Here is a 57172-nt window from a genome sequence, read left to right on the forward strand (position 1 = left end):
ATCTATACCGATGGCGATCTGCGCAGAACGCTGGATAAAAGCGAAAACCTGGCCGGCCTGGTGATAGATGAAGTCATGAACCGCTCGCCACGCACCATCGCCGCAACGCGACTGGCCGCCGAGGCCGTCAAGCAGATGGAAACCTACAAGATTAATGGCCTGATCGTCACCGATGAGGCCGGCCATGCCATAGGCGCACTGAATCTGCACGATTTGATGCGCGCAGGCATCGTCTGAAAGACAGCATGCATACACCACAAGAATACGCCCGCCGGGTCAAGCTACTGATACTGGACGTCGATGGCGTCATGACCGACGGGCGCATCTACTACAACGCCCAAGGCGAAGAGTCAAAATCCTTCTATGTACAGGACGGCCTTGGCCTGAAGCTGTTGCAAAGCACCGGCGTCAAGCTCGCTATTATTTCCGGCCGTGCCGATGCCTGTGTCGAACACCGCGCCCGTGCGCTGGGCTTTGACTATTACTTTGCCGGCGTCAGCAACAAGCAGTTGGCCCTTGATGAACTGATGGCACAAAGCGGCCTGAGCCCGGACGACTGCGCCTTTGTCGGTGACGACATCATTGACCTGCCGGTCTTGCGCCGCGTCGCTTTTCCGGTCGTGGTACCGGCGGCACCTGAGCGCGTACAGCAATATGCGCGCTATATTACCGGCGCCAGCGGCGGGCAAGGCGCCGTGCGCGAGGTGTGCGAGCTCATCATGCAAGCGCAAGGCACCTTTGACACCGCCATCGCGAAATATCTGCTATGAAACGCTTTCCCCGCCTGTTTCCGCTATTACTGGTGCTGATGCTGTCGGTGCTGACCATGCTGCTTGACCGCGTCACCCGCCAAAGCAGCGTGCAAAGCGTGATCGACCGTGACCAGCCCGAGTATACGGTCGAAAATTTTACCGCGACCCGCTTTGATGCTCAGGGTCTGCCCAGCGACCGGCTACAGGCACGCAAGATGTGGCAGTTTCCCGATGCCAAGGATATTGAATTCGAGCAGCCTTTCCTCACCAGCTACCAGTTAGGTCAGGTCAATTACACCGTTGAAGGTGAAGTCGGGCGCTACAACAACAGCACCGGCATGGTGTGGTTTGACCGCAAGGTGGTGCTGATAGACAAGGCTGAGCCCGGCCAGAGCGACATCAAGATAGATACGCGCGCCATGACGGTAAACCTCAACACCTCGACAGCCCAAAGCCCGGCTGCAGTGACCGTTCATCAAGGCGACTCGGTCGCCAATGCCATCGGCTTTACTTATGCACAACAGCAGGGCCTGATCACCCTGTTGTCGAAAGTCAGGATCAGCTATGCACAACCTTAAATTTCCGCTACTGGCCCTGTGTGCCTCTCTGTTTGCCATGCATGCTGCACACGCCGAAATCGCCGATAGCAGCAAGCCGATCGAACTGTCGGCCGACAGGGGCACGCTGGACCAGAATAAGGGCGTGACAGTGTGGGACGGCAGCGTCGTCGTCAATCAGGGCACTTTGCAGCTCAAAGCCGACCATGTGGTTGTGACCCGCAATGCCAACGGCCAGCAGACCCTGCTCGCCACCGGCAAGCCGGCCACCTTCCGCCAGAAAGTCGAAGGCAAGAATGAATATATCGACGGCAAGGGCAACCGCATCGATTACGACAGCCAGAGCGGCGTCGCGGTACTGACCGGCAATGCCTTCGTCAAACGCGGCCAGGATTCGGTTGCAGGTAATGTGATTACCTACAACACCCAGACCGAGCTGTATCAGGTCAGCGGCAGCAACCCACAAACGACCGGTGCGGCCAAAGGCCGGGTCACCGTGATCCTGCAGCCCAAGACCGAGGAGAAGAAATGAGTGTCAGCCGGCTGAGCGTTGCCCATATCAAGAAAAGCTTCAAGAAACGTACGGTGGTCAAAGATGTATCACTGGAAATTGCCAGCGGCGAAGTCATCGGCCTGCTAGGCCCCAATGGCGCGGGCAAGACCACCAGTTTTTACATGATCGTCGGACTGATTGCGGCCGAAGCCGGTGAAATCGTTCTGGACGATATCACCATCACCCATCTGCCCATACATAAACGCGCGCGCATGGGGCTGGGCTATTTGCCGCAGGAAGCCTCCATTTTCCGCCGCATGACGGTCAGGGAGAATATCTGCGCGGTGCTGGAAATCTCCGGCGTCAAGGGCGAGCAGATGGAGAACGAACTGACACTGTTGATGGATGATCTGAATATCGCCCATCTGGCCGACACCAACGCCATGGCGTTGTCCGGCGGCGAGCGGCGCCGGGTCGAAATTGCGCGCGTACTGGCATCCCGTCCGCGCTTTATCCTCTTGGACGAGCCCTTTGCCGGTGTCGACCCGATTGCCGTGATCGACATCCAGAAAATCATCGCCTTCCTCAAGGAACGCGGCATCGGCGTACTGATCACCGACCACAATGTGCGCGAAACGCTACGCATTTGCGACCGCGCCTATATCATCAACGACGGCAAGGTATTGGCTTACGGTCTGCCGGACGAGCTGGTGAATAACGAGCAGGTACGCAAAGTTTATCTGGGCGAGCACTTTCATCTGTAAGGCGCTATGAAACAAACACTCCAACTCAAAGTCAGCCAGCAGCTCACCCTGACACCACAGCTGCAGCAATCGATCAAATTACTGCAGATGTCCACATTGGAGTTCGGCACCGAGTTGGAGCGTTATCTGCAGGAAAACCCGCTGCTGGAACGCAGCGAAGACGGCGACGTAGCACACGAGGCTTCGTCTGACGATCCGCATGAAACCCCGCCGCGCGAGGGTAGCGAAGCATACGAGGAATGGGGCAGCGGCAGTAAGTCCAGCCATAGCGGCGATGATAGCGAGTTCGACCCCATACTCAATACGCCGGAAAAGCCAGGCATGCGAGCGCTATTGATGGCACAGATGGGCGAGCTGACGCTCTCGAGCCGCGAACGCGCCCTGCTGACCTTGCTGATAGAAGAAATCGATGACGACGGCTATCTGAGCACCCACATTGATGAAATCAGCCAGAGCCTGCCTGAGGAGCTGGAAGTAGAAACTGAAGAGCTGGAATATCTGCGCCAGCTCTTGCGCCAGATGGAGCCGCCTGGCATAGGCAGCTACAATCTGAGCGAATTTTTGACCCTTCAGCTCAACAAGCTGCCCGATACCCTCCCGGCCAAAACCTTGGCCCGCACCATCATCCAGACCCATCTCGCACTGCTTGGCAACCGCGACTACGGCAAACTGCGCAAGCTTTTGGATGCCAGCGAAGACGAGATCCGCGCGGCGCAGGCCTTGATTGCCCAACTACGCCCGCGACCAGCGGGAGGTTTTGATGGCGAAGACACCCGCTATGTGATGCCCGATGTGGTGGTGCGCAAATTTCGCGGCCGCTGGATCGCGACCATCAACGGTCAAGCCCAGCCAAAATTACGCGTAAACAGCATTTACGCTAATCTTCTGCAACAACAAAGGGATAGCAGCAATAATCTCTCCGGGCAGTTGCAAGAGGCACGCTGGCTGGTCAAAAACATTCAGCAGCGATTTGACACCATCCTGAAAGTATCGGAAGCTATCGTTGACAGGCAACAACAGTTCTTTGAACAAGGCGAAGTCGCAATGCGTCCTCTTATACTGCGCGATATTGCCGATGAACTGGGACTGCACGAATCCACCATTTCCCGCGTCACCACACAAAAATATCTGCTGTGTAGCCGCGGTCTGTTCGAGCTTAAATATTTCTTTGGCAGTGCGCTGGACACCGACAGCGGTGTCGAATGCTCTTCCACCGCAATCAAGGCGCATATACGTCGGCTGATCGTCGACGAGAATAGCAAGAAGCCCTGGTCGGATAATGCACTGGCCGAGCAATTAGCCAAACTGGGCATACAAGTAGCAAGACGCACCGTCGCCAAATACCGCGAAGCCATGCAGATTGCGCCAGCCAGCCAGCGCAAAGCACTCTAGACTTCCACTTAACAGCATCCCCATGGACCCGGACTGTTCCAGGTCGATTAACAGAAGGAGTTAGGGTATGAACCTCAAGATCACTGGTCTCCACCTTGAAGTAACCCAACCACTGCGCGACTATGTCGAAGAAAAGCTCGGCCGTGTGATTCGCCATGTAGACAATGTGATCGACACCGGCGTCACGCTTTCGGTTGACAAGCTGGTGCAAAAAGCCGAGGTCAATGTACATCTGGCCGGCAAGGATATTCACGCCGAAGCGACCGCCGATGATATGTACGCTGCCATCGACGCGCTGATCGACAAACTGGACCGCCAGGTGATCAAGCACAAGGAAAAGCAGTCGGAACACCGCGCCATCCCGCAACCGGCCGCAGAATAACACCTTGATTAAAAACGGGAACCTGACGGTTCCCGTTTTGCTTTGATAACAGGGCTATTTCAATATCACGCGCCAGCGTAGAATGAACGCCGATTTCATCCTGTACGAGTTTTTATGTCCCTGATAGGCAAAATACTCTCCCGTGATCATGTTCTGGTCGACCTTGATGTTGCCAGCAAAAAGCGGGTGTTCGAGCAGGTCGGTCTGCTCGCGGAAAACACCGGCAATATTGCCCGCAGCGAAGTGTTCGACAGTCTGTTTGCGCGTGAAAAACTGGGTTCGACCGGACTGGGCCAAGGCGTTGCCATTCCCCATGGCCGCGCTCGTGGCCTGAAAGAGGCGATGGGCGTATTTATCCGCCTGAAGCAGGCCATTCCGTTTGATGCTCCCGACGGCAAGCCGGTCCGGCTGCTGTTCGTATTGCTGGTGCCCGAGCAGGCAACCGACCTGCACTTGCAGGTGCTGTCTGAGCTAGCCCAGCTTTTCTCCAGCCGCAGCTTGCGCGAACAACTGGAGCAGGCTGCCGATAGCGAAGAATTATTCCGGCTATTGACCGGATGGAGTAGCCATGCCTAGCGTCAGCGTCCGCAAGCTTTACCAGGATAACCAGCAAAAACTCAATCTGACCTGGGTAGCAGGACGCTCTGGCTCGGACAACCTGATCGGCAACGACGACCAGCGCCCTACGCTATCGCTGGTCGGCCATCTCAACTTCATCCACCCCAACCGGGTGCAGGTGCTCGGCCTCGCCGAAGTCGACTATCTGAGCCGGCTGGAAAAAGCGGCGGCCAAAACCGCGCTGGATCAGCTGTTTTACAAGTCGATGTCAGTGGTCATCGTCGCCAATGCCCAGGCGGTGCCTGCACTGCTGCGCGACTACTGCCATACCCACAATGTCCCGCTGATGACCACCACGCTGGAAAGTCCCTATCTGATGGATGTACTGCGCATCTATCTGGCACGGGCACTGGCGGTTTCCACCGTGCTGCATGGCGTGTTTCTCGATGTGCTCGAGATCGGCGTGCTGATCATGGGTGACTCGGCCATGGGTAAAAGCGAACTGGCGCTGGAGCTGATCTCGCGCGGCCACGGCCTGGTTGCCGACGATGCGGTCGAGTACTACCGCATCGGTCCGGACACGCTGGAAGGACGCTGCCCGGCACTCTTGCGCGACTTTCTCGAAGTACGCGGCCTGGGGATACTCAATATCCGCACCGTATTCGGCGAAACCGCGGTACGCCCGAAAAAAGTACTCAAACTCATTATCCATCTGATCAAGGCCAATGATCAGGCGATGCAGGCGCTGGACCGGCTCAATATCCAGTCTGAAACGCAGGACATCCTTGGCGTCACCGTGCGCAAAGTCATCCTGCCGGTTGCCGCCGGGCGCAACCTCGCCGTTTTGGTAGAGGCCGCCGTGCGCAACTACATCCTGCAACTGCGCGGCATAGACAGCACGCGCGAATTCGTCGAGCGCCACACCAATTTCTTACGGGATCAGGAACATGCAGCTGATTCTGATTAGCGGACTGTCAGGCTCGGGCAAATCGGTCGCCTTGCGCAGCCTGGAAGACGCCGGCTTTTTTTGTGTCGACAATCTGCCGGCCACCATGCTGCCGGAAGCGGTCGCGCTTTATCATGATTACGGCTACAGCCATATCGCCATCAGCGTCGACACGCGCAGCCACCAGACGCTGGGCGCCTTGCCGCTGGAAATGGACAAACTGCGCGCAGCCGGCATCGATGTCAGGCTGATTTTCTTCGAAGCCAAGCAGGGTGTTCTGGTCAAGCGCTTCTCCGAAACCCGGCGCAGCCATCCTTTGTCCGGCATGGGCTTGTCGCTGGAAGAATGCATCGAAATGGAGATGGAACTTCTGGCATCCGTTGCCGAGCAGGGTATACGCATGGACACCTCCGAGCTGTCGGCCAATACCCTGAAAAGCTGGGTACGCCAACTGGTCGAGAGTGATAGCAGCCGTCTGACCCTGATGTTCCAGTCCTTCGGTTTCAAGCACGGTGTACCGCTGGACGCCGATTTCGTCTTCGATGTGCGCTGCCTGCCTAATCCGCACTACATCCCCGAGCTGCGCCCGCTGACCGGCAAGGATCAGCCCATCATCGACTACTTTGCCGGCGAACCCAAAGTCGCCGAGATGATTGCCGACATTCAGGCCATGCTGGAGAAATGGCTACCCGAATTCAGGCAGGAAAACCGCAGCTACCTGACCGTAGCCATAGGCTGTACCGGCGGTCAGCATCGCTCGGTATTTATCGCCGAAACGCTGGCCCGCCGCTTTACCCGTGAGCAGGTGCTGCTGCGCCACCGCCAGCTACAAAGAACGGGATGCGACTGATACGTCCGGGCGACTATCTGGTGATCGTACTGGCCGGTACGCTATGCCTCACCCTGTTCTGGCAGTTATGGGCCGGAGATACGGCACGCACGCTGACAATACGCAGCAAGGGCCAACTGTGGCGTGAAGTCAGTTTGCTGCACAACCAGATTCTGGATGTCCCCGGCCCTTTGGGCCTGACCCGCATCGAAATACATAATGGCCGCGCCCGCATCGGCAGCGACCCGGGCGCGCGCCAGTACTGCGTCAAGCAAGGCTGGCTAGACAAGGCCGGACAAAGTGCCATCTGCCTGCCGAACCAGACCAGCATCGAGCTTGGCGCTAGTGCCGCACACTATGACAGCCTCAGTTTCTGAACCGCTAAGCCTGCGTGTCGGCGCAGACGATCAGCGCATTGCCGCGCTGGCAGCCATCGCCATTGTTCTTGCACTGATTGATGCCGGCCTGCCCTCGCCGCTTCCCGGCATCAAGCCCGGCCTTGCCAATATCGTCACCTTGCTGGCGCTGTATCACCTGGGCTGGCGCGCCGCACTCTGGGTTAGTCTGCTGCGCATTCTCGGTGCAGGGTTGCTGCTGGGCAGCCTGCTGACACCAGGCTTCTTCCTGTCGCTTTGCGGCGCACTGGCCAGCCTTGCCGCGCTGGCGCTGGCCTTTCGCCTGCCGCGCAGATGGTTCGGCCCGGTTTCGCTTAGCATTATCGCCGCCTTTAGCCATATTGCCGGACAACTGCTGCTGGCCAGGCTATGGCTGATTCCCAGCGACGGCATACTTTATTTTGTGCCGCCTTTCGCGCTGGCCGCGCTGGTGACCGGTCTTGTCAACGGCATCATCGCCGCGCGCTTGCTCGCCCCTACACCGCAACAGGATGCCTGATGAACTCTTACAGCAAAACCGTGACCGTCGCCCTGACCGGTGCTTCCGGCCTGCCTTATGGCCTAGCGCTGATACGCGAACTGATCAAGGCCGGCTGCCGCGTCTGGGTACTGTGTTCGCAAGCGGCCCATATCGTTGCCAAACAGGAAATGGGGCTGACGCTGCCTGCGCGCGCCGCCGATCTGGAGCTGTGGCTAAGCGAGGAATACGCGGCGGCTGCGGGACAACTTAAGGCCTTTGGCCGCGAGGAATGGTTTGCGCCGGTGGCTTCCGGTTCCAATCCGGCGGATGCCATGGTGGTATGCCCGTGCTCGATGGGTACGCTGGCTGCCATCGCCATAGGCAGCAGCGACAATCTGATCGAACGCGCAGCCGATGTCAGCATCAAGGAGCAGAAAAAACTGATACTGGTGCCGCGCGAAACGCCATTTTCCGCCATTCACCTGGAGAATATGCTCAAGCTTGCGCGTTTGGGCGTGGTCATCCTGCCACCCTCGCCCGGCTTTTACACCCACCCGCAGAGCATAGACGATATGGTCGATTTTATCGTGGCACGCATTCTCGACCAGATAGGCGTTGCCCACCAGCTGCTACCGCGCTGGGGCGATACGGCATGAGTACAGCGCTTTTTTCCTTGCCATCGCAAAGGCAGCTGGAACACAGCGCGGCACCACTGGGCTTGATGCGCCGCGCCGCCTGCGCCGCAGCCTACTGGATCATGGCGCGCTATCCGGCCGGCGCCGCCATCATGGTACTGGCCGGCCCGGGCAATAATGGCGGCGACGCGCTGCATCTGGCCTGCGAGTTATTGAGCGCAGGCTATAAAGTGACCGTCATCAGCCCGCAGCCGCAAAGCTCGGCTGAAGCACAAGCGGCGCGCGCACGCTGGGATGCTTGCGCCATGGCGACATATACCCGCCTGCCAGAAGCCCATGCCGACCTGATCGTGGACGGCTTATTCGGTATCGGCTTAAGCCGGCCGCTGGCCTCGCCTTGGGACGCGCTGATCGCGCAAGTCAACGCCGCCGGCGTAGCTGTGCTCGCGCTGGACACCCCCAGTGGGCTGGATGCCATGAGCGGCCACGCGCTTGGCGCAGCCATGCGCGCGACTGATACGCTGACCTTTCTTTGCTTCAAGCCCGGCCTGCTGACAGCAGACGGCAGCGAGCTCGCCGGAGAAGTGCATCTGGCAACACTGGATATACCCGCCGCGCTGCTGCCCACGCCGGAAGGTGAGCTGAACCGCCCCGCCGTGACGGCGCTCAAGCGCCATGCCAATAGCCATAAGGGGAGCTTCGGTACCGTATGTGTCGTCGGCGGTGCGCCCGGCATGCTGGGCGCGGCGCTTTTGGCAGGGCGCGCCGCGCTGGCCTGTGGCGCCGGCAAGGTCTTGCTTGCCACGCTGGACAGCCGTTTGCCGGTCGATAGCACACAGCCCGAACTGATGATTTCGCCGCTTGTCTTGCCGCTTGCGTCACACAGCATCTGCGCCATCGGCCCGGGCCTTGGCAGCAGCACAGCGGCCCAAGCGGCACTATCGGCGGCATTGGCAAGCGACACGCCCTTGGTGATAGACGCCGATGCACTTAATCTGCTGGCCCACGATGCGGCACTTTTCGCCACACTGGCCACACGGCAGGCACCGGCCATCCTGACGCCGCACCCGGCCGAGGCCGCGCGGCTATTAGGAATCAGTAGCACCGAGGTGCAGGCAGACCGCCTGGCCGCAGCACGCACCCTGGCTGCGCGCTTAAACAAGGTCGTGGTACTCAAGGGGGCCGGCAGCCTGATTGTCCGCCCCGACGGTTTTTACCGCATCAATGCCAGCGGCAATGCTGCGCTGGCGGTGGCAGGGCAAGGCGATGTGCTGACCGGGGCGATTGCAGCGCTATGGGCACAGCAACTACCCCCCTTTGATGCCGCCAGCCTTGCCGTTCACCTGCATGGTCTGCTTGCCGACCTGTATGTACACGCCGCCGGCGGCCCGATCGGCCTGACGGCGTCAGCCACGGCGACGGCGCTTTCCGGCTTAATCAACGCGCTTTTGTGCGTTCAAAATACCGGCCCATAACGGAACACGCAGCCTCCACTCACCACGCCCTATTCCCAAAGATATGAACCAGCAAACCCGCGCTACCTTATTCGGCCTCGCCGCAGTTCTCGCCTGGTCAACCGTCGCCACCGCCTTCAAGATCAGCCTCAGCTATCTGTCGCCGGCGCAGTTACTGCTCTATGCCTGCGCGGCCAGCTTGCTGGCGCTGCTATCCATCCTTGCGGTGCAACGCCGTCTGGGCGAGCTGGTACCGGCGCTGCGGCTTTACTGGCGCCGCTCGCTGCTTTTGGGCGCGGTCAACCCCTTTGCCTACTATCTGATCCTGTTTCAGGCTTATGCCTTGCTGCCGGCACAGGAGGCGCAAGCCATCAACTACACTTGGGCACTGAGCATGACCTTGCTGTCGGTGCCGCTATTGGGTCATCGCCTGCGCAAGCTCGATCTGGCCGCTGCGCTGGTGTGTTATATCGGCGTCCTCATTATCGGCACGCGCGGTGATGTACTGGCGCTGTCGTTTTCCAATATGAACGGCATGCTGTTTGCACTGGCATCCACCCTGCTGTGGGCCAGTTACTGGATTTTCAATACCCGCGACACGCGCGAGCCAGTGCTGGGGCTGACGCTGAACTTTATTATGGCGCTGCCGCTGATTGTGCTCTGGTGTGCGCTAAACGGTGAGCTGACACCGGTTGCGTGGCAGGGACTGGCTGGAGCAGCCTATGTAGGCGCCATCGAAATGGGCTACACCTTCGTGCTGTGGTTGACGGCAATGAAGCTCACCCAAAGCACGGCGCGCATCGCCAACCTGATTTTCCTGTCGCCCATTATCTCGCTGTGGCTAATCCACTTTTTTATCGGCGAGCCCATCCTCGCCTCGACCCTGGTCGGCCTTACGCTGATTCTCGGTGGCCTGCTGCTGCAAAAGTGGCCGCTCAAGCGCGGTGCCTGACGTAAAAAAGCCCGCCCCGACCATAGGCCGGGGCGGGCTTGACGGGTACCTTATTTAGCGGCGCTTATTGGTTTTGGCTGGCTTTACCGGCTCGTCAAACAAAGTCTTGTCGTTTTCGGCGGCCGCCAGTGCCGCATCCATGCGCGCGCGCAAGCCGGTATAGAAGGCATATAACGTCGCAATTGCCGGGGTAATCTGCCCCAGCAACTCTTCACGCTGCTCAACTACCGTCCGCACGGCAGGATCTGGATCGCGCTCCAGCGCCAGCATCATGATGGGCGCGAGCGCAGCACCGGCTTCACTATCATCAAATGCCAGCTGCCAATCGCCCGGCAGCAAAGCCATGCCGCGCTCGAAGCCTTCGGCCCAGTCATTACCCGACACCTTGCCCTCACCATCGGCCTCCAGCCATGGGTGAAATTCCTCGCCTGCTTCCAGCGTGCGCGCGATATCCAGCCAGTGCCCGCTAAGCAGATGCATAAAGGCATCAAACGCCTTGGTTGTGGCAAACGAGGTTTCATCTTCGAAGGCAGCACCCAGAATCAGCGGCAGATACTCGGCCGGACGTATGACTTCGGGCCCGGCAATCAAGGCGGCGAAAAAACCGTCCAGCGTCTCCAGACTCATCGCGCCTTGCGCGTAAAAGGCAGACAGGGTGGCAGACAGGCGTTCGTAATCGCTGTCGCTCAAGGCTTGATGGCTCATGATGGCGGATCCGTAGCAGATGCAAAACGCCATTATCCGCTATACCCGAGCGCCCGGACAGGACTGATGAGAACTCTCGTCCACGTAATGCCGGTGCGACGCCTCACAATTTTAAAACCATACATATAAAAATATGCAAATAAAAACCCATGGCATAAAATGTGCCCTTGCAAAAAGTAACCGCTAGACAGGTGCAACTAAGCCGGCCATTTTCCTGCCAGACAGGTATCTGCCTGCCGATGGCAAACAATAAGCCCGGCCCCCGATTGACCGCATACATAGCAAGCACAAAACAATGAAATCCAGGATCCCCCCTACCCAACAGCAAGTCCGCTTTCAGGCTGACGAGTTGATCATCAGCAAAACCGATCTTGCCGGGCGCATCACCTACGTCAACCGTATTTTTATGCAAGTCTGCAACTATGCGGAAGATGACCTGCTCGGGGTGCAGCACAATATCGTGCGTCACCCCGACATGCCGCGCGGCGTATTCCGCCTGATGTGGGAGACGCTCAAGTCCGGGCATGAGTTCTTCGGTCTCGTCAAGAATATGACTTCGGACGGACACTATTACTGGGTGTTTGCCAATATCACGATCGACCAGCGCAATCAGCAGCCGGTCGGCTATTTCTCGGTGCGCCGTCAGGCACCGCAAAGCGCAATCGATGCAGTCAGCACGCTTTACAACAAGATGAACGAAATTGAACAAACTGCGGGCGCTGCCAATGGCCCCGAAGCCTCGCTGCAATGGCTGCAGGCACAACTGGTGCAACAGGGCGTGACTTACGAGAAATTCGTGCTGGATTTGTACCGTCAGGCAACATCCCGCACGGGAGAGATGGCAGCATGAGCAAGGATCTGGAACTCCTGAACGCAACCAGCAAGACCAGCCGGCGCACGCTGTTTTGGGAACAGAAATTCATTCTGAGCTGCATTGTCTTTGTCAGTCTGGTCTGGATTGCCGCCGGCATCAGCATCTACCAGCGCGGCCTTGGCCTCACCAATATCAGCGTACCGCTGCTGGCGGTTGCCTTTGCCGGCTACGCCTACTGGCATCAACGCCGCCCGCTGGCCGTACTGGCAGAAATCGAATATGTGCTGCGCCGGGCCGCCCAAGGCGAAACCCATGTCCGGCTCACCCGCACCAAGGGGCTAGGCGAAGTCGGCAAGGTCGCCTGGAACCTGAATGATCTGCTGGACATTATCGAGGCGCACGCCAAAGACATCGCCACCTGCTTCGAGCGGGCGGGACAGGGGGACTACAGCCGCCCGGCACTTAGCGCAGGCTTGCCGGGTGAATTCGCCCAGTCTATGGAAAACATCAATATCACGCTACGCTCGATGCAGGAAGCCGCCGAATTTGATGCCAAGAACCGCCTCTCCAGCCAGTTGCATGCCCTGAATACCGCTAATTTGCTACGCAACCTCAAGGGCAACCAGCAGGATTTGCTGCGGGCCACTCAGGAGATGGACGGCATGCAGGGCATGGCCGAACAGAACCTTGATGGCGCACAGCGCAGCCGGCAGACCGTGGAAGAGCTAGACAGCGAATTCGAACAAATCACTGGCAATATGCAGACGCTTTCGGGTAGCGCCCGCCAGCTGGGGGAAGCCAGCACCCGCATTGTCGATACGGTACGCCTCATTACCGAGATCACCGAGCAGACCAATTTGCTGGCGCTTAATGCGGCAATCGAGGCGGCGCGCGCCGGAGAGGTTGGCCGCGGCTTTGCCGTGGTCGCCGACGAAGTACGCAAACTGGCCGACCGCACCCATGCAGCCACACTGGAAATCGGCAAGGTGATCAATAGCCTGCACCAGCGCGTCGAAACCATGGTGGAGCAGACGCTGGCGCTCGAAGCGCAAAGCAGCTCGGTCAGCCAGCGCGTTTCCGGCTTTCGCACTCAGTTCGAGCATGTGGCCGAATCGGCGCAGTCAACCATAGACAGCCTGGCTTGCGCCAAGGACATGACGTTCTCGTCACTGGTCAAGCTTGATCACATCATCTACATGCAAAACAGCTATATCGCACTTGAACAAAATGGTGAAGGCAGCGAAGCACTGGCCACGAATATCGGCCATACCCAGTGCCGTCTGGGCAACTGGTATTACGAGGGCGCAGGCAAGAAATCTTACAGCCACCTGCCAGGCTACCAGGCCCTGGAGAAGCCGCACGCCCAAGTCCACCATGCCGTGCAACGCGCCATGCAGACGGTCAAAGGCGACTGGCTGCACGACGCAACGGTACTCCAGCAGATCATCGCGCAGATGCATGACGCAGAAGTCGCGAGCAATCAGGTCATCGAACAGGTCGGACTGGTTTTCAGCCACCAAAAAAAAGCCCCCTCTTCCGTAAACAAGCACCCTACTCACGCTCCGGCCTGAAACGGATACGCGGCTCAAACCCGCGCGATATTTTAGACAGACGACCTCGATACAAAAACGCCCCTTTTCACAAAGGGGCGTTTCTTTTAGCTGAGCCGCTTGCGGCGTATGAATGGGCAGGCTCAGTCTTGTGCCGGCGCCTCGCCTGATGCAGCCGCTTCGGCTTCGCGCCGGGCTTTTTCGGCAAAGTAATAGGCGCGGCGGGCTTCTTTAGCGGCGAGGCGTTCGGCGCGCTCGGCGGCCAGACGCGCATTCTCCGCCGCATTCAGCTCGGCTTCTATCGCTTCGCGCTCGGCGCGTGCCGCCATCGATGCGGCCCTGGCCGCCTCGCGTTCGGCCGCTTCGGCCGCAGCCATCTCTGCCAGCTCTTCGCGGGTTTTGCACGGGCCGGTTTTTTCAAACCAGGCGACGGATTCCACGTGGGCGGTATGCGGGAACATATTGATGATGCCGGCGGCCTTGAGCGTATAGCCCTTGGTATTGACCAGCACACCGGCGTCACGCGCCAGCGTGGACGGGCTGCACGACACATACACGATGCGTTTGGGCGCGCTCTCGTCAGTCAATGCCTGACATAGCTGTACGGCGCCATCGCGCGGCGGATCGATCAACATCTTGTCGAAGTGCCCCAGTGCGGCAAAGCTTTCTTCGGTCACATCGAACAGGTTGGCCATTTCATAGCTGACCTGCTTTTCCAGACCGTTATGGGTGGCATTTTCCACGGCGCGCTTGACCAGCGCCTCGCTGCCTTCCATGCCGTGCACGGTGGCGCCCGAACGCGCAATCGGCAAGGTGAAGTTACCGATACCGCAGAACATATCGGCAATGCGCTCGCCCGGCTGCGCATCCAGCAGGCGCAAGGCGCGGCTGACCATCACATTATTAATCCCCGGGTTGACCTGGGTAAATTCGGTCGGGTAGTACGGCATTTCAACGCCAAAATCGTCGAGGCGATAGCTCAGGCGCGGCGCATCCTTGGGGTAAAGCGGATAGCAGGTTTCCGGCCCCTTGGGTTGCAGCCAGATCTGTAGCGGACGCACGCTGCCATGCGCATCGGCAAAGGCGGTAAACAGCGCCTCGTCGGCTGCGTTGATCGCATCCATATTACGGAACACCAGCACATCCACATCGACGCCACCGGCGTATTCAATCTGCGGCATACGGTCGCGTATCGACAACTTGGCCACCAGCGCGCGCAGCGGCAGCAGCAAAGCGGAAATATGCGGCGGCAGCACATGGCACTCGGCCATATCGACAATAAAGCGCGAGCGTTTTTCATGGAAGCCGATCAGCACCTCACCCTTTTTCTCGACCCAGCGCGCCGACAGGCGGGCACGGTGACGATAGCCCCAGCTCTGGCCGGCAATCGGCGTTAACACACGCTCGGGCGTCACTTTACCGATGCGGGCCAGATTGTCTTCCAGCACGCGTTGCTTGATGGCAACCTGGGCGGTGAATTCCATATGCTGCATCGAACAGCCGCCGCAAACCCCGAAGCTGGGGCAACGCGGCGTGGTGCGCATAAAGCTTTCTTTGAGCACGCGTACGGTTTCGGCATTCTCGTAACTGCTTTTGCTGCGGTAGCTGCGGTACTCGACGGTTTCATACGGCAAAGCGCCGTCGATAAACAGGGTCTTGCCATTTACATGGGCGACGCCGCGACCTTCATAGTCGAGCGACTCAATCTGGGCCAAGGCCGGGGTATCAGACATTATTTTGGTAATCAAATCAAAGCGAAGGCGGCGATTTTCTCAGAAACACGCCACAAACGCACGCCCGCCATCCCTTAAGCGGCAAAGCTGACCTCGCAAAGCAGCACTTCTGCTAAAATCTGCTACTGTTCCCAGCCCGATTATTTACCGAAGCTTATCCATGAAACCACTGTCCGGCCTGTCTGCATTTTTCCTGCTGCTATCGCTCTCGGCTACGGCTGCGGCTATCCCGCAACCCGATGTGGCGATACAGCCTAGCGGCACCCATGTGGTGATCAATCTGCCGCAGACACGATTGTTTCTGTTTCAGGATGGCGAGCTAAAAGACAGTTTTCCGGTTGCCGTCGGCAAGATGCTGACGCGCACGCCGGTAGGCGAATATGCCGTAACCGGCATTTACCGCAACCCGAGCTGGCATGTCCCCCGCTCCATTCAGGAAGAGATGCGCAAAAAAGGCAAGCCGGTTGAGACCGTCGTGCCGCCGGGGCCGGATAATCCGCTGGGGCCGGTGTTTATCCGCTTTGGCGAAGCCAAGCTGGGTTTGGGCATACACGGCACCAATGCGCCGTCCAGCGTACCGGGGTTTCGCAGCCATGGCTGCGTACGCATGAAGAGCGAACAGGCATTGCTGCTGTCCAATATCGTGCCCAAGGGCGCGACCGTTTCGGTCACTTACCAGACTGTTTTGCTGTCGCAGGACGAGGCTGGCGAATTGTGGCTGACCGCATTTCGCGATCGCTACCAGAACAAGAATGTCGCCATGCCGCAACTGGCCGATGCCCTGCTGCGCTGGCAGGGCGAAAACCAGAAAGCCGTATTCGGTCAACGGGTCAACCAGGCGCTCAACGAGCGCAAGGGCAAGCCGCTATGCCTGACCTGCAAGAAACCAGCCGAAGCACGTATCAGCGGCACACTCAGTTCCATACCCTGGCTATCCGATCAGGAACCGGCTCAGGCTCTGCCTGAGCCCGCCCCCGAGCCGGTGATGGAACCTGCGCCGGAAGATGCCTCCGGAGCCTGGCCGGCAGCCAAGCGAAAATCCACTCCGCCAGTACCGGCAGGCTGAATCAGGGCGCTGGCGTCGCGGCAGCCTCGCAGGCAAGCGCGGCAAAACGCAATAGCGCGCGCTCGTAAGCCGGCGTCCACGGATAGCAGCAAGACAGGCGTACACAGTTATTGAAACGCCCGCGCGCCGAATACAGCGCCCCCGGCGCGACCGTAATGCCCTCAGCCAGCGCGCGCTGAAATAAAGCCAGCGTATCCACGCCCTTGGGCAACTCCACCCACAGCAAGCAACCTCCGGATGGCGACGTAGCGCGGGTACCCGCCGGAAAATGGCTGGCTACGGCGGCGCGCAGCTTTTCCATCTGCGCCATAAACTGGCGACGGATAAAGCGCAGGTGATGATCGAAGCCGCCGCTTTCCAGATATTCGGCCAGTGCCTCCTCCAGCAAACGGGGCTGACCCAAAGATCCCGCGATCTTGAGGCGCATCACTTCGTGCAAGAAGCGCCCCGGAGCAATCCAGCCTATGCGAAAGCCCGGCGCCAGCGTCTTGCTGAAGCTGGAGCACAGCAAGACCCAGCCTTCCTTGTCCCAGGATTTGACCGAGTCCGGCGGTGCTGCGCCGTAAAACAGGTCGGCATGTGGCGTGTCTTCAATCAGCGGAATCCGGTACTCACTGACCAGTGCCGCCAGACGCTGGCGCGCAGCCAAGGGCATACTGGCCCCCAACGGGTTCTGTACCGTAGGCTGCACCACCAGCGCCGACAGGCGCTTTTCCGACAGCAGCAATTCCAGTGCGTCCAGCGACAGGCCGCTAGCCGGATGGGTCGGTATTTCTATCACCGACAGCCCCAGACTCTTGGCGAGCGGAATCAGGCCAAAATAGGTCGGCGACTCCAGCCCCACCGTGTCGCCAGGCTTGCATACCGCGTGCAGTGCCAGTTGCAGCGCCTCCGTGCAGCCATTGGTCACCACAATATCGTCCGGGCTTAATACACAGCCACTGCCCAGTGCCCGCTGGGCAATCTGGCGGCGCAGCCGCTCCGAGCCAGGCGGAAACGGATAATCGGTGGTCAGCTCGGGATGCTGGCGCACCAGTTTACTGACAATCTGCTTAAGACGGGTAGTCGGGTAAAAATCACTGCCGCGCGGGCTGGCCAGCGATAAATCGATCACATCGGTGCGGGTTTGCGCCCCCATCACCAACTCCAGCTGATCGGCCTCGCCCTGCTCGCCGGCATGGGTTTCGCTTTGGCGGCGCATCAGCGGCAAAGGCAGGCGCGCCACACCCTTGACGTAAAAACCCGACTGCGGCCGCGCCTCGATCAGGCCGCGATCCTCCAGCGCGCGATAAGTCGCCAGTATGGTCGACGGGCTGACTTTGTGGATGGCGCATGCCTTGCGCACCGAAGGCAGGCGCTCGCCCACCCTGACCGTGCCGTTTTCTATCAATGCGGTCCACTCGCCCACCAAAGACATGTACAGCGTTTCGCTACTCATTCCCGCCCCTTTTCCACTCTCCCCGCACCATCAGGTGCGCGGGCAGCACAGTTCAGCCGCAATCAGACCATAACAGTTGCCAACAAGGCAAACTGTTATGGTCTCAATTCAATATTTCTGGATCTGTAATTATTTATTTGGCAACGCTAATATAGCGCCAGAATTTAGCTTCCCTGACGGATACCGATATGAACTTCATCGCACTGGTGACCTACCTCACCATCATGGCCATCACGCCGGGCCCGAATAATCTGGCCCTGGCTTCCAGCGGGGTGAATTTCGGCCTGAAACGCACCTTGCCGGCCCTGATGGGAATGGCATTGGGCCTGTCCAGTCAGGTGGCAATCCTGGCACTGGCGCTAGGCAGCATGATGGCGCTGATGGAGAGCATCAAATTATGGCTGGCACTGGCCGGCTGTCTCTATTTGTTCTGGCTGTCCTGGCATATGGCGCATGCCGCCGAGCCCGGCAGCGATGGCAAAGTCAGCAAGGGCAAGCCCATGGGCTTTGCCAGCGGCGTGCTGTTCAACTGGCTGAACCCCAAGGTATGGCTGATGGGTTTTAACGTCGCCATCGTGTTCCTGCCTGACAGCATGCCGGTGTGGCAAGCGGGCAGCCTGTTCTTTGTGGTGACTTTTATCATCACCCTGCCCTGCATCGCCGTCTGGGCCTGGGGCGGTGAATATATCCGCCGCTATCTGGATTCGCCGCGCCGCCTGCACCTGTTCAACTACAGCATGGGCGGCATGCTGGCCTGTACTGCAGCCTGGCTGCTGGTGGAAATGCTGCCGGCCGAAACCATGGCACAGATGAGCGCCATGGTCTGATTTCCCCCTATTCCTTTGCTAACCCCGAGTGGAATTTTCCCCGCAAACACCAATCGTGTTTGCGGGTTTTTTTTGCCGCAGCGTAAAATAGCCGGCTTACCTTCGAACCCGAGCCAGACCCATCATGATACGTACCCGTTTCGCCCCCAGCCCGACCGGCTACCTGCATATAGGTGGCGTGCGCACGGCCCTGTTTTCCTGGGCCTTTGCCAAGAAGCACGGCGGCACTTTCGTGCTGCGCATCGAAGACACCGATCTTGAGCGCTCGACCCCCGAATCGGTCAAGGCCATCCTTGACGGCATGCACTGGGTCGGCCTCGACTACGATGAAGGCCCGTTCTACCAGACCCACCGCTTCGACCGTTACGAAGAAGTGATTCAGAAACTGCTGGCCAGCGGCCACGCCTACCACTGCTATATGAGCCGTGAAGAGCTGGATGCGCTGCGCGCCGAGCAAGAAGAGCGCGGCGAGAAGCCGCGTTACGATAGACGCTGGCGTCCCGAGGCTGGCAAGGTTCTGCCTGCGCCCCCAGCCGACGTTAAACCGGTCGTGCGTTTCAAGACGCCACTGGATGGCGTGGTGGCCTGGGACGACGCCGTCAAAGGGCGGATCGAGTTTGCCAATGAAGAGCTGGATGATCTGATCATCGCCCGCCCCGACGGCAGCCCGACCTATAACTTCTGCGTGGTGGTCGATGACTGGGATATGCAGATCACCCATGTGATTCGTGGTGATGACCATGTCAACAACACGCCGCGCCAGATCAACATCCTTAAAGCACTGAATGCTCCGCTGCCTATCTACGGCCACCTGCCGATGATACTCAACGAGAACGGCCAGAAAATGTCCAAGCGCCGCGACGCGGTCAGCGTAGTCGATTACGCCGAGCGCGGCATTCTGCCCGAGGCCTTGCTTAACTATCTGGCGCGTCTGGGCTGGGGCCACGGTGACGACGAGCTGTTCGATATGGCTCAGTTTGTCGAGTGGTTCACGCTGGAAGCGGTCAGCCCGTCTGCCAGCCGTTTCAACCACGAGAAATTCATGTGGCTGAATGCGCAGCATATCAAGCTGGCCGACAATACCCGCCTCGCGACCCTGGTCGCGCCGCGCCTGGCTGCCTCCGGCATCACACCCGATGGTGGCCCAGCCCTCACCGAGGTGCTGGCACTGGTCAAAGAGCGGGTACAGGACTTGAATACGCTGGCGGACGAGTGCCACTACTTCTACCAGAAGCTGACCCCTACGGACGCCGATGTGGAGAAACATCTGTCGGGCGATACGCCGGCACGCATGGCACGCTTCGCAACCCGCCTTGCTGCCCTGAGCGAATGGAATGCCGCGTCCATCCACGGCCTGTTCAAGCCATTTTGCGCCGATGAAGGCATCAAAATGGGCCAACTGGGTATGCCGCTACGCGTATTGGTATGCGGTACCGCGCAGACGCCATCGGTGGATGCGGTACTGGCGCTGATAGGCCGCGACGAAGTCCTGCGCCGCATGGCCGCCTGAGTCGCCGCGCCAGCAAAAGCCGCCGGCTCCTGATGGAGCGGGCGGCTTTTTTTATCACGCAAAACAAGCTCAGCGCTGATCCAGACCCAAAGCCTGCCAGCCGGCATGACCCAGCTTTTCCAGTGTCGCACTATTGCGCTCGGCGATGGCATCGACTTCGGCATCTTCTGCCACGGCCGCATCCACACTGGCGTCGCGCAACAGATGCAGCGTGGCAAACGGGGCGCGGTTGACATAGTTGACCATATCGTCAGGCTCGCAGCCGTCAAACTGGAAATCGGGATGGAAGTTGGCCACCTGCAATACACCGTCCAGCCCCTGCTCGCTGATGGCTTCATCCGCCAGCAGCAACACATCGTTGAAATCGATAAAGTCGCTAAACAGCGTCGGATGAATCAGCAAGGTGGTATCAATCTCGCTCGCCGGCGTTTGTGCCAGCAATGCCAGTTCCCTATCCAGATCCTCGAGAAAACCATCCAGATGGCGCGCGTCGCTGACCACCAAGCGCACACGATTCTCCACATACACCTTGCGCGCAAACGGACACAAATTCAGCCCGATAACGGCTTTCTCCAGCCACAAGCGGGTGGCGGCGATCACATCTTCATGGCGCATGAGCAACTCCTCGCAAAAAGCGCAGTGTAAGCCGTCACCCAAACGAAACGACAGTTTTTTCGCCTGAGAAGCGGACTAGACAACCGCTTGCCCCTTAAGTCATGGCCCGTGGACAGATGCGCGCACCACAAAAATGTAAAACATCAGGACGACTGCGGCACCGCCATGCCGCGCTGCACGGCGGGACGCGCGGCCATGGCATCAGCCCAGCGCCGCACATGGGGAAAGTCCGCCAGTTCGACCATATGCCATTCATGGCGTGCAACCCACGGGTAAAGCGCAATATCGGCGATGCTGTAGTCGCTACCCGCGACAAAGCGGTGATCGGCCAGTTGCCGATTCAACACGCCATACAGGCGCAAGGTCTCATCGTGATAGCGTTTTTGTGCATACGGCAGGGTTTCGGGCGCATAGCGCAAAAAATGGTGTGCCTGCCCCAGCATGGGACCGAAGCCGCCCATCTGGAACATCAGCCATTGCAGCACGCAATAACGCGCCGCCCCTGCTGCCGGCAACAAGCGGCCGGTTTTTTCTGCCAGATAAATCAGGATGGCTCCCGACTCGAATAACGCCAGTGCGGTGCCATCCGGGCCGTCGGGGTCGACGATGGCCGGAATCTTGTTGTTCGGGCTGATCTTGAGAAAGTCGGGCGCGAACTGCTCGCCCTGATTGATATCGACCGGGAACACGGTGTAAGGCAGATCCAGCTCTTCCAGTGCGACAGAGATTTTCTTGCCGTTAGGCGTGCCCCAGGTGTAAAGCTCTATCATGGCGTCAAGCCCCTCGCTAGTAATTTACCTAGCATAGTGCAAGGCAGAAGCGGCGGCCAGCCCCCCCTCACACGCCGGCCTGCGTCCCCAGCTCCACCACCCGCCCGGGCGGCAGATGGTAATAGACCGCAGCACTTTCACCCTGGCGCGCCAGCCAGCGGAACATGCTGCGCCGCCAGCGCGGCACATCCGCCAGGCTTTCCAGCGCACTGACCCGGGTGAGAAAAAACGAGGTATCGTCCAGCTGAACCAGCAGCCCCGCACTGCTAGCCTGAGACAGCGCCGCCGGCACATCCGGCTCTTCGCGAAAACCGTAACGCAAATGCACGCGCCACAGATCGGGTGCCAGCATCTGCACCGTCACGCGCTCGGCGGCAGGCACGCGCGGCACTTCCTGTGCATCCACATGCAACAGCACAATTTGCCGGTGCAATACTTTGTAATGCTTGATGTTTTGCTGCAAGGCCAGCGGCACACCGGCCGGGTCCGAGCTCAGATACACCGCCATGCCCTCTACCCGCAGCACATCCGGTGGCCGGGCAATAAAATCCGCCAGCGTTTGGGCGCAAGCATCACGCCGGCTGGCAATAGCGGCTGTGCCGCGCTTCCAGCTGGTCATCAGGGCAAACAACACCAGCGCCAGCGTCAAGGGCACCCAGCCGCCGGCAATGATCTTGGTTGCATTGGACGCAAAAAACAGCAGTTCAACCAGCCACAAGCCCAACAATAGCGCCATCAGTTTCAAGCGCTGCGTGCCACGAAACGATAAAAATACCAGCGTCAGGCACAACACGGTGGTGATATTCATCGCACCGGATACGGCAATACCATAAGCCGCCGCCATGGCATTAGGCGAGCGAAAGCCCAGTACCAGCAAGACCACCGCCAACAGCATCAGCCAGTTGATACCGGGCAAATACACTTGCCCGCGCTCGGCATCCGAGGTGTGTTTGACATTAAAGGGCGGCAGATAACCCAGGTGGCCGGCTTGCACCGTCATCGAAAAGACACCGGCGATGGTCGCCTGTGCCGCAATCACGGTGGCCAAGGTCGCCAGCACCACCAGAGGCAGCTGCAAGGCATCAGGCGCAAGACCATAAAAGGGATGATTAACGGCAGCAGGGTTGCGCAACAACAAGGCCCCCTGACCGAAATAATTCAGCATCAGCGCCGGCCATACCAGGCGGAACCAGGCCAGACGGATGGGACGCGCACCGAAATGCCCCATATCCGCATACAGCGCTTCGCCGCCGGTCATGGCCAAAAATACCGCAGACAACAGCAAAAAAGCCGCGCTTGGCGAGTCGATGGCAAAACGGATGGCGTAAAGCGGGCTCAAAGCCTTCAGTACCGACGGCTGCTGCACAATGCTGGCTGCACCCAATGCGGCCAGTACCAACAACCACAACAACATCACCGGCCCGAACAGGCGCCCGACCATACCGCTACCAAAGCGCTGGATGGCAAACAGCCCAACCAGCACCAACAAGGTCAGCGGCAAAATCAGCGGCGTCAGCACCGGATCCACCACACTCAGCCCCTCGATTGCCGAGAGTACCGAAATAGCCGGCGTAATCACCGCATCGCCAAAAAACAGGGCCGCACCGAAAATCCCCAGTGCAACCGCAAAACCAGCCACACGCGGGTGCTGCGCAGCCTTGGCATGCACGCCCGCCGCCAGTGCCAGCACCCCGCCCTCACCCTCGTTATCGAAGCGCAGCACCAAGACCATATATTTCAGCGAAATCACCAACAGCACCGCCCAGAATAGCGCCGACAAAGTCGCCAGCACATGGCTCTCACTGGGCGAGAGACCATACAGGCCGACAAAAGCCATACGAAAAGCGTACAGCGGGCTGGTGCCAATATCGCCGTACACCACACCCATCGCGGTCAAAGCCAATAACCACGGTGTTTTTTTATCTGTTTGCTGTTCCATTCCCCGCCCCGCCAAGCATGCTATCCAGTTCATTCCCTATGCTTAGCCTAGACGAGTTCGGCGCGATCACCGCCTTGCTTACTTGCGCTCGGGCGCAGGGATGCCTAGCGCCGCCCAGCCAGCTGCCCCCATATCCTGCAGCAGGGCAATATTGCGCCGGTAGATAGCATCGGTGTCGGGCATGGCCGCGACTGCGCGCGCAATGCTGGATTCGCGTATCAGGTGCAAAGTCGGGTAAGGCGAGCGGTTGGTGTAGTTGCTGATTTCATCCGCCTCGGTACCCTCAAAACGAAAGTCGGGGTGAAACGGGGCAATCTGCAAAATGCCGTCCAGACCATGCTCGGGCAAGGCGGCATCGGCAATGTCCAGCATCTGGTTGAAGCCGTCAAAATCGGGAAACAGCGTGGGATGCACCAGCAAGGTCGTGTCGGTCTCATCGGGGCTGGCTGCAGCCAGAAAGTCGAGCTCGCGATCCAGCTCCTCCAGAAAAGCATCCAGATGCGGCGCTTGGCTGACCACGATGCGGATCTGGTTTTTCACATAAACCGATTTGGCAAACGGACACAAATTCAGCCCGATCACCGCCTTCTCCAGCCAGATGCGGGTGGCGGCAACAATCTCGTCTTGTTTCATGGTTCAGGCTCGCAAAAGCCCAGTGTACGCTGAAAAAGGCGACATTCCCGTGACGGGCTGCAGCTTATGCATGGGCAATGAACGCGGTTGATGTATCAGCCCCCTTTCCTGCCCGCCTTATGCTGGTAAAAAGAGCCGCTCGCACATGACAGAAAAACCGCCATAAAAAAACCCCTGCCGCTCAAAGACAGGGGTTGATTGGGTAGGGCAAACAGAAAGTCTAGTGTCCGGCTTTAAGATTCTGCCACAGGCGGGTATAGCCCTGAATCACCTTGGGCGGCATGGTCAGCAAGACAAAGCTGCTCTTCAGATCATCTTGGCTCGGGAAGATGGAGCGGTCGCTGACATACGCCTTGTTGACGAACTTGCGCGCGGCCAGTGAGCCAGGTGCATAGGTCACGGCATTGGCGTTATTGGCTGCAACCTTAGCATCCAAGGTGTAATTGATGAATTTAAGCGCATTATCGCTATTGGCCGAGTCTTTCGGAATCACCATGCTGTCCACCCAGACACCGGTGCCCTGCTTGGGCATCAACACCTCGATTTTTACCCCATTTTTAGCCTCGGCGGCCCGGCGCTTGGCGATATTCAAGTCTCCCGAATAGCCCATGGCCACACAGACCGAGCCCCCGGCCAACTCATTGATATAGCCGGACGACGAGAAGCGGGCATAGGACTTGCGCGCCGCCTTCAGTTGCGGCAGCAAGGCTTTGTAGTCTTCGATATTGGTGCTGTTCGGGTTTTTGCCGGCGTAATGCAGCGCCATCGGGAAAAATTCGGTTGGAGAATCCAGCACGCTGACGCCGCAGCTCTTGAGCTTGGCGACCACCTCAGGCTTGAAAATCATATCCCACGGGTTAGCTGGCAAGCTGCCGCCCAAGGCCTTCTTCACCTTGTCGGTATTAATCGCCAGCGTATTAAAGCCCCAGAAGTAAGGCACCGCGTATTTGTTGCCCGGATCGAACTGCGCCATGATGCGCATCAAATCGGGGTCAAGCTCCTTGTAGTTGGGGATCTTGCTCTTGTCTATCGGCTTGAACATGCCGGCCTTGATGCCCAGTTCCAGCGTATTGCTTGATGGCACCACCAGGTCGTAACCTGTGTTGCCGGTCATCAGTTTGGCCCGCAATACTTCATTACTGTCGTAGACGTCATAACGCACATTAATACCGGTCGCCTTCTTAAAATTAGGCACCGTATCTTCGGCGATATAGTCCGACCAGTTATAGATATTCAAAGTGCCTGCGGCGTAAACGGCCGGCGTAAACAAAGCAAGGCCCAAGGCCAGAGTGCTCAGCGGTTTGATTGTCATCTAGGTTTTTCCTTTGCCGGTACAAAAGGCCGACGGTTCTATTGCGCCGGCTCTCAGGCAAAGGCTAACCCTGATGGCATGACATGTCTAATGTTTTATTAAACACACGCCACCAGCAAGCCGCGCCAATAAAAGGCACACACTCCACAACCATTGTAAATAAAGGATTCGCACGAAAACACCCCATCAGAAAAAGATAGGGTGTTGATTTGTTTAAACAAAACAGAGGCGTCTTAGTGCCCTGACTTCAGGCTTTGCCATAAGCGGGTGTAGCCCTGTATGGTGTGCGCCGGCAACGTTTTACCGACAAAGCTACCCTTCAGATCGTCTGCGGTCGGGAAAATAGTCCGGTCATTCACATAAGCCGAATTCATGTATTGGCGCGCCGCGGGCACACCGGGCGCATACGTCACCGCGTTGGCGTTAGCCGCTGCGGTTTTCGGCTCCAGCATCGCGTTGATAAAACGGTAAGCATTGTCCACATTGACCGCATCTTTGGGGATGGCCATCACATCGACCCAAACATCCAGCCCGGATTTGGGCAACATCACCTGAATATTCACCCCGTTTTTCGCCTCGGCCGCACGGCGTTTGGCAATATTCAGATCACCGGAAAAGCCCATGGCGACACAGACCGAGCCACCAGCTAACTCGTTGATATAGCCTGACGAGGAAAAGCGGCTGTAATTGGGGCGCAGCTGCTTGAGTGCCGGCATCATGGCCTGATAGTCGGCCAGATTTTCGGTATTGGGATTCTTGCCATAGTAATGCAATGCAGCAGGAAAGAACTCGCTGGGCGAATCGAAAACACTCATGCCACAGCCCTTCAACTTGGCCGCCAGTTCGGGTTTGAATACCAGATCCCACGGATTATCAGGCAGCTTTCCACCCAGCGCCTTCTTCACCTTGTCGACATTGATGCCCAGCGTATTGATGCCCCAAAAGTATGGGATCGAGTAGGCATTACCGGGGTCAAATTGCGTCATCAGCTTCAATAGCGCCGGATCCAGGTTTTTGTAATTGGGGATCTTGCTCTTGTCCAGCGGCAAAAACATGCCGGCCTTAACGCCCAGCCCCAGCGTATTGTGCGATGGCACAACGATGTCGTAACCGGTTTTTCCGGTCATCAGTTTGGCGCGCAACACCTCGTTGCTGTCATAAATGTCGTAGCGCACCTTGACCTTATTGGCCCTCTCGAACGCCGGAACCGTCCCCTCGGCAATGTAATCCGACCAGTTGTAAATATTGAGCGTGCCGGCTGCCTGCGCCAAGGGCATCGTCAGCAGCAGGCTTAGGCTGATTACCGTAGTGATGGTCTTCATCTTGTTTCTCCAGTCGCTTTGCAATTTAAAGCACCTCTAAACCGGGCGCATTGATTCGGACATGACCGCAGCACTAGACAACAAAGCCGGCCGGAAAAAGCGCCGGCCGGTCGAGCACACGCCATGACAGAATGATCACGACTAAGGCATGAGTTGCCTTATTTCTTGCGGTACACCACCTTGCCCCTGAATACGGTCATATCGACCTCGGTATCGGCAATTTTCTGCGCTTTACCTGCGGCGACCAGATCAAACAGATTCTGGTTCAACACGATAAAGTCAGCTGACTTGCCCCGCTCCAGCGAACCGGTCACCTGCTCCTGACGCACCGCGCGCGCACCATTGATGGTGTAGGCCGCCAGCAGGTTCTGCAAAGAAGTACGCTCGTGCGCGGTATAGCCCGTGTCACCGTTATCCACGCTCGAACGGGTCACGCCGGTTGCAATATTCACGAACGGGCGCGGGTCGCGGCTATCGACCGGGGCATCACTGCCAGCGACCAGCACCGCGCCCTCCTTGCGAGCCGACTCGACCGGATAAAAAGCCTGTTTCACATAGCCTACAGGGTCGTACAGCACATCCATGATGGATTGCCCCTTCTTGCTAGGCTGGATAAATGGTGTCACCAGCAGGTCGTAAGCGATGGAGGGTGAAGTCCAGGCATAGGTAAAGGTCAGAAACACGCCCAGCTTGCCAAGGCGGATCTGGTCTGCCGGTGCCACCATCTGCAAGTGTGCAATGGTATGCGGAATTTTGCTGTTGCCATTGCGGTCCCGCGCTGCTTGCAGTGCATCGACCGCCACCTGGGTGCTGCGGTCACCAATGCTGTGCATATGGACACTGAAACCGTCTTTGTCCAGCGCGCTCACATAGTTCGCCAGATCTTCGGCCTTGTAATTGACGATGCCCTTATTGCCCGAGTCTTCGCTATCCGCCTCAATCGTAGTGGTATCGCTGGCCGGGTCATACTGAAGATGCGGTGTTTGGTAGTTATGGATCATGCCGGCATTCGGTGCGACCGGTGGGTTACTGAACGGATCCCCCTCCAGCACGCCATCGACAAAAATCTTGACCGCATCCGCCTTAATCAGCGGATTACCGGCAAAGGCGCTACGCGCCTCGTTTGCCTTTTTCAGGTGCCCCGGAATATCCACCACGCCGGCGTAATCATCCATATTGAAACAGGTGGCTGCCGTCACGCGCATATTCAGCAAATTTCGCTTTTGCATGCTCAGGTAACGGTCGCGAACGAAATCATTGGCGCAGGCGTCCTGAATGCCGGTAATGCCACGCGACGCCATCATCTCGGACACTTTGGGCAGAATGGCCTCGTACAGTTGTTCGGCTTCTTTACCGTTAGCACTGAGTACACCGGTGTCCGGTACCGGAATGGTGGCACGGGCATCCTCGCGAACCACCCCGCTATCAAGATTGACATAGGGGGCAAACGCCTCAAATACACCGCCTTTGGCCAAGGTTGCCGCACTAAAGCCAACCGTATTGCCATCCTTGTCCTGCGCCATGGCCAGCGCTGCCGAGTTGTACGCGCTGGCATGCCCGTCCACCCCGGCCAGCATGACCGGATTATTAGGCGCAGCAGCATCCAGCGCCTGCCTGACATTCTGGTAATTGGCGGTGACATTATTACCCTCGTATGGCGACCACTGGTTTACCACCAGCCAGTCCCCAGCCTTGGGCGCGTACTTGGGCAAACAACTCTTGGCCTTGTCCGCCAGCTCATCCAGCGTCACTGCCTTGCCGTCGATGTCGCACATATCCAGCGCCACCGTACCCATGGCGTGAATATGATTGTCATGCAGGCCGGGCAGCACCATCTTGCCGCCCAGATCCACTACCGGGTAACCACGGCGCTTATACAGCTCGGCGTCGGCCCGGCTTCCCACCTGTATAAGCTGCCCATCCTCTACGACAAAGGCGTCGGCTATCGACTGTTTTTCATCCTGCGTATACACCTTACCGTTGATATAGATGGTGCCCTCTTGAGGCTGGCTACTCCCGCCCGAACTGCTGCAACCGGCCAGCAACGCTAACCCCAACATCATGGCCTGCTGGCCACCTGCTACGCTCTTCAACATCTCTCTCCTCCATTATTTGACGGCGGTATTTGTTGTGATTATCGCCACCTCTCCTTTATCGCAGTCTTTGCTAAAAATTGCAGCAATTGCTGCAATAAATGAAAAGCAGTGTAGTTGCCGCACCACAGCCCCCCCCCTTATAGTGTTGCCATTCCATTGCCGGCCTCGAGTTCTTATGCCAGACACCCCGCCTCCCATCCCCGGGCTTCCCGATAGCTTGCGCATGCGCCGCGAACCGCAGCAGCAGCGCACATGGGAGACTGTTCAGAAAATCGAGCAGGCGACACTTGCCTTGCTGGCCGAGCAGGGTTTTACCGCACTGAACACCAACGCGATTGCCGAGCGCGCCGGCGTCGGCATCAAGTCGCTCTATCACCTGTTCCCCAATAAGGAGGCCATCATCTGCCGGCTGGCGGCAGCGTGGCTGTCGGCGGTGCGAGAAGCGCAGGAGAAAATCAGGACGCAGGATCTGGACTGGCCCGCCACCTTGCAGGCGCTGGACAGTGCGCTGGATGCGCTGGATGCGCACTTTGTCGGTCATGGTGCGCTATGGCGCGCCATGGATCTGATCCCAGCCCTGCAGGAACTTGAACTTGCCCACGAGCGCGAGCAAATACGCTTTTGGAGCGAGCGTTTCCGCCACTTCGGCTGCCGCTGGCCCGAGGCAGACCTGATCGCCCTGATCACTTCGTTCTACCGCAGCTTTGATGTCGCCAAGCAATGCGCGAAGGAAACAGGAGACAGTGGCCACCCGTTATGGCTATTGCACCGGTTTTGGCTGGAACGCCTGATCGCAACCGCCATCAGCGAACCTGACCCGGCAAGCACCTTGCAAAAGTTGGCGGCAGGCGGCAACTGACTCTGCGCTTGGGTATAAAAAAGCCACGACATTGCGTCGTGGCTTTAGATGGCATGCCATGGCCAGAAAAATCTACTTACCCGCCTTTAGTTTCTGCCACAAACGGGTATAGCTGCGTATCGTTTCCGGCTGCAGTGCCACTGTCACAAAGCTGCCTTTAAGCGCGTCTGCCGGTGGGAACAGCACAGGCTCGGACACCAGTACCTTATCGATATAAGGTTTGGCCGCAGCGACACCCGGCGCATAGCTGACAAAGTTGGCATTAGCTGCCGCCGTTTTCGGTTCCAGCATCGCATTGATAAAACGATGGGCTTGCGCCTGATTGGCCGCGCCTTTGGGAATGGTCAGGCTGTCGACCCAGATATTGAGTCCACGTTTGGGCATCAACACCATCAACTGCACGCCATTGCCGGCCTCGGCGGCACGCTTGCGCGCAGTGTTCAGGTCACCCGAGTAGCCCATGGCCACACATACCGAACCATCGGCCAGTTCATTGGTGTAACTGGAGGAGTTGAACATGCGATAAGACTTGCGTGCTGCCTTCAGCGTCGGCATCAGCGTCTCGTAATCGCTGACTTGATTACTATTGGGGTTTTTTCCTGCCCAATGCAAAGCAGAAGCAAAGTACACGCCGGCAGAGTCCAGTACGCTGACACCACAGCCCTTCAGTTTCGCCACGACCTCCGGCTTGAAAACCAGGTCCCACGGATTATCCGGCAGCTTGCCCCCCAGCGCCTGCTTGACCTTGGGCACATTGATGCCGACCGTATTCAGCCCCCACAGATACGGCACTGCATAGCGGTTGCCCGGATCAAACTGCTCCATCAGCTTGAGCAATTGCGGGTCGAGGTGTTTCCAGTTGGGCAGCTGGCTCCGGTCCAAAGGCTCGAACATGCCGGCCTTGATTCCCATATCCACGGTGTACTGGGTCGGCACTACGATGTCGTAGCCGGTATGGCCGGTCATCAGTTTGGCACGCAGCATTTCATTGCTGTCATATACGTCGTAGCGCACCTTGATTCCGGTCGCCTTCTGAAAGGCCGGCACCGTACCCTCTGCGATATAGTCGGCCCAGTTGTAAACATTGAGTTTGCTATCCGCCTGCGCTGTTGCCATGCCGCCGGCCAGCACTAAAACAGGTACGCACCACTTAGCTACTGTCATCCCGTATCTCCTGCAGAAACAATCGAAAAATGCCTGTTGCCAGAGCTGTCTCTTCAATGCATCAATCCTTCCAGCGCATCGGCAGCGGCACCGACCAGCCGGCGCAAACTGGCAGGTATGTCCTGCCGGTCTGCAAGTGCATCGTCCAGTACAAATGCCGAACGGATGGCGTGATAGCCCAAGTAACGTAGCGGCTCGGGCTCCCAGCGGCGCAGGCTGGACAATCCCGCCTCCCCCTTTACCCAGCGCTGGCGCGTCAACAAGGTTTCACGTTCCCCAATCAGGTCGGCCAGCGTGCGCCCCATCAGGTTGCTGGTTCCCACCCCTTCGCCACCATAACCACCGGCGCATGCCACGCCCCGGCTACGATCCCGCAGGGCAAACGGCGTAAAGCCGCGCGCCAGCCCCAGCGTGCCGCCCCAGGCGTAGGCGATCCCCACCTCTTGCAGTTGCGGAAAAAATTGCCGCATCAGTTCAGTGCGCTGTAAGAATTCATCGTCTTGCGGATCGAAGTCCCAGCGCGGCCGGCCGGCAAAGCGGTAGCCGCCACGGGCGCCAAACAGCAAACGTCCGTCTGCGGTGCGCTGTCCATACGTCACTCCGCGCGACAGATCGGAAAAAGCCGCCCGACCGGCCAGGCCTATCGTGTCCCATTGCGCAGCAGACAAAGGTTCGGTCGCGATAATCAGACTTTGTGCCGGCTGCACCCGTCCTTTCAGTTCTGCCAGCGTGCTACTGGCGCCCTCCAGTGCCGGCACAATCCAGCGCGCCCGCACCTCGCCACTTGCCAGACGGACCCGGCCTTTGCCAAAACCCGCTACCGGGCACGCCTCGTGTACACGCACGCCCATGCGCCGCACGGTCAGCAGCAGGCCCTGCACCAGTTTCAAGGGATGCAAGGTGGCGCAATGCGGCGAAAAAACGGCGCCTTGGCCATCGGCGATGTGTAGCTGTGCGGCCAGTTCGCTTGCAGACAACCAGCGAAAATCGGCATCGCGGTGCCCTACCCGATGCAGTTCGCTCAACCAGGCGCGCGCACGCCGTGCCTGCGCCACGCCACGGGCCGCATACAGCACGCCACCATGGGCCAGATCACAGTCGATTTGCTCGCGTGCACAGACGGCCTTCACCTCGTCGACCATGCCGTACAAAAGCGGGCGCGTCGCTTCTTGCGCGTCTTCATCCAGGCCCGCTAGCCACGTATCCTGTCCGGCCATACCGCCGATCAGCCAGCCGCCATTGCGCCCGGAGGCACCAAAACCGGCATGCGCCGCCTCGAATACCTGCACCTGCAGTGCCGGGTCCTGCCGCTTCAGGTAATAGGCCGTCCACAAACCGGTGTAGCCAGCCCCGATAATGGCCACATCGCAATCCTCCGCAATGGAAGGCAGGGAAGAGGCTGCTGCAACTGGCAAGCCCCCCTGCCACAGACAACTTGCGGGCAGACGGCTCATGCGCCCTCCCATTGCACAGCGGGCAACATCGGCAACATCATGAAAAACTTGCGCACCGGCTCAAGCGATGTCCAGCTTCCTTCAAAGCCAGGCTCCAGCAAAAAGGCATCACCTGCGCCGAACTCAATGCTGCACCCAGCCCTATCGCCTATCCGTACCCGCCCGCTGAGCAATAGGCAAAATTCATACTCATCAGGCAAAAACTTGTGCTTGCTATAGTCGTCGGAAGCCCAGATGCCGGCACGACCGGCCAGATGCTCAAACAAGGGCCACAGCCGTAACTCGGGCCTGCCATCCAACACCAGCGCCGGTGCATCGTAGTAATGCTCAGCCTCGCTGGTCGCAGCCCGGTGCAACACCCTGACAAAATCCGGCAGCATTTCTCGCCCCCCGCAGTCGTTTAAACATGCGGCAATACTAAGGGTGGGCTTTATCTTTTGTCGTGCGTACGGGACCGCTCGAAATCGGCTGCGGAAAAATAGCGTTGCACCGTGGTGCCGGTAGCTTGGCGAAAGGCTTTATAGAAAGTAGAAATGGAGGAAAAACCGGCAGATAGCGCCATGTCCATGGCAGACGCAGGGCGTGCACTTGCCGGCAGCGCCAACAGATGGTCGATGCGCGCACGTGCAAGGTAAGCATAAAAGGTGACACCCAACACATGGTTGAGCGCATGGGAAATCTGGTTGCGGGTGTAACCACTGGCTGTGGCCACCGCCGCCAGATTGAGCTCGGGATCAAGATAGGGATGGTGGCGGCTGAAATAGTCCTCAAGGTCGGCCACCAGCCGCGTCAGACGCAAGGGCGACAGGCCGATGCGACCGGCCCCTTGTGCGGCACTGTTGCCGGCGACCACGCAGTACTCCTTCACTTCGATGATCAGGCCATCTTGCACCCGGATCACTTCGCTGCCGTGAAAGCGCGTCAGCCGCCCCCGCACCATACGGCTTTTCACCGTATAGCAATACTGCAAAAAAGCGCAGTCGCCATCAACGCGGATGCGGTCGGTGTGGGCCAGCGACTCATTAGTGCCTGATGGCAGGCTGTCGAGCACATAGTCGCGCAGCCCGCCAAGCGTAATCAGGCTACGGCCGTGAAAGTCGTGGTAGCGTACCTCGGGATGATACAAAGCCATCACCGCATCCACATCCAACGCCTTCCACGCATGGTGATAGCGCTCGACCACGACACGCGTGACAGCGCTATCGTCTGCCATCAGTGGCGCGCCTCGCGCACTGCGTGCACCACATCGGTGTGAAACAGGGCATTGACGTCGTCTTCGTCGAACACATATTGCTGGTTACAGAATTCGCAATGAATCTCGATGGAGCCCTGCTCCAGAATCACATTGGCCACTTCTTCGCCACCGAGCATCTTCAGCATATCGCCGACCCGCTCCTGGCTGCAGTTGCAGGCAAAGGCCAGCGTCTCGGCATCAAACAGGCGCACTTCGTCGTCGTGATACAGGCGGTGCAGGATTTCGGTTGCCGGCAACTCAAGCAGCTCCTCGCCCTTAAGCGTGGAAGCCAGGGTCTGCACATGATTCCAGCCTTCGGCATCGCCATGCCCTTCCGGCAGGCGCTGCAGCAACATGCCGGCGGCGGAGCCTGCATCGGCAGCCAATACCAGCTTGGTATCCAGTTGCTCGGAGCGCTGCATATAGTTTTCCAGCATCTGGGCCAGGCTGTCGCCTTCCAGCGCAACAATACCCTGCCACGGCTGCCCTTCTTTCGGGTCCAGCGTAATCACGAACTGGGCGCCGACGCCAACCAGTTCGGCGAGCAATGCGCCGTCCTTCACCTCGTCCCACTTGGCGGTCGCGCGCAAAGTACGGTCGGCATTGCTTTCGACCACCGCCAGCTTGAGCGCGCCCTTGCCCTGAATCTGCATAATCAGCGTGCCGTCAAACTTGAGGTTGGCCGCCAGCAAGGCGGAGGCCGCCATCATCTGCCCGACCAGATCGCGTACCGGAGCCGGGTAATGGCGGCGCGACAGCACCGCCTGCCAGGCGTCGTCCAGCCTGACCAGCGCACCGCGCACCGGTGCGTCGTCAAAAATAAAGCGCTGCAGGGTATCGGTTTGGTTCATGGTTATTCCTTGCCTAGCGTAAAAGTGTAAAGCGACATCGGCAGCGCCGACGAGAGATCAAACTCGCAGCCGGCCATAATGCCGCGCTCGGCGATCTGTGCCGCAGTCAATTCGTCCTGATAACAGTTGTACATCGCCCCCATGGCGTAAGCGCGGCCCGAGCCTATTGCCCAGTAGCGTGAAAACTCGTATACCTCGCGCATCGGATACACGCCGAAAATGCCGTGACTATTGGCCAGCAGCAGCATCATATGGCTGGACTCGTACGGGTCGTCTTCTTCCTCGTCCGGCTTCAGGAAAAAATTGTCCTTCAGCTTGGGGTGCAGTTTGCGGAAGGTCTCGAAAATGCCGGCACGCGAACTCAAATCGCGCGTTTTCAGGCTTCTGAGCGCATTTTGCAAGACCAGATCATGCGCAGCCGAGCCGGCGATGGCGAAATGGTGCTCGCCAATACGAAAAATCTTGTCGTGAAAACGATCGTAGCCGGCGAGCAGTTTCTGGTCGTCGCCAAACGTAGTCTGGCTATCGGCCGCAATCGCAACCTCGTTCCCTTTGCGCACTACCACAATGGTGGTCATAGGCTCACCTTAAGCTGCGACAAAAGCGGTAAGATTAAGGCCAAACCGCCAAATTACAAGGGTAAGCGCTTCTTAAACAGCCTGCCCGCCAGACGGAACCCGCCTTATGTGCCAGCTGCTTGGAATGAATTGCAATACCCCGACCGACATTCTGTTTTCCTTCGAAGGCTTTCACCGCCGCGGCGGACTGACCGACCACCATGCCGATGGCTGGGGTATCGCCTTTTTCGAGGGCGCGGGCGTGCGCCTCTTTATCGACGACAAACCGTCCAGCGATTCACCGGTTGCCGATTTGGTGCGCCGCTATCCGATCAAGTCGAAAAACGTGATCGCCCATATCCGCAAGGCCACCCAAGGTGAAGTTCGTCTGGAAAACTGCCACCCCTTTGTGCGCGAAATGTGGGGGCAATACTGGATTTTTGCCCACAATGGCGACCTTAAGGCATTTAACCCGGCCAAGGGCAGCCATTATCAGGCGGTCGGCAGCACCGATTCGGAACGCGCCTTCTGCCATATCCTCGAACAATTGCGCCAGCGCTGGGACAGCGTCCCCGAAGCGGAACAACTGTTTGACGAAGTGGCACGCCTGAGCGCCGAAATCCGCGCACACGGCACATTCAATTTCATGCTCTCCAACGGCGAATGGCTGCTGGTTCACTGCACCACCCAATTGCACTATATCGTACGTCAGGCACCGTTCAATACCGCGCATCTGGTCGACGACGATGTCAGCGTCGACTTTTCCACGCTCACCACCGCACAGGATCGCGTGGCCGTGATTGCAACCTTGCCACTCACCGACAACGAAGTCTGGACCGCACTGGCGCCTGGTGAATTACTGATGTTGCGTGACGGCGCACCACTATTCAGCCACCGCAGTTAAATACCCTCCCCTTCAGGTCGGGCAGCCGCCCGGCCTGTCTGTTGCAGGCGACCTACACTCGCCTTGCAGCGCAGTAGCCCTAAGGGCGGCACGGGCTTATGCTAAAGCCATAGAAAATCCGACCCGAGACCCGTATGAGCCGCTTCGACTTCAGCCACCCGCCCTTTGACAGCCTGACGGCCTGCGAACAACAGTCGCTGGAAGCATGTGTCGACATTGCTTTTTTTGCCGACGACGACGAAATCATGGGGCCGGGCAAGCCGGTTGACACGCTGTGGGTGGTGATCAAGGGCATTGTGCGCGAGATGGCCGGCGAGGAGGTGATCGGCGTTTATCGCGAGCGCGATACTTTCGATGCGCGGGCGCTGATCGCCGGTGAAACACAAAACCGCTTTGTCGTGCATGAAGAAGCCCTGCTCTACGCCATCCCGCGCGCGCAACTGATGGAGCTGACCGGGCGTAACCTGCGCTTTGGCGCCTATTTCTACGCCAGCGTATCGCACAAGCTGGCCGCCCTCTCGGAGCGCCCCGGTCAGCGGGAACTGCAGACCCTGCTTACCGCACGCGTGCGCGACGTGCGTCTGCGCGAACCGGTCAAGGTCGATGGCAGCACGACCTTGCAGCAAGCGGCCGAAACCATGAAAACCCAGCGGGTCAAGTCGCTCCTGGTACAAGATGGCACGCGGCTGGGCATTTACACCACCACCGATTTTCGCGACGTCATCATTCATGGCACGCCCTATCACACCCCGCTTAGCGAACTGGGGCAATTCCAGCTGATGAGCGTGGACATCGACGACTTCCTGTTCAACGCGCTGTTGACGATGACGCGCAACAATATCCGCCGTCTGGTGGTCACTGCAGAGGGGCAAGCCGTCGGCATCCTGTCCCAGGTCGATGTGCTGTCCTATTTCTCCAACCATTCCCATCTGATCGCCCAGCGCATCGAGCGCGCGCAAAATCTGGATGAACTGGCCGATGCCGCCGGCCAGATTACACGCCTGGTACGCATTCTGTCCGGACACGGCGTCAAACCGCCACAGCTCGCGCGACTGGTGCAAACGCTGAACGCGCGCCTGTTCGAGCGGGCATGGCAGATGCTGGCGCCAACGGCACTATTGGAAAACAGCTGCCTGATCGTGATGGGCTCGGAGGGCCGCGGCGAGCAAATCCTCAAGACTGATCAGGACAACGCGCTAATCATCCGCGACGGCTTTCCCCAGGATGGCATCGCCGAGATATGCGATGCTTTCTCGGGGGCACTGGCGCGCTTTGGCTACCCGCCATGTGCCGGCGGCATCATGCTCAGCAATCCTGCGTGGCGGCTGGATCAAAGCGAGATGCAGGCGCGCATCCAGCAATGGACATTCCAGCCGGACAGCGCCGCGCTGATGAATCTCGCCATCTTTGTGGATGCCGAAGCCGTCGCCGGCGATGCCAGCTTATTAAAAACAGCACACGAGGTGCTGCAGCAGGCCATTGCCGATGATGCCGCGTTCTATGCCCGCTTCGCCCGCGCTATTGAACAGTTCGACACTCCGCTCGGACTGTTCGCCCAGTTACTGACTCGCGAAGCGGATGGAGAGGCCGTACTGGATCTGAAAAAGGGCGGCATCTTCCCTATTGTGCACGGCACGCGTGCACTGGCACTGGAAGCCGGCATCCACGAAACCAACACGCTGGAACGCCTGTCTGCGCTGACAAGTAAAGGCCTGCTCGAACAAGAGTTGTCGCACGATCTGGCCGAGGCACTGACCTTCCTGATCGGCATCAAGCTGAGCGCGGGGCTGGATGCACTGGAAGAAGGACGGCAGCCGGATAACCTGATTGCACCTTACCGCCTGTCTACGCTGGAGCGCGACCTGCTGAAAGATGCCTTTGCCGTGGTCAAGCGCTATAAGAGCATGTTGCGCCACCACTTCAAACTGGGGAGTTTCTGATGCTGGCCGCCCTGACCCGCCGCTGGCAAAAGAGCCGGCTCACCGACCCGCGCTATGCCGGCCTATTCGATGCGCACCCGGATGAAATCGTCAGTGTGGACTGTGAAACCACCAGCCTCGATGTGGCCGAAGCAGAGCTGCTTTCAATCGGCGCGGTCAAAATCCGCGGCAACCGCATCCTGTCCAGCGAGTCGCTTTATTTGCTGGTCAGGCCGGAAAAACGCCCCGATGCGGGCAATGTCAGCGTACACGGCTTGCGCCCGCGCGATGTCGGCGAGGGCATGGCGCCGGCCGATGCCGTATTTCGCCTGCTGGACTTTATCGGCGGACGGCCACTGGTCGGCTACTACCTCGAGTACGACATGGCCATTCTCAACAAATACGTGAAGGGCTTGATCGGCTGTGCCCTGCCTAACCGCAGGATAGAGATTTCGGGCCGCTACTACGACTACAAACTCAAGCAGCAACCGGACAGCCATGTCGATCTCAGGCTACAGACCCTCGTCGACGATTTGAAAGTGCCGGCGCTGCCGCGCCATGATGCACTCAATGATGCCATCACCGCCGGCATGCTCTATCTGGCGCTTAAACGGCGCGGCTTTGGCTAAACGCAAGCCATCGTTTTAATGGCCGCAGGCTTTGCCGATGCGGCCATTTTTACCGCATCGCCGGCTCAATAGCCGGTCTCGGCATGTGCGCTTTGTACCAGCTCTCCTGCCCCCAGCGACATCATCAGCAAGGCAACCCGCTCGTGCACAATAACAGTGTGTGCATTGCCGCTCTCCTGCATCAGCGTACGCAGGCGCTCGCGTACCACCGGCGCGCCAGTTACATCGATGATGATGTCCACCATGGGCAAGGCTCGCACCAGCGCTTCGAAGTCGTGACTTACTGCGACCTGACGCTCACGCGCGAGTGCAATGCCTGGCAGGGCAAGATCAAGATCGGCCACGGCATGCACCTCCACAAAGGGTGCATCCAGTAGCTGGCGCAGCAGCGGGGTACCGGTCTCGCCGGCGCCAATCATCAGTACGGAAATCTTCTTCATCGGACTGCTCTTCACTGGGGGAAAAGCAGCAGCATGCCAACAAAACCCATATAACATATTGCGCCAAGTCAAAAATAATGGCACCTCGCGGGTGCCATTATTTTGCCAAGAGAGAAACAAGCTTATTGCTTGATCAGCTCCAGCGGTACCGGTACGTATTTGTCCACGCTTTGGCCATCGATGATCTTCTTGGCCGTTTCCACGCCCATCTTGCCAATCAGCTCAGGCTTCTGCGCCACGGTTGCCGCCATGCGGCCGGCTTTGACGGCGGCGACAGCATCGGCGGTCGCATCAAAACCAACGACGACAACGCCCTTGCGGCCGGACGAATCCAGCGCCTGCAATGCACCCAGTGCCATTTCGTCGTTATGTGCAAACACACCGGCAACATTATTCTGGCTTTGCAGGATGTTTTCCATCACGCTCATGCCGCGGGCACGGTCAAAGTCAGCCGGCTGTTTGGCCACGACCTTGATGCCGGTTTCCTTGTCGATGACGTTATGGAAGCCCTTGCCGCGCTCGCGTGCGGCAGAAGCACCGGCAATCCCTTCCAGCTCGACCACATTGCCCTTGCCAGCCAGTTTTTCCTTGATGAATCCGGCAGCCATTTCGCCACCTGCCACGTTGTCGGACGCGATATGCGCAGCGACATCGCCGCCATCAATCGAGCGGTCCAGCGTGATCACCGGAATACCGGCGGCATTAGCTGCCTTAACCGCCGACAGTACGGCCGCGGAGTCGGTTGGGTTGATCATGATGACCTTGACCTTCTTCTGGATCAGGTCTTCGATACTGGCAATCTGCTTGGCCGGATCATCCTGCGCATCCACCGCCACCAGATTCAACCCCAGCGCCTTGGCTTCTTCTTCGGCACCATGCTTCAGCGAGACGAAGAACGGGTTGTTCTGGGTCGAGACGGCCAGACCTATGCTAGGCGCGCCCGACTCGGTTGCCGGCGCGGAAGCATCCGCCACACTGGCTTCAGGTCCCTGCTTGCTGCAGCCGGTAGCCAGGACGGCAAGCAGTGCCGTACCCAACAGCGATTTCAGTAGCGTATTCATGCTCTATTTTCCTTGTGACTTGGTATGGATTTTATTGCGTCAGCGCGCCGCACGACGGTCAAGCAACACCGCCAGCAGAATCACCGCACCCTTGATCACCTGCTGGTAGAAGGACGAAACCTCCAGCAGGTTCAAACCGTTGTTGAGCACGCCAATCAGCAAGGCGCCGATCAAGGTGCCGACAATCCAGCCGCGACCGCCGGCCAGACTGGTCCCCCCCAACACCACCGCAGCAATGGCATCCAGCTCATAGCCGGTACCGGCCGTAGGCTGGGCCGAGTTCAGACGCGAGGTCAGAATCAGACCGGCCAACGCCGACAAGAAACCCGAGATCGCATAGATCATGATCTTGACGCGGTCTACATGGACGCCGGAAATGCGCGAGGCTTCTTCGTTGCCGCCAACTGCATACACATGACGGCCAAAGGCGGTGCGCTTAAGGATGAACCACAACACGCCAAAGGCGATGAACATGGTGATCACCGGCATCGGCACCAGCGCGCCCAGATAGCCGTTACCCAGCATAAAGAAGAAGTCACTGTCGACGCCGGTCACCGGACGGCCACCGGTATACACCAGCGCCAGTCCGCGGAAGATCGTCATCGTAGCCAGCGTCACGATAAATGGCGCCAGCTTGCCCTTGGTAATGGCCAGACCGTTGAAAGCCCCCATCAATGCGCCACAGGCCAGACCCGCGAAGGTCGCCAGCACCGGGTCGGTGCCCGAAGCCATCAGCCCGGCAGTGACCGCGCCGGACAAGGCCAGAATGGCACCCACCGACAGGTCGATACCGCCGGACAGAATGACAAAAGTCATACCGAAGGCGATCAGCGCATTGATGGACACCTGACGCATGACATTCAGCAAGTTGCCGACGGTGAGGAAGTTGTCGCTCATAATGGCGAGCACGACACACAGACCGACCAGGCCCAACAACGGCCCTAGTTTGTGCAGCAGTTTTTTGGTTTGACTGACGGCCACTTAATACCCTCCGGTAGCCAGATGCATGATGGATTCCTGGCTGGCACCGGCAGTGGCAAGCTCGCCTGCCATCCGCCCTTCGTGCATCACCAGGATACGGTCGGAAATCCCCAGCACTTCAGGGAGTTCGGAAGAAATCACCACCACCGCCACGCCCTCGAAGGCGAGCTGGTTGATGATGTGGTAGATCTCGGCCTTGCCGCCGATATCGACGCCACGGGTCGGCTCGTCGAGAATCAGCACGCGCGGCTTAAGGTTGAGCCACTTGGCCAGTACGACCTTTTGCTGGTTACCACCGGACAGCGACTGCACTTCCAGTTCGGCGTCGCGGGTTCGGATTTTCAGCATATCGATGCAGCGTGCAACCAGGCTCTTCTCTTCGCTACGCGACACGATGCCGCTACGGCCATGGGTCGGTACCGCCGACAAGGTGATGTTCTCGCGCACCGACAAACCCAGCACCAGACCCTGCGCCTTGCGGTCTTCGGTAACGAAACCGACGCCGTAGCCGATGGCATCGGCCGGCTTATTGATGCGCGCCTCCTTGCCGTCGACAAAGATCTTGCCGGACAGTCGCTTGTTCAGGCCAAACAGGGTGCGGGCAATCTCGGTGCGCCCTGCCCCCATCAAGCCGGCAATCCCCAGCACTTCGCCTGCGCGCACGGCAAAATTGATGCCGGCAATATTGCCTTCGTCACACAGGTTTTCCACCCGCAAGCGCTCGGCGCCATGGCTGACTTCGCGCTTGGGAAAGCGCTCGCCCAGTTCGCGCCCGACCATCATCTGCACTACATGGTCAAGCGAGGTGTCGGCAATGCGTTCGGTACCGACAAACTCGCCATCACGCAATACCGAAATACGGTCGCACAAGGCAAAGATTTCTTCCATGCGGTGCGATACATAAACGATGCCGACGCCGTCGGCACGCAGCTCGCGGATCACGGCGAACAGGGCATCGATTTCGCGCTCGGACAGCGCAGCAGTCGGCTCGTCCATAATCAGTACGCGCGCATTCAGCGACAATGCACGGGCAATCTCGACCATCTGCTGCTGACCGATAGACAGGCTGCCGACCTCGGCATCCGGGTCCAGATCCACAGCCAGACGCGACAGGTATTCTTTCGCCAGCGCCCGCATGCGCCTGCCGTTAAGGATGCCGCTAAACCCCAGTGTCTGTTCGCGCCCGAGAAACAGGTTCTCGGCCACCGACAGTTCGGGGATCAGATTCAGCTCCTGATGCATGATGGCAATGCCCAGCGCCTCCGCCTGTCTGGGGTTGCGAATATCCACAGTTTCGCCAGCCACCCGGATAGCACCTGCATCGGCCTGATACAGACCGGTCAGGATCTTCATCAAGGTGGACTTGCCGGCGCCGTTCTCGCCCATCAGCGCATGGATTTCTCCGGCCGACAAAGAAAAAGCCACGTCTTTCAGTACCGTCACCGGCCCGAAAGACTTGGCAATACCGCTCATTTCTACCAGCGTGCTCACACTATCATCCTCAGAAAACCACGCCGGAATACAGAATCACATTGGCGTAAGGGCTGGCTTCACCGGTACGGATCACGGCACGCGCCTGGCGCGTCAGCGTCTTGAAGTCGGCATGACTGACCAGACGCACCGGAATACCGCCCTCGGCCAAGGCATCGATCTGGCCGGCCAGAGGCGGGTTGGCCGCGCGGATTTCCTTAGCCATCAGCGCATGCTCAACCTGCATTTCCGACAACACCACCGTCAGCGTATCGGTAAAGGAAGGAATGCCCTGCGTTAACGCCAGATCGATACGCTCGACGCCGGCCGGGATAGGCAGGCCGCAATCGGCGATCACAATCGCGTCACCATGACCGAGTTCGGCCAGCACTCTTGCGAGCTGTGCATTCAGGGTTCCGGTCTTTTTCATGCAACATCCTTGAGAAAAGCGTCGAGTTCATCCTGATGCGGCATGCCGCCTTGCGCTCCCAGGCGCGTCACCGACAAGGCGGCGGCCGCACAAGCCATGCGCATGGCAGGCTTCAAACCCAAAGGCAGATAAGTCGCCAAGGCGGCATTAAAGGTATCCCCTGCACCCGTGGTATCCACCGCCGAAACGGTAAAGCCTGGCTGGTGCACGAATGCGCCATCGGCGGCAACATGGTAAGCACCATGCTCGCCCTTGGTCATCACCACCTTGCCCGGCAGACGCTCCAGCATGTCCGGGAATGGCGTTGAGCCAGCATCCATCACGATAGACAGCTCGTGCTCGTTAGGAGTGAGATAGCTCACTTCATCCAGCAAAGCCGGCGGCAAATGTACGGCCGGTGCTGGGTTCAGGATCAACGGCACGCCATGTTTTTTCGCCAGCGCAGCCGTGGCGGCAACTACGGCCAACGGCACTTCCAGCTGGGTCAGCACCACATCGGCAGCGGCAATTTCGGCTTCGGCTGCCGCAACATGTTCGGGCGTCAGTGCATGGTTGGCACCGGCAATCACAATAATATTGTTTTCGGCACCACTGACCGTGATGCAGGCGACACCGCTGGCGATGCCTTCAATCGTGTGGACATGGCGCGTATCGACGCCTTCCTTGTTCAGCCCGGCGACAAGGTCGCGGCCAAACAGATCGGAGCCTACGCAGCCCACCATGACGACTTCGGCACCCAGACGGCTGGCCGCCACGGCCTGATTCGCCCCTTTCCCGCCGGGAAAGGTCGCAAAGCGCTCGCCACTCAAGGTCTCACCCGGTGCGGGGAAACGCGGAGCCAGCGCTACAAGATCCATATTGATACTGCCAACTACAACCAGCTTGGGCATAACCTCTCCCTGTTCATCTGATAGGTTCGGGTTGAGGGTAAAAGCTAAAGGGGCGAATATTAAGATATTATTAATTTCATGCCAATCAAAAAGCAGCATTTAAGCGCAATGATTCGCATATAACGCAAGTATTTGCACTCTATTTAAGAAGCACTCGGCCAAATAGAGGCGTTTTTGCTCCCACTCAGGCCAAGCCGCCCTCTTCTGCCAAGGAAGTGGCATGGGCTGCGGTCACCACAAAATGGTCGAGCAAAGCAATATCGACCAGCTCGAGCGCCGACTTAAGCGTTTGCGTCAGCGCCCTGTCTGCCATTGAAGCCTCGGCCCGGCCAGACGGATGGTTATGCGCCACGATCAGGGCCGCTGCATTATGAAACAGGGCACGGCGCACAATCTCGCGCGGATAGACACGCGTCTCGGTCAGCGTGCCGCGAAACACTTCCTCCATCGCAATCACCTGATGCTGTGCATTAAGAAACAGCGCAACAAACACCTCAATATCGCGCGAGCCGATGGCCAGACGCAGATAACTGCGCACATCGGCGGGGCTACTCAAGGCGTCGCGCCTGGCAAGCGACTCGGCCAGCGCCCGTTGCGCCATCTCCTTGACCGCCATCAGTTGCGCATACTTGGCCAGCCCCAACCCCGGATGGCGGACAAATTCGCTTTCACTGGCGGCAAACAAGGCCGAAATAGAGCCGAAATGCAGCAACAAGCGCTGGGCCAGCGCCACCGCCGATACCCCAGCCATGCCGGTGCGTAAAAAAATAGCCAAAAGCTCGGCATCCGACAAAGCCGCCGCGCCGCGCAACAGCAATTTTTCCCGCGGCCTGTCGTCGGCCGGCCAGTGGGCGATAGACATGATGCAGCTCCACAAAGGCAATACCGTTTATTTGTAGCAGGCGCAGCCAAGCCCATGTCATCAAGCATCCAAGCGGCAACATATTTCATGGCGAAATCCGGTAAACTTGCTCCCATTACTTCCCTAAAAAAGCAGACCACGCATGACTGCCAAACGCATTCTGCTGGGCGTCACCGGTGGCGTTGCCGCCTACAAGGCCGCCGAGCTCACTCGCTTATTCGTCAAGGCCGGCCACCGGGTAGAAGTGGTGATGACCCAAGCCGCCACCCGCTTTGTGACACCACTCACCTTTCAGGCCTTGTCTGGACACGCCGTCTACACCGATTTATGGGATGAAAGACCGGCCGGCGGCATGGCCCACATCGACCTCTCCCGTCGCGCCGACCTGTTCCTGATCGCGCCGGCCAGCGCCGACACGCTGTTCAAGCTCGCACACGGCGCCTGCGACAACCTGCTCTCCACCCTGGCCGCCGCCCGCACCTGCCCTTTGGCCGTTGCGCCGGCCATGAATCGCCAGATGTGGGAAAACGCGCCTAATCTGCGCAATGTCGCCCAACTCAAAGCCGATGGCGTGGCCATCTTCGGCCCGGCATCCGGTTCACAAGCCTGCGGCGAAACCGGTGCCGGACGCATGCTGGAAGCGGAAGAAATTTTCGAACTGGCACTGGGACTGTTTGAACACAAACAGCTGGCCGGGCAACGGGTATTAATCACCGCGGGCCCGACTTATGAGCCGATAGACACCGTACGCGGCATTACCAATATCAGCTCGGGCAAGATGGGCTATGCACTGGCGCGCGCCTGTCGCGATGCCGGTGCCGATGTGACACTGGTATCCGGCCCGACCGGCATGCCCGCGCCGCTAGGACTGACCCGCATCGATGTACAAAGCGCGCGCGAGATGTACGACGCGGTACTGGCACATGCCGGGCAATGCGATGTCTTTATCGGTGTGGCGGCGGTCGCCGACTACCGCGTCAAAAACCGTGCCGCGCACAAGATCAAGAAGGGTGATGGCGCACCGGCTCTGGAACTGGAAGAAAATCCCGACATTCTGGCCACCATCGCCGCCCTGCCCGCCGCGCCATTTTGCGTGGGCTTTGCCGCAGAAAGCCAGAATCTGATTGCGTTTGCCGATGCCAAGCGCCGGCGGAAAAAGCTGCCCTTGCTGGTGGCCAACCTCGCCCAGCATGCCATGGGCGCAGACGGCAATGAAGTCACCCTGCTGGACGACGCCGGCGAGCACCCTCTGCCCCATATGAATAAAGCGGATGTCGCCCGCGCCATTGTGCAGCATCTGGCCAGCTTGCTGGCCCAAACCAAAAACCAATAAGGACAACACCATGCCATCCGTTATCGACGTCAAAATTCTGGACGCGCGCCTGCAGCAAAATTTGCCGGCTTACGCCACCCCCGGCTCCGCCGGTCTGGACCTAAGAGCCGCCATTGATCAGGATCTGCATATCCAGCCTGGCGAAACCCGGCTGATTCCGACCGGCATGGCGATCCATATCGCCGACCCGGGCCTTGCCGCCATGATCCTGCCGCGCTCGGGGCTGGGGCATAAGCACGGCATTGTGCTGGGCAATCTGGTCGGCCTGATCGACTCCGACTATCAGGGACAGTTGTTTGTCTCGGTATGGAATCGCGGACATGAAGCTTTTTGTCTGACACCGCTGGAACGCATCGCCCAGATGATCATCGTGCCGGTGGTGCAAGCCAGATTTAATATCGTTGAGGAATTTGGCGACTCCGAACGCGGCGAAGGCGGCTTTGGCAGCACAGGCAAACATTAAGCCGGTAAAAATACTGACAGCCCGGTCGGGCTGTCTATACTGGCTAGGCCGCCTAAGCGGTGACGGATAGGAAAGGAAGGCGTTGTTGTGATCAGGTTGCGCGTAGTGCTGGCCGCAATGCTTGTGCTGTTTGCAGGTGTTGCCGTATCGGGATGCGCACACATGGACCCTCAACCAGTTAATTGGAGTACGGGCGGAGGCCCTGACAATCCTAGCTGAGGCAGAATCTGCCATCCCTTTGTAACTTCTCCCGCCATGGCCGCCCTCAGGGGCGGCCATCTGGTTTTTAGTGCTGCAAAGTACGGATGCGCTCGGCGCGGCCGCGCAGCCACTCCAGCGTCAACAGGAGTGCAATCGAAAACAAAATCAGCACCGTGGCTGCCGCAGCAATGGCCGGGCTGATGTTTTCCTTGATTCCGCTAAACATCTGCCGTGGCAGGGTAACCTGCTCGGGCCCCGCCAGAAACAAGGTCACCACTACTTCGTCAAACGATGTGGCAAAGGCAAACAGCGCCCCGGAAATCACCCCCGGTGCAATCAGCGGCATCACCACGCGACGGAAAGTCGTCAGCGGCCCAGCGCCCAGATTGGCGCTGGCCTTCATCAGGTTGACATTGAAACCCTTAAGTGTTGCCGATACGGTAATCACCACAAAAGGCACGCCCAGTGCGGCATGCACCAGGATCAGGCCGAAGTAGTTATTGGTCAGTCCCAACGGCGCCATAAAGAGATACGCGCCCACGCCGACAATCACCACGGGTACGACCATGGGCGAAATCAGGATACTCATAATCAGCGACTTGCCGGGAAACTCGCTACTGGTCAGTCCGACTGCCGCCAGCGTACCTAACGCGGTTGCAATCAGGGTGGCGGCCGGCGCCACAATAAAGCTGTTCATCAATGCCCGCGTCCACTCCCCGCTGGTAAAAAACTCCTCATACCAGCGCAAGGACCATGCCTTAACCGGATAGACCAGAAACGAATCGGCAGAAAACGAAAGCGGGATAATCGCAAGCAGTGGGCTCACCAGAAACAGCAGCACCAGAATATTAAAGCCGCGAAACAGATAGAACCAGACTCTTTCCACAGGGGATGCGTAACTTGGCAACATGGTTTACCCCAGACTTAAGCGGTTAGCGCCGACCAGCCGGCTATACAAGCCGTACAGCAGCAAGGTGGCCAGCAGCAGCAAAGAACCCAAGGCCGCAGCCATGCCCCAGTTAATCGTCACATTGGTGTAAAACGCGACGTAATAGCTGACCATCTGCTCCTGCGGACTCCCCAACAGCGCAGGCGTGATGTAGTAGCCTATGCACATGATAAAGACCAGCAAGGCGCCGGCAGCCACCCCGGCAATGGTTTGCGGAAAGTAGATTTTCCAGAAAGCGGCAAACGGATGGTCCCCCAGCGAGATCGCTGCGCGCATATAGCTAGGCGGTATGCTTTTCATCACGCTATAAGCCGGCAAAATCACAAAGGGCAGCAGGATATGCACCATGGCGATGTAGACCCCGGTGCGATTGAATGCCAGCTCCAACGGCGCATCCACGATGCCCAGCCAGAGCAGAGCGCCATTGACCAGCCCTTCGGACTGCAATAGCACGATCCACGAGGCCACCCGGACCAGCACCGAAGTCCAGAACGGTAGCAACACCAGAATCATCAGCAGATTGCTCTTGCGGGTCGGCAAAGTAGCCAGCCAGTAAGCCAGTGGATAGCCCAGCGCCAGACACCACACGGTGACCCAGAAGCTCATCCACAAGGTGCGGCCGAAAATCGACAAAAAAGCGCGCTCCTCTTCGGGCACCCGTTGCACACGCCCATCGGCGCCCTGCCTCAGATCCAGCGAACTCAGCAGATAGTAAGGCGTCCAGTGCTGGCCATTGCGCGCAATGATTTGCCAATGCGAGGCATCCCCCCAGCGCTCATCCAGCGCAATAAAAGCAGTACGCGCATCCTGGCCGGCCTCCAGCGTCAACGGCATCTGCCGTGCCGATTTTTGCAATAAAGAGCGAAAACCGCTGGCTTCCATATTCAGCCGCTTGCCCGCTACCGATACGGTTTTCGCCGCTTGCGCACGCGCAAGATCACGGGCCAGGGCTTCATACACGGTCACCGCTGGCAGGCTCTTGCCATCCCACGACTGCAGCGTCTGGCTGGTTTCAGCCAGCACGCTGACGACTTCCGGGTTATCGACGCTGCGTGTCAGCAAGGTTGCAATCGGCACCAGAAAGGTCAGCAACAAAAACAGCGCCAGCGGCAACACCAGCAACAAAGCCTTGAACTGGCGCATACGCCGCTGCTGCTGCAAGCGTGTCTTGAGCGGCACGCCATCTGCCGCCGTAAGCGGCGTATTCATGGAAAAGCTTTCAGACATGGAAATACCCGACAGGATGGGTGCCTTAACGGCACCGCCAAAACGGCCGCAGCCTATGCTGCGGCCAGCCTTGAATCAACGCGCGGCCCAGGCGTTGAAGCGCTGTTCCAGATCTTCGCCGTTATCCACCCAGAAGCCGACATCGATTGCTAGCGCCCCCTTCAGGTTGGCCGGGTCGGTTGGCAAGTTGGCGGCCACCTTGGCCGGCAACAGCTTGATGGCCTTGGTATTGGTCGGGCCATACGCAATCTGGCTGGCGTAGTTCTTCTGCTGCTCTGCCTTGCTGGCAAACGCGATGAACTGGGTTGCCTCGGCCGACTTGGCGCTCTTGGGGATGGCCCAGGAGTCGACGTCGTAAATGCTCTGATTCCACACCACCTTCAGGTTCTTGCCGTCTTTTTGTGCGGCATCGATGCGGCCGTTATACGCCGAGCTCATCACCACATCGCCGGAAGCCAGGAACTGCGGCGGCTGCGCGCCGGCTTCCCACCACTGGATATGCGGCTTGAGCTGGGTCAGCATTTTGAATGCGCGATCCACCCCGGCCTTGGTACCCAGCACCTTGTAGACCTGATTAGCCGGCACCCCATCGGCCATCAGCGCAAACTCCAGCGTGTACTTGGCCCCCTTGCGCAGGCCTCGCTTGCCGGGAAATTTCTTCACATCCCAGAAATCCTTCCAGCTGGCAGGTGCGACCTTGAGCTTGTCGGCGTTGTAGGCCAGTGCCGTCGACCAGACAAAAATCCCCACGCCGCACTCGGATACCGCCGGCTTGACAAAATCGGCCTTATTACCCACCTTGGCCCAGTTGATTTTCTCGAACAGCCCTTCCTCACAGCCGCGCAATAGCTCCGGCGACTCGACTTCGACCACATCCCATGTGGCCTTGCCGGCATCTACCATGGCCTTGATCTTGGCCATTTCGCCGTTGTAATCCCCGGCGGTCACATCGATGCCGCTCGTCTTTTCAAACGGCTGGTAAAACGCGACTTCCTGCGCCGCCTTGTTGGCGCCACCAAAAGAAATCACGGTAATCGACTTACCGGCCAAGGCTGGCAAGGCAAAACCGCCGATCACGGCCAGTGCCACACTCTTTTTGATCCTGTTCATTGCGCTCTCCTTGCTGTTATTCGGTTTTGTACTTATTTTTCCCGCCACTCAAGCTGCCAGCGCATCCAGCGCCCGCACATCGCGTGCCATCCAGCCTACATCCATCATGTCACCCACCTGCCAGGCGGCATCGATTTCGCCGACCGGCACCTTGACGATAAAGCCCCCCTGCCCGGCCACCTCCATACGCAAGCGCACGTGATCCCCCAGGTAGATAAACTCCATCAGCCTGGCTTGCAGCCGGTTTTCACAGCCCGCCGCCGCCGCATTCAGCCGCACCCGCTCCGGGCGAACCGACATTGAGGTCACCTCGCCCGAGCCCAGCATGGCCACACGCCGCGCCTTGACCAGCGCCCCATCATGCAGGCGTACATCGCACAGCTCGCCAGCCAGATTCACTACTTCACCGCGCAGGGTATTGTTTTCACCGATAAAGTTGGCCACAAAAGAATTGGCCGGCGACTCGTACAAGGTACTGGCGGCATCGATCTGCTGGATAATGCCGTCCTTGAACACGGCCACACGATCGGACATGGTTAATGCCTCGCCTTGGTCATGGGTGACATACACCACCGTCACCCCCAGACGCTCATGCAGATGCTTGATTTCCAGTTGCATATGCTCGCGCAACTGCTTGTCCAGTGCGCCCAAGGGCTCATCCATCAGCACCAACTTGGGCTCGAACACCAGCGCCCGCGCCAGCGCGACACGCTGCTGCTGACCGCCGGAGAGCTGCCCCGGATAACGGTGACCCAGACTCTCCAGGCGCACCATGGCCAGCCCGTTTTTGACCCGGTCGGCAATCTCGCTCTTGCCCATTTTGCGCAAGGTCAGGGGGTAGGCCAGGTTCTCCGCCACCGTCATATGCGGAAACAGCGCATAGTTCTGAAACACCATGCCGATATTGCGTTTGTGTGGCGGGATATGGTTGAGCAGCTTGCCATCAAAATGGATTGCGCCGTGGCTGGGCGTCTCGAAGCCGGCCAACATCATCAGGCAGGTCGTTTTGCCCGAACCTGAGGGGCCGAGCAGGGTCAGGAATTCGCCGCGACGGATGTCTAGATCCAGATTTTTGACAATCAATGATTCGCCGTCGTAGCTTTTTTGTACACCACGAAAACTGACCAGAACTTCATCCGCCATACCGTCTCCCATCTTATTTCGTTCCGCAAAGCGGAACTTAGTTTTACTTTTATAAAAGCTACCGCCTGTGCGAGCCCAAGTAAAGAGTCATTGCTCTATTGCAAACGTAATACCTTAAAAACTGTTGCATAATTGCCAGACACGGCGACTTCCGGGCACGACATAAAAAAAGGGCCTGCTCTTTCGAGCAGGCCCTTGCCTTTGCCGCCGAGTGACCCCGGCTTATGCGCTTAACTCAGCAAATGGTTATTCAGCTCACGCATACCAGCCGACAGCATGGCCAGATCCAGTAACTCGAAGGTTTGCAGTTCGGCAAACATCTGCTGACACTGCTCGACATTCACCGCGCGCACTTCCAGCCAGCAATGGGCAAAATCGCCTTCAATTCCGGCATCCAGCGCCAACTGCGTCAGGCGGCGATGCATGCGGTAAAGGTCGTCACGCAAGGCCGAACGCGCCAGCGATTGCCAACGGTTTTCGCGTGGCAAGCGGGTAATCGCATCACACAGCCAGTCCAGCTGCAGCTCGCGTCCCAGCGTGAAGTAGCCGGCGGCCAGATCTTCCAGCGCCCTGTCACTGCCCTCGCCAATTTCGATGATATCCATCAGCGGCACGGCAAACTCCAGACGCGCCAGCACCTGCGCCAACTGTTGCGGCATGCCCTCTACCGCCATGCGTGCTTCCAGTGCGGCCACTTGCGGGTAGGCCGCCGCATCGATCAGTTGCGGCAGGCTTTGCAGCAAGGCCTGCACCTTGCTGGCATAACGCTCGATCTGCGCACTCACCGCACCAAACGGACGACGGTTACGCAGTACCCAGCGCGTAACGCGCTCGATCAGGGTGCGCACCAGCACCATCATCTCGACCTGCAAATCGGCCGGCACACGGTTGTCCAGTGCCTCGATTTCACACCACAGCTTCTCGGCGTCAAATACATGGCTGGCAATCCACCAGGCGCGCGCGATATCGCAAGCCGGCAGCGGGGTTTCTTCCTTCAGGCGGAACATGAAGGTGGTACCCATGCGGTTGACGATACGGTTAGCCAATTGGTTGGCAATAATTTCGCGCTTGAGATAGTGCGACTTCATCGCCTCGCCAAAACGCACCTTAAGCGGCCCCGGGAAATAATCGACCAGAATCGGCAGGAAATCCGCATCGTCCGGCAGATCCGAGGCCAGCAGCGCCTGATCCAGCGTGATCTTGCTATAAGCCAAAAGCACTGCCACTTCCGGCGTGGTCAGGCCAGCACGCTGCGCGCGGCGCTCGGCCAGCTGGGCATCGGTCGGCAGATATTCCAGCGCGCGGTTAATCTCGCCGGCTTTCTCCATCGCCAGCATCATGCGCGTTTGCGCTCCCAGCATCTGCGGCGCACTCAGGCGATTAACCGCCAGAATCTGCGTCTGCAGATAGTTGTTGCGCAACACCAGATGGCCGACTTCCTCCGTCATTTCCGCCAGCAGCTCATTGCGCTGCTTAAGGGTCATATCGCCTTGCTGCATCACGCCGCCCAGCAGGATCTTGATATTCACCTCATGGTCAGAGCAGTCCACACCGGCCGAGTTGTCGATCGCATCGGTACAGATCAGGCCGCCCTTAAGGGCAAACTCGATACGGCCTTTTTGCGTGCAGCCCAGGTTGCCGCCCTCGCCGACCACCTTAACGTTCAGCTCGCAGCCGTTGACGCGCAATGCATCGGTTGCACGGTCGCGCACATCGGCGTGGCTCTCGCTCGTGGCTTTGACGTAGGTACCGATACCACCGTTGTAAAGCAGGTCGGCTTCGGCCTTGATAATCTCGTGAATCAGCTCGGATGGCGCCATGCTCTCGCGCTCGGTCTTGAGCCAGGCGCGCACTTCTGCCGACAGCGGGATGGATTTGGCCGAACGCTCGAAGATGCCGCCGCCTGCCGAGATCAGCTCGCGGTTGTAATCGGTCCACGACGAGCGTGGCAGATTAAACAGGCGGGCACGCTCGGCAAAGCTGATGCTGGCGACCGGGTTCGGATCAAGGAAAATATGCAGATGGTTGAATGCGGCCTTCAGGCAGATATGCTCGGACAGCAGCATGCCGTTGCCAAACACGTCACCGGCCATATCACCGATACCGATCACGCTGAAGTCTTCGCGCTGGATATCCTTGCCCAGATGGCGGAAGTGGCGCTTGACCGCTTCCCAGGCCCCGCGTGCGGTAATACCCATGCCCTTGTGGTCGTAACCTGCCGAGCCGCCGGAGGCAAACGCGTCGCCCAGCCAAAAGCCGTACTGTGCCGACACGCCGTTGGCGATATCGGAGAAGCTGGCCGTACCCTTATCGGCGGCCACCACCAGATAAGGATCATCCGCATCCAGGCGCACGACCTGCTGTGGCGGCACAATCTGGCCGCTCACCAGGTTGTCGGTCAAGTCGAGCAAGGCCGAAATAAACAGTTTGTAGCAGGCAATGCCCTCGGCCATAAAGGCTTCGCGCTCGGACGCCGCCGGCAGCTGTTTGCAGACGAAACCGCCCTTGGAGCCCATCGGTACGATCACCGAGTTTTTCACCATCTGCGCCTTAACGAGGCCGAGCACTTCGGTGCGGAAGTCTTCCATGCGGTCGGACCAGCGCAAACCGCCACGCGCGACCTTGGAGCCGCGCAAGTGCACGCCCTCGACACGCGGGCTGTACACCCAGATCTCGAACAGCGGGCGCGGCTGCGGTAGAAACGGTATCGCCGCCGACTCGAGCTTGAACGACACATAGGACTTGGTCTGACCCTCGGCATCCGCCTGCCAGAAGTTAGTGCGGCGGGTCGCCATAATCACGGTCAGGAAACCGTTGAGAATACGGTCTTCATCCAGATTGGACACCTTATCCAGCATGCCCTTCAGTTCGCTGCACAATGCTTCGGCGCGCACGCTATCTTGCTGTGCCGGCGCCAGTCTGGCGGCGAACAGTTCGACCAGCTTGCGGGTAATCTGCGGGTAATTGGCTACACACTGTTCGATATAAGCCTGGCTGAAAGTCAGGCCGGCCTGGCGCAGATATTTGGCCAGCGCACGCACCAGCGTGATTTCACGCCAGTTAAGCCCGGCCAATAGTGCCAGACGGTTGAAACCGTCACTCTCGCAACGCCCGGCAAAGACTTCAGCCAGCAATTGCTGGAAGTCCTGCTGAACGTCCTCATCCGCCATCTGCGCATAGGCTGCGCCCAACTCCAGACCGAAATCGGAAATCCACACCATGCTGCCATCGGCACGCTCGATACGGTAAGGATGCTCGTCCTGCACCTTGACGCCCATGTTTTCCAGAATCGGCATGCTGGCCGACAGGCCCAGCGGTGCGCCGCTACGGAACAGTTTCAGATTGAACTGCTGGGAAGCCCGGTGGAAGGGGCGATACAGTTTGATCGCCAGCGGCTGCTCGCTGCTGACCTGCGCGATATGCTGGATATCATGCACGGCACTGCGCACGCTGAATTCTTCGCGGTAAGCCAGCGGGAATGCCGACTGGTACAGGCCGAACAAGGCATTGCCCTGCTCTTCACCATGCGCTTCGGTCAATTGCACCGACAACTCGTCAACCCAGCCGCGCACGACGCGGGCAATCTCCTGCTCGACATCGCTCTCGCGGTATGCCGGCAGATCTGCCGCCTGGGTACGGATAATGTAATGCACTCGGGCCAGTACGCCATCACCGATTTGCACGCTGAACTCGGCCGCATTGCCGTTAAAAGCAGCCAGCAAGACTTTCTCGATTTTGAGCCTGACTTCGGTACTGAAGCTGTCGCGTGGCACATACACCAGGCAGCTGACATAACGGTGGTATCTATCCTTACGCACAAACAGGCGCACGCGCGGACGCTCTTGCAGATTGACAATGCCTTCGGCAATCGGCAGCAGGGTTTCCGCCTCGATCTCGAACAACTCGTCACGCGGATAGGTTTCCAGCACAAAACCCAAGGTCTTGGCCTTGTAACTGTTGTCGACAAAATCGCAACTCTCGGTCACATAGGCCAGCTTCTCGCGCAGGATAGGAATTTCATGCAGCGGTGCCTGATAGGCGCTGGCGGTATACAGACCCAGCAAACGCGACTCGCCGACGACCTCACCGGCGGCGTTAAAGCGCTTAATGCCGACAAAGTCCATATAAGCCGGGCGATGGATAATGGAGCGCGACTGCGATTTGTTCAGCACAATGCGCTGCGGTAGATGCGCCAGCTCGCGCAGTGCTTGCGGCAGCGCTTCAAAGCTGGCGGAATATTCCTTGCCTCCCTGGTCTTCCAATATGCCCAGCCCCGAGTCCTTGACGATCTTCAGGCTGTCCTTGCCGTCACGCTTAACCAGGTCATAGCTGCAGTAACCCATAAACAGGAAATGATTGGCAGCCATCCACTCGAGAAAAGCCCGCCCCTCCTGCCCCTGCTCGCCTTGTCCGGCCAGCTCTTCGCATAGGGCACTCACCCGCTCACGCATCACCGGCTCATCGCGCACCACCAGCTGAATGCTGGCCAGTACCTGCGTTAGCTCTTGCTGCAAAGCATGCAGTCGCGCCTCATCGCTGACGCGGTCCATCTGCACATGAATCAGCGACTCCAGCGGCAAGCTGCGGTCTTCGGTGCGTTTAATCTCCTGCAGCTGACCCGAGGCATCGCGCGCCACCGCGACCACCGGGTGCACCAGCAAATGCAGGTTCAGGCTATGGCGCGCCAGGAACATGGCAACCGAGTCAATCAGGAAGGGCATGTCGTCGTTGACGACCTCGATCACGCTATGCGTGCTTTGCCAGCCATCACGCTCGAAGTCCGGATTGTAAATTCGAACCTTGACTTGCCCTGGCAAGCGCTGCCCGGCAAACTCGTAATGCGTCATCGCGACACCAACCAGATCCTGCGCACTCTGGCGCGACAGGTCGGCATACTCGGTTTCTTCGAAATAAATAGGGAAAAAAGGAAGCAGTTGATCGGACTCGGCAGAAGAGAGCTTCTGTCTGGCCAGTCCCTGGATATCGGCAATCAGGCGGACAAGTTCGGTCTTGTTGCTAAACGACATGGAGCTTCCCTTTATTGTATGGTCACTGGGTAGTGTCGACGCATTGTAGATGCTGCTCCAATAAGCGCATTCTTGTTTTGCGACACGCATGTATACATACCCAGAACTACAATTTGTATGCATGAATGCTTACCATAGCCAAAAAGCAATGAAACTTCGTGTCTGGCAAGCAGATACATACCCACACCGGGCATAACACGTTAAAATCGCCGCGCCTGAGCAGTCCATAATCAATCAGCTCGCTCAAATAAATGGCACAAGCCGGATCAATATGGAGACAAAATGAGACGTTTTTCCGGCCTACTGGCTTGGCTCTGGCTGCTGCCGGCCATAGCCTATGGTGCGCCCGTCCTACGCTTCGGTGTCGATCTCAACTACCCCCCCTTTTCCTGGCAGGACAAAAAGGGGCAGGCACAAGGTTTCGATATCGACATCGCCTATGCCCTGTGTCAAACACTTGAAGTACGCTGCCTGATCGTCCCTCAGGATTGGGATGGCTTGATCCCTGCGCTCAAGGCGGGGAAATTCGATGCCATTTTGTCGTCCATGCAGATCACCCCGGAACGCATGCATCAAGTTGACTTCAGTGACAAGTATTACAACATACCCAGCCGTCTGATCAGCCGCAAACATGGCCAGACGGAAGCCGGCACATGGAAGGCGAAGCGCATCGGTGTATTGGAGTCCTCGACTCAGGAAAACTTTGCCCGTAAACGCTGGGGCACGCAGCAAGCCAGAATCATCAGCTATAGCGAGATCGGTGATGCCTTCCTAGCCTTGCAGCAAGGCAAGCTTGATGCCGTGTTTGTCGATAGCGCAGTGGGGGAACAGGCTTTTTTACGCAAGCCTGCCGGACGTGACTTTGCCTTTACCGGCCATAGCTTTTCCGATCCGGCCTACTTTGGCCCGGGTGCCGGCATTGCAGTGAAGAAAGGCAACCATGCTTTAAGGCTCAAACTGAATCAGGCATTACAAGAAATCAGACAAAACGGACGCTACCATAAAATACAAAACAAATATTTTGGCTTCGATATCTACGGCGACAAGCCGCAAGCTAAAGTGATCGCACCGGAAACCACACAATAAACGTACAATAGTCGTATTACCTTGTCGCA

Annotated in this window: 55 protein-coding genes (1 of these 55 running past the window's edge); 27 read left to right on the plus strand and 28 right to left on the minus strand. The window is 58.6% G+C overall.

From position 1 onward, the window contains the following. The 15 genes from M3P88_RS10820 to M3P88_RS10890 all read left to right on the plus strand — a co-directional run. On the plus strand, positions 1–237 hold the end of the coding sequence (locus M3P88_RS10820) for a KpsF/GutQ family sugar-phosphate isomerase (protein WP_249616051.1). The gene continues 744 nt to the left of window position 1, outside the view; only the last 237 of its 981 coding nucleotides appear in the window; its start codon lies off the left edge, out of view; the stop codon is at positions 235–237. Positions 238–245: 8 nt separating this feature from the next. After that, positions 246–770, plus strand: a complete 525-nt coding sequence (locus M3P88_RS10825; RefSeq protein WP_249616052.1) for a KdsC family phosphatase — start codon at positions 246–248, stop codon at positions 768–770. Further along, the gene (lptC, locus tag M3P88_RS10830; RefSeq protein ID WP_249616053.1) at positions 767–1330 is read left to right on the plus strand and encodes an LPS export ABC transporter periplasmic protein LptC; all 564 of its coding nucleotides are present in this window, start codon (positions 767–769) and stop codon (positions 1328–1330) included. Before M3P88_RS10825 ends, lptC begins: the two co-directional genes overlap by 4 nt. Continuing rightward, entirely contained in the window at positions 1317–1841 is a 525-nt protein-coding gene (gene lptA / locus M3P88_RS10835; protein WP_249616054.1) for a lipopolysaccharide transport periplasmic protein LptA, read from the plus strand. Before lptC ends, lptA begins: the two co-directional genes overlap by 14 nt. Then, positions 1838–2566 carry an LPS export ABC transporter ATP-binding protein gene (gene lptB / locus M3P88_RS10840; RefSeq protein ID WP_249616055.1) on the plus strand — a complete coding sequence of 243 codons (729 nt, stop codon included), beginning with the start codon at positions 1838–1840 and terminating at the stop codon, positions 2564–2566. Before lptA ends, lptB begins: the two co-directional genes overlap by 4 nt. A 6-nt stretch (positions 2567–2572) precedes the next feature. After that, positions 2573–3958, plus strand: coding sequence for an RNA polymerase factor sigma-54 (locus tag M3P88_RS10845; protein WP_249616056.1), 1386 nt, complete (start codon positions 2573–2575; stop codon positions 3956–3958). Between the two features lie 67 nt (positions 3959–4025). Next, positions 4026–4340 carry a ribosome hibernation-promoting factor, HPF/YfiA family gene (hpf, locus tag M3P88_RS10850; RefSeq protein WP_249616057.1) on the plus strand — a complete coding sequence of 105 codons (315 nt, stop codon included), beginning with the start codon at positions 4026–4028 and terminating at the stop codon, positions 4338–4340. 114 nt (positions 4341–4454) lie between these two features. After that, positions 4455–4916 carry a PTS IIA-like nitrogen regulatory protein PtsN gene (gene ptsN, locus M3P88_RS10855; RefSeq protein ID WP_160796853.1) on the plus strand — a complete coding sequence of 154 codons (462 nt, stop codon included), beginning with the start codon at positions 4455–4457 and terminating at the stop codon, positions 4914–4916. After that, positions 4909–5865: an HPr(Ser) kinase/phosphatase gene (gene hprK, locus M3P88_RS10860; protein ID WP_249616058.1), complete on the plus strand. Its 957-nt coding sequence runs from the start codon at positions 4909–4911 to the stop codon at positions 5863–5865. Before ptsN ends, hprK begins: the two co-directional genes overlap by 8 nt. Further along, positions 5846–6694, plus strand: coding sequence for an RNase adapter RapZ (gene rapZ / locus M3P88_RS10865; protein WP_249616059.1), 849 nt, complete (start codon positions 5846–5848; stop codon positions 6692–6694). Before hprK ends, rapZ begins: the two co-directional genes overlap by 20 nt. Continuing rightward, positions 6685–7050 (plus strand): NusG domain II-containing protein, encoded by a 366-nt coding sequence (locus M3P88_RS10870; RefSeq protein ID WP_249616060.1) that lies wholly within the window; start codon positions 6685–6687, stop codon positions 7048–7050. The genes rapZ and M3P88_RS10870 overlap by 10 nt, the downstream gene beginning before the upstream one ends. Continuing rightward, positions 7031–7567, plus strand: a complete 537-nt coding sequence (locus M3P88_RS10875) for a Gx transporter family protein (protein ID WP_249616061.1) — start codon at positions 7031–7033, stop codon at positions 7565–7567. Before M3P88_RS10870 ends, M3P88_RS10875 begins: the two co-directional genes overlap by 20 nt. Further along, complete coding sequence (locus tag M3P88_RS10880) at positions 7567–8184, plus strand: flavin prenyltransferase UbiX (protein ID WP_249616062.1); 618 nt, start codon at positions 7567–7569, stop codon at positions 8182–8184. Before M3P88_RS10875 ends, M3P88_RS10880 begins: the two co-directional genes overlap by 1 nt. Next, entirely contained in the window at positions 8181–9638 is a 1458-nt protein-coding gene (locus M3P88_RS10885) for an NAD(P)H-hydrate dehydratase (RefSeq protein ID WP_249616063.1), read from the plus strand. Before M3P88_RS10880 ends, M3P88_RS10885 begins: the two co-directional genes overlap by 4 nt. 43 nt (positions 9639–9681) lie before the next feature. Continuing rightward, complete coding sequence (locus M3P88_RS10890; RefSeq protein WP_249616064.1) at positions 9682–10569, plus strand: DMT family transporter; 888 nt, start codon at positions 9682–9684, stop codon at positions 10567–10569. 54 nt (positions 10570–10623) lie between these two features. Here M3P88_RS10890 and M3P88_RS10895 read toward each other — a convergent pair whose 3' ends face one another. After that, positions 10624–11274, minus strand: a complete 651-nt coding sequence (locus tag M3P88_RS10895; RefSeq protein WP_249616065.1) for a UPF0149 family protein — start codon at positions 11272–11274, stop codon at positions 10624–10626. Between the two features lie 295 nt (positions 11275–11569). On the opposite strand from M3P88_RS10895, the gene M3P88_RS10900 reads away from it, so the two are divergent. Beyond that, positions 11570–12124 (plus strand): PAS domain-containing protein, encoded by a 555-nt coding sequence (locus tag M3P88_RS10900; RefSeq protein WP_249616066.1) that lies wholly within the window; start codon positions 11570–11572, stop codon positions 12122–12124. Further along, positions 12121–13659, plus strand: a complete 1539-nt coding sequence (locus M3P88_RS15945) for a methyl-accepting chemotaxis protein (protein WP_283773178.1) — start codon at positions 12121–12123, stop codon at positions 13657–13659. The genes M3P88_RS10900 and M3P88_RS15945 overlap by 4 nt, the downstream gene beginning before the upstream one ends. Before the next feature lie 122 nt (positions 13660–13781). On the opposite strand, the gene rlmD is transcribed toward M3P88_RS15945, so the two are convergent. After that, positions 13782–15371, minus strand: a complete 1590-nt coding sequence (gene rlmD, locus M3P88_RS10915; protein ID WP_249616067.1) for a 23S rRNA (uracil(1939)-C(5))-methyltransferase RlmD — start codon at positions 15369–15371, stop codon at positions 13782–13784. A 160-nt stretch (positions 15372–15531) separates the two neighbouring features. On the opposite strand from rlmD, the gene M3P88_RS10920 reads away from it, so the two are divergent. Beyond that, positions 15532–16437 (plus strand): L,D-transpeptidase, encoded by a 906-nt coding sequence (locus M3P88_RS10920; RefSeq protein ID WP_249616068.1) that lies wholly within the window; start codon positions 15532–15534, stop codon positions 16435–16437. 1 nt (position 16438) lies between these two features. Here M3P88_RS10920 and M3P88_RS10925 read toward each other — a convergent pair whose 3' ends face one another. Continuing rightward, positions 16439–17875 (minus strand): aminotransferase-like domain-containing protein, encoded by a 1437-nt coding sequence (locus tag M3P88_RS10925; protein ID WP_249616069.1) that lies wholly within the window; start codon positions 17873–17875, stop codon positions 16439–16441. A 188-nt stretch (positions 17876–18063) separates the two neighbouring features. On the opposite strand from M3P88_RS10925, the gene M3P88_RS10930 reads away from it, so the two are divergent. Then, on the plus strand, positions 18064–18702 hold the full coding sequence (locus M3P88_RS10930) for a LysE family translocator (protein ID WP_249616070.1): 639 nt from the start codon (positions 18064–18066) through the stop codon (positions 18700–18702). Positions 18703–18823: 121 nt separating this feature from the next. Continuing rightward, a complete protein-coding gene (gltX, locus tag M3P88_RS10935) occupies positions 18824–20212 on the plus strand; it encodes a glutamate--tRNA ligase (RefSeq protein WP_249616108.1) in 1389 nt (462 codons plus the stop codon). Positions 20213–20281: 69 nt separating this feature from the next. Here gltX and M3P88_RS10940 read toward each other — a convergent pair whose 3' ends face one another. The 7 genes from M3P88_RS10940 to M3P88_RS10970 all read right to left on the minus strand — a co-directional run bounded on the left by M3P88_RS10940 (position 20282) and on the right by M3P88_RS10970 (position 28899). After that, positions 20282–20827, minus strand: a complete 546-nt coding sequence (locus M3P88_RS10940; protein ID WP_249616071.1) for a DUF1415 domain-containing protein — start codon at positions 20825–20827, stop codon at positions 20282–20284. A gap of 143 nt (positions 20828–20970) precedes the next feature. Further along, a complete protein-coding gene (locus tag M3P88_RS10945) occupies positions 20971–21597 on the minus strand; it encodes a glutathione S-transferase N-terminal domain-containing protein (protein ID WP_249616072.1) in 627 nt (208 codons plus the stop codon). 67 nt (positions 21598–21664) lie between these two features. Next, on the minus strand, positions 21665–23536 hold the full coding sequence (locus M3P88_RS10950; RefSeq protein ID WP_249616073.1) for a potassium transporter Kup: 1872 nt from the start codon (positions 23534–23536) through the stop codon (positions 21665–21667). Between the two features lie 78 nt (positions 23537–23614). Next, positions 23615–24169 (minus strand): DUF1415 domain-containing protein, encoded by a 555-nt coding sequence (locus M3P88_RS10955; protein WP_249616074.1) that lies wholly within the window; start codon positions 24167–24169, stop codon positions 23615–23617. Positions 24170–24389: 220 nt separating this feature from the next. Next, positions 24390–25481: a polyamine ABC transporter substrate-binding protein gene (locus M3P88_RS10960; RefSeq protein ID WP_249616075.1), complete on the minus strand. Its 1092-nt coding sequence runs from the start codon at positions 25479–25481 to the stop codon at positions 24390–24392. 233 nt (positions 25482–25714) lie between these two features. Continuing rightward, positions 25715–26803 carry a polyamine ABC transporter substrate-binding protein gene (locus tag M3P88_RS10965; RefSeq protein ID WP_249616076.1) on the minus strand — a complete coding sequence of 363 codons (1089 nt, stop codon included), beginning with the start codon at positions 26801–26803 and terminating at the stop codon, positions 25715–25717. Between the two features lie 158 nt (positions 26804–26961). Further along, positions 26962–28899: an amidohydrolase gene (locus tag M3P88_RS10970; protein ID WP_249616077.1), complete on the minus strand. Its 1938-nt coding sequence runs from the start codon at positions 28897–28899 to the stop codon at positions 26962–26964. A gap of 175 nt (positions 28900–29074) precedes the next feature. Here M3P88_RS10970 and M3P88_RS10975 point away from each other — a divergent pair, with 175 nt between their 5' ends. Continuing rightward, on the plus strand, positions 29075–29758 hold the full coding sequence (locus M3P88_RS10975) for a TetR/AcrR family transcriptional regulator (RefSeq protein ID WP_249616078.1): 684 nt from the start codon (positions 29075–29077) through the stop codon (positions 29756–29758). A gap of 72 nt (positions 29759–29830) precedes the next feature. Here M3P88_RS10975 and M3P88_RS10980 read toward each other — a convergent pair whose 3' ends face one another. Genes M3P88_RS10980 through M3P88_RS11005 form a run of 6 tightly spaced genes read right to left on the minus strand, consistent with a single transcriptional unit; the run spans position 29831 to position 35039 of the window. Next, positions 29831–30922: a polyamine ABC transporter substrate-binding protein gene (locus tag M3P88_RS10980; RefSeq protein ID WP_249616079.1), complete on the minus strand. Its 1092-nt coding sequence runs from the start codon at positions 30920–30922 to the stop codon at positions 29831–29833. Between the two features lie 53 nt (positions 30923–30975). Continuing rightward, positions 30976–32376 carry an NAD(P)/FAD-dependent oxidoreductase gene (locus M3P88_RS10985; protein ID WP_249616080.1) on the minus strand — a complete coding sequence of 467 codons (1401 nt, stop codon included), beginning with the start codon at positions 32374–32376 and terminating at the stop codon, positions 30976–30978. Continuing rightward, the gene (locus tag M3P88_RS10990) at positions 32373–32756 is read right to left on the minus strand and encodes a cupin domain-containing protein (protein WP_249616081.1); all 384 of its coding nucleotides are present in this window, start codon (positions 32754–32756) and stop codon (positions 32373–32375) included. Before M3P88_RS10990 ends, M3P88_RS10985 begins: the two co-directional genes overlap by 4 nt. A gap of 50 nt (positions 32757–32806) precedes the next feature. Next, positions 32807–33589, minus strand: coding sequence for a helix-turn-helix domain-containing protein (locus tag M3P88_RS10995; protein ID WP_249616082.1), 783 nt, complete (start codon positions 33587–33589; stop codon positions 32807–32809). Continuing rightward, positions 33589–34461 carry an Hsp33 family molecular chaperone HslO gene (hslO, locus tag M3P88_RS11000; protein WP_249616083.1) on the minus strand — a complete coding sequence of 291 codons (873 nt, stop codon included), beginning with the start codon at positions 34459–34461 and terminating at the stop codon, positions 33589–33591. The genes M3P88_RS10995 and hslO overlap by 1 nt, the downstream gene beginning before the upstream one ends. Before the next feature lie 2 nt (positions 34462–34463). Then, positions 34464–35039, minus strand: a complete 576-nt coding sequence (locus tag M3P88_RS11005; protein ID WP_124736299.1) for an Ntn hydrolase family protein — start codon at positions 35037–35039, stop codon at positions 34464–34466. Positions 35040–35145: 106 nt separating this feature from the next. Here M3P88_RS11005 and M3P88_RS11010 point away from each other — a divergent pair, with 106 nt between their 5' ends. The 3 genes from M3P88_RS11010 to M3P88_RS11020 all read left to right on the plus strand — a co-directional run bounded on the left by M3P88_RS11010 (position 35146) and on the right by M3P88_RS11020 (position 38470). Further along, positions 35146–35922, plus strand: coding sequence for a class II glutamine amidotransferase (locus tag M3P88_RS11010; protein ID WP_249616084.1), 777 nt, complete (start codon positions 35146–35148; stop codon positions 35920–35922). A gap of 134 nt (positions 35923–36056) precedes the next feature. Beyond that, positions 36057–37862 (plus strand): putative nucleotidyltransferase substrate binding domain-containing protein, encoded by a 1806-nt coding sequence (locus tag M3P88_RS11015; protein ID WP_249616085.1) that lies wholly within the window; start codon positions 36057–36059, stop codon positions 37860–37862. Continuing rightward, complete coding sequence (locus M3P88_RS11020; protein WP_249616086.1) at positions 37862–38470, plus strand: 3'-5' exonuclease; 609 nt, start codon at positions 37862–37864, stop codon at positions 38468–38470. The genes M3P88_RS11015 and M3P88_RS11020 overlap by 1 nt, the downstream gene beginning before the upstream one ends. A 65-nt stretch (positions 38471–38535) precedes the next feature. Here the strand turns inward: M3P88_RS11020 and M3P88_RS11025 are convergent, their stop codons facing one another. From M3P88_RS11025 to radC, 7 genes are all read right to left on the minus strand, one after another. After that, complete coding sequence (locus M3P88_RS11025) at positions 38536–38910, minus strand: oxidoreductase (RefSeq protein ID WP_249616087.1); 375 nt, start codon at positions 38908–38910, stop codon at positions 38536–38538. A 122-nt stretch (positions 38911–39032) separates the two neighbouring features. Then, entirely contained in the window at positions 39033–39971 is a 939-nt protein-coding gene (gene rbsB / locus M3P88_RS11030; protein ID WP_249616088.1) for a ribose ABC transporter substrate-binding protein RbsB, read from the minus strand. Between the two features lie 39 nt (positions 39972–40010). Then, positions 40011–40952, minus strand: coding sequence for an ABC transporter permease (locus tag M3P88_RS11035; RefSeq protein ID WP_249616089.1), 942 nt, complete (start codon positions 40950–40952; stop codon positions 40011–40013). After that, the gene (locus M3P88_RS11040) at positions 40953–42425 is read right to left on the minus strand and encodes a sugar ABC transporter ATP-binding protein (RefSeq protein WP_249616109.1); all 1473 of its coding nucleotides are present in this window, start codon (positions 42423–42425) and stop codon (positions 40953–40955) included. It abuts the gene before it with no gap. Between the two features lie 28 nt (positions 42426–42453). Next, positions 42454–42852, minus strand: coding sequence for a D-ribose pyranase (rbsD, locus tag M3P88_RS11045; RefSeq protein WP_249616090.1), 399 nt, complete (start codon positions 42850–42852; stop codon positions 42454–42456). Beyond that, complete coding sequence (rbsK, locus tag M3P88_RS11050; RefSeq protein ID WP_249616091.1) at positions 42849–43742, minus strand: ribokinase; 894 nt, start codon at positions 43740–43742, stop codon at positions 42849–42851. Before rbsK ends, rbsD begins: the two co-directional genes overlap by 4 nt. Before the next feature lie 184 nt (positions 43743–43926). Further along, positions 43927–44604, minus strand: coding sequence for a RadC family protein (gene radC / locus M3P88_RS11055; protein ID WP_249616092.1), 678 nt, complete (start codon positions 44602–44604; stop codon positions 43927–43929). Between the two features lie 142 nt (positions 44605–44746). On the opposite strand from radC, the gene coaBC reads away from it, so the two are divergent. Both coaBC and dut read left to right on the plus strand, forming a co-directional pair. Continuing rightward, a complete protein-coding gene (coaBC, locus tag M3P88_RS11060; protein WP_249616093.1) occupies positions 44747–45937 on the plus strand; it encodes a bifunctional phosphopantothenoylcysteine decarboxylase/phosphopantothenate--cysteine ligase CoaBC in 1191 nt (396 codons plus the stop codon). A gap of 10 nt (positions 45938–45947) precedes the next feature. Beyond that, positions 45948–46400 (plus strand): dUTP diphosphatase, encoded by a 453-nt coding sequence (gene dut / locus M3P88_RS11065; RefSeq protein ID WP_249616094.1) that lies wholly within the window; start codon positions 45948–45950, stop codon positions 46398–46400. 286 nt (positions 46401–46686) lie between these two features. Here the strand turns inward: dut and M3P88_RS11070 are convergent, their stop codons facing one another. From M3P88_RS11070 to M3P88_RS11090, 5 genes are all read right to left on the minus strand, one after another. Further along, complete coding sequence (locus M3P88_RS11070) at positions 46687–47511, minus strand: ABC transporter permease (protein WP_249616095.1); 825 nt, start codon at positions 47509–47511, stop codon at positions 46687–46689. Between the two features lie 3 nt (positions 47512–47514). Next, entirely contained in the window at positions 47515–48777 is a 1263-nt protein-coding gene (locus tag M3P88_RS11075; RefSeq protein WP_249616096.1) for an ABC transporter permease, read from the minus strand. Between the two features lie 75 nt (positions 48778–48852). After that, positions 48853–49887, minus strand: coding sequence for an ABC transporter substrate-binding protein (locus M3P88_RS11080; RefSeq protein WP_249616097.1), 1035 nt, complete (start codon positions 49885–49887; stop codon positions 48853–48855). Between the two features lie 48 nt (positions 49888–49935). Then, a complete protein-coding gene (locus M3P88_RS11085) occupies positions 49936–51030 on the minus strand; it encodes an ABC transporter ATP-binding protein (RefSeq protein WP_249616098.1) in 1095 nt (364 codons plus the stop codon). Between the two features lie 230 nt (positions 51031–51260). Then, positions 51261–56057 (minus strand): NAD-glutamate dehydrogenase, encoded by a 4797-nt coding sequence (locus M3P88_RS11090; RefSeq protein ID WP_249616099.1) that lies wholly within the window; start codon positions 56055–56057, stop codon positions 51261–51263. A 282-nt stretch (positions 56058–56339) separates the two neighbouring features. On the opposite strand from M3P88_RS11090, the gene M3P88_RS11095 reads away from it, so the two are divergent. Next, positions 56340–57143: a transporter substrate-binding domain-containing protein gene (locus M3P88_RS11095; protein WP_249616100.1), complete on the plus strand. Its 804-nt coding sequence runs from the start codon at positions 56340–56342 to the stop codon at positions 57141–57143. Positions 57144–57172 lie beyond the last annotated feature (29 nt).

It is taken from the genome of Craterilacuibacter sp. RT1T, assembly GCF_023502145.1.
GTDB lineage: Bacteria > Pseudomonadota > Gammaproteobacteria > Burkholderiales > Chromobacteriaceae > Craterilacuibacter.

Bases quoted from the DNA above. Each gene is read 5' to 3' on its own strand.
- M3P88_RS10825 (WP_249616052.1), top strand. From the start codon at position 246: ATGCATACACCACAAGAATACGCCCGCCGGGTCAAGCTACTGATACTG.
- lptC (WP_249616053.1), top strand. From the start codon at position 767: ATGAAACGCTTTCCCCGCCTGTTTCCGCTATTACTGGTGCTGATGCTG.
- lptA (WP_249616054.1), top strand. From the start codon at position 1,317: ATGCACAACCTTAAATTTCCGCTACTGGCCCTGTGTGCCTCTCTGTTT.
- lptB (WP_249616055.1), top strand. From the start codon at position 1,838: ATGAGTGTCAGCCGGCTGAGCGTTGCCCATATCAAGAAAAGCTTCAAG.
- M3P88_RS10845 (WP_249616056.1), top strand. From the start codon at position 2,573: ATGAAACAAACACTCCAACTCAAAGTCAGCCAGCAGCTCACCCTGACA.
- hpf (WP_249616057.1), top strand. From the start codon at position 4,026: ATGAACCTCAAGATCACTGGTCTCCACCTTGAAGTAACCCAACCACTG.
- ptsN (WP_160796853.1), top strand. From the start codon at position 4,455: ATGTCCCTGATAGGCAAAATACTCTCCCGTGATCATGTTCTGGTCGAC.
- hprK (WP_249616058.1), top strand. From the start codon at position 4,909: ATGCCTAGCGTCAGCGTCCGCAAGCTTTACCAGGATAACCAGCAAAAA.
- rapZ (WP_249616059.1), top strand. From the start codon at position 5,846: ATGCAGCTGATTCTGATTAGCGGACTGTCAGGCTCGGGCAAATCGGTC.
- M3P88_RS10870 (WP_249616060.1), top strand. From the start codon at position 6,685: ATGCGACTGATACGTCCGGGCGACTATCTGGTGATCGTACTGGCCGGT.
- M3P88_RS10875 (WP_249616061.1), top strand. From the start codon at position 7,031: ATGACAGCCTCAGTTTCTGAACCGCTAAGCCTGCGTGTCGGCGCAGAC.
- M3P88_RS10880 (WP_249616062.1), top strand. From the start codon at position 7,567: ATGAACTCTTACAGCAAAACCGTGACCGTCGCCCTGACCGGTGCTTCC.
- M3P88_RS10885 (WP_249616063.1), top strand. From the start codon at position 8,181: ATGAGTACAGCGCTTTTTTCCTTGCCATCGCAAAGGCAGCTGGAACAC.
- M3P88_RS10890 (WP_249616064.1), top strand. From the start codon at position 9,682: ATGAACCAGCAAACCCGCGCTACCTTATTCGGCCTCGCCGCAGTTCTC.
- M3P88_RS10895 (WP_249616065.1), bottom strand. From the start codon at position 11,274: ATGAGCCATCAAGCCTTGAGCGACAGCGATTACGAACGCCTGTCTGCC.
- M3P88_RS10900 (WP_249616066.1), top strand. From the start codon at position 11,570: ATGAAATCCAGGATCCCCCCTACCCAACAGCAAGTCCGCTTTCAGGCT.
- M3P88_RS15945 (WP_283773178.1), top strand. From the start codon at position 12,121: ATGAGCAAGGATCTGGAACTCCTGAACGCAACCAGCAAGACCAGCCGG.
- rlmD (WP_249616067.1), bottom strand. From the start codon at position 15,371: ATGTCTGATACCCCGGCCTTGGCCCAGATTGAGTCGCTCGACTATGAA.
- M3P88_RS10920 (WP_249616068.1), top strand. From the start codon at position 15,532: ATGAAACCACTGTCCGGCCTGTCTGCATTTTTCCTGCTGCTATCGCTC.
- M3P88_RS10925 (WP_249616069.1), bottom strand. From the start codon at position 17,875: ATGAGTAGCGAAACGCTGTACATGTCTTTGGTGGGCGAGTGGACCGCA.
- M3P88_RS10930 (WP_249616070.1), top strand. From the start codon at position 18,064: ATGAACTTCATCGCACTGGTGACCTACCTCACCATCATGGCCATCACG.
- M3P88_RS10940 (WP_249616071.1), bottom strand. From the start codon at position 20,827: ATGCGCCATGAAGATGTGATCGCCGCCACCCGCTTGTGGCTGGAGAAA.
- M3P88_RS10945 (WP_249616072.1), bottom strand. From the start codon at position 21,597: ATGATAGAGCTTTACACCTGGGGCACGCCTAACGGCAAGAAAATCTCT.
- M3P88_RS10950 (WP_249616073.1), bottom strand. From the start codon at position 23,536: ATGGAACAGCAAACAGATAAAAAAACACCGTGGTTATTGGCTTTGACC.
- M3P88_RS10955 (WP_249616074.1), bottom strand. From the start codon at position 24,169: ATGAAACAAGACGAGATTGTTGCCGCCACCCGCATCTGGCTGGAGAAG.
- M3P88_RS10960 (WP_249616075.1), bottom strand. From the start codon at position 25,481: ATGACAATCAAACCGCTGAGCACTCTGGCCTTGGGCCTTGCTTTGTTT.
- M3P88_RS10965 (WP_249616076.1), bottom strand. From the start codon at position 26,803: ATGAAGACCATCACTACGGTAATCAGCCTAAGCCTGCTGCTGACGATG.
- M3P88_RS10970 (WP_249616077.1), bottom strand. From the start codon at position 28,899: ATGTTGAAGAGCGTAGCAGGTGGCCAGCAGGCCATGATGTTGGGGTTA.
- M3P88_RS10975 (WP_249616078.1), top strand. From the start codon at position 29,075: ATGCCAGACACCCCGCCTCCCATCCCCGGGCTTCCCGATAGCTTGCGC.
- M3P88_RS10980 (WP_249616079.1), bottom strand. From the start codon at position 30,922: ATGACAGTAGCTAAGTGGTGCGTACCTGTTTTAGTGCTGGCCGGCGGC.
- M3P88_RS10985 (WP_249616080.1), bottom strand. From the start codon at position 32,376: ATGAGCCGTCTGCCCGCAAGTTGTCTGTGGCAGGGGGGCTTGCCAGTT.
- M3P88_RS10990 (WP_249616081.1), bottom strand. From the start codon at position 32,756: ATGCTGCCGGATTTTGTCAGGGTGTTGCACCGGGCTGCGACCAGCGAG.
- M3P88_RS10995 (WP_249616082.1), bottom strand. From the start codon at position 33,589: ATGGCAGACGATAGCGCTGTCACGCGTGTCGTGGTCGAGCGCTATCAC.
- hslO (WP_249616083.1), bottom strand. From the start codon at position 34,461: ATGAACCAAACCGATACCCTGCAGCGCTTTATTTTTGACGACGCACCG.
- M3P88_RS11005 (WP_124736299.1), bottom strand. From the start codon at position 35,039: ATGACCACCATTGTGGTAGTGCGCAAAGGGAACGAGGTTGCGATTGCG.
- M3P88_RS11010 (WP_249616084.1), top strand. From the start codon at position 35,146: ATGTGCCAGCTGCTTGGAATGAATTGCAATACCCCGACCGACATTCTG.
- M3P88_RS11015 (WP_249616085.1), top strand. From the start codon at position 36,057: ATGAGCCGCTTCGACTTCAGCCACCCGCCCTTTGACAGCCTGACGGCC.
- M3P88_RS11020 (WP_249616086.1), top strand. From the start codon at position 37,862: ATGCTGGCCGCCCTGACCCGCCGCTGGCAAAAGAGCCGGCTCACCGAC.
- M3P88_RS11025 (WP_249616087.1), bottom strand. From the start codon at position 38,910: ATGAAGAAGATTTCCGTACTGATGATTGGCGCCGGCGAGACCGGTACC.
- rbsB (WP_249616088.1), bottom strand. From the start codon at position 39,971: ATGAATACGCTACTGAAATCGCTGTTGGGTACGGCACTGCTTGCCGTC.
- M3P88_RS11040 (WP_249616109.1), bottom strand. From the start codon at position 42,425: ATGAGCGGTATTGCCAAGTCTTTCGGGCCGGTGACGGTACTGAAAGAC.
- rbsD (WP_249616090.1), bottom strand. From the start codon at position 42,852: ATGAAAAAGACCGGAACCCTGAATGCACAGCTCGCAAGAGTGCTGGCC.
- rbsK (WP_249616091.1), bottom strand. From the start codon at position 43,742: ATGCCCAAGCTGGTTGTAGTTGGCAGTATCAATATGGATCTTGTAGCG.
- radC (WP_249616092.1), bottom strand. From the start codon at position 44,604: ATGTCTATCGCCCACTGGCCGGCCGACGACAGGCCGCGGGAAAAATTG.
- coaBC (WP_249616093.1), top strand. From the start codon at position 44,747: ATGACTGCCAAACGCATTCTGCTGGGCGTCACCGGTGGCGTTGCCGCC.
- dut (WP_249616094.1), top strand. From the start codon at position 45,948: ATGCCATCCGTTATCGACGTCAAAATTCTGGACGCGCGCCTGCAGCAA.
- M3P88_RS11070 (WP_249616095.1), bottom strand. From the start codon at position 47,511: ATGTTGCCAAGTTACGCATCCCCTGTGGAAAGAGTCTGGTTCTATCTG.
- M3P88_RS11075 (WP_249616096.1), bottom strand. From the start codon at position 48,777: ATGTCTGAAAGCTTTTCCATGAATACGCCGCTTACGGCGGCAGATGGC.
- M3P88_RS11080 (WP_249616097.1), bottom strand. From the start codon at position 49,887: ATGAACAGGATCAAAAAGAGTGTGGCACTGGCCGTGATCGGCGGTTTT.
- M3P88_RS11085 (WP_249616098.1), bottom strand. From the start codon at position 51,030: ATGGCGGATGAAGTTCTGGTCAGTTTTCGTGGTGTACAAAAAAGCTAC.
- M3P88_RS11090 (WP_249616099.1), bottom strand. From the start codon at position 56,057: ATGTCGTTTAGCAACAAGACCGAACTTGTCCGCCTGATTGCCGATATC.
- M3P88_RS11095 (WP_249616100.1), top strand. From the start codon at position 56,340: ATGAGACGTTTTTCCGGCCTACTGGCTTGGCTCTGGCTGCTGCCGGCC.